This is a genomic window from Oceanivirga miroungae (assembly GCF_902505095.1).
GTDB lineage: Bacteria > Fusobacteriota > Fusobacteriia > Fusobacteriales > Leptotrichiaceae > Oceanivirga > Oceanivirga miroungae.
The window spans coordinates 634,387-692,057 of the sequence record NZ_CABWIB010000001.1; the positions used below are offsets into that span (position 1 = coordinate 634,387).

Below are 57,671 nucleotides of genomic sequence, written 5' to 3' on the forward strand. Positions count from 1 at the left end.
TGCTCTATACTTTGCTTGTGAAGAATATGGTAAGGTGTGTTATAAAGGAATTGAAGATGAAGAGGATACTAAAACACAAGAAGCAAACGGTGTAATATTTTTTAATAAGAAATACTCTGTATCTACAAATGAAATAAATATAAAAGTCATATCCTCTTTATCTCAGATAGATTTGTCAAATGATAATACTCTTGAGTCCATATTGAGAAAACTTACAGAACGCCAAGCTATATCAAAAGAGTTAGAAGAAAGATGGAAATCAAAAGAATATTACGAAGAATTTATAAATATTATTCAGAATAATTATATTGTTACCCCGCCATACAACAATGAAAGATTATCAAGACAATGCGGAATGTTTTTATTGGCAGGATGCTTTAATTTTGTTTATACCGAATCTATTAGTCAGTCCGGTATAGAAAAAGGATATAAAGATTTACGAGATGAATTTGATAGAAAGTTTTTCTATATTTCAGGAGAAAACAAGAAGGCGATATTGGAGGAATTAGACACATATAATATAAATGAGGCTACTTTATTTCCTGAATTAGAGCACCAGTTAAGTTATATAAAAAACAAAAAGAATGCTAAAACAAAGGCTTCATCAGAATTTATAAAGTTTGATTCTAATGATATAAAAACACAAATAATAAAATCAGATATTGAAATAAGTGAAAACATAATAAAAAATAAAAACTTTAAGGACACTGTGTTTAAAACTTTAAGCGAAAAATATAATTTCGATATACAAAAAATATGGGTATTAGTGGAAGATTGGGTTTCAATAATTGATTGGTATAGACAAGAGTCTGTAATAAGTAGATTTAAAGTGGGTGTTCAAAGAGTATTACTGGAAAATGGATTTAATAAAGAAGAAGCAAAGATTGAGTCCGAATATATCAGTGATAAAATTGTAGATATAGCGAGCATAGTATCAGAGAGGAGTGAAAAATAGTGTCAAGTTTTTTCGTAGAAGCAGATTATGAAAATTCAATAATTGAATTATTTCAGAATGATTTGGGATATGAGTACACATATGGTCCGGATATTGAAAGAGACTTTTATAGCCCACTATATGAAGATGTTCTGATTGAATCTCTATATCGTTTGAATAGAAGTTTACCTGATGATGCAATTCAGGAAGCGTTATACAAACTCAAAAACTTTGAAAACGGAGAGCTTGTGCAGAAGAATTCAATTTTTATGGACTATCTACAAAATGGTATTCCGGTAAGATATTTTGTGGAAGGAGAAGAGCGATCCTCTATCGTCTATCTTGTGGATTATAAAAATTCTGATAATAACTCTTTTATCATTGCTAATCAGTGGACTTTTATTGAAAACAGTAACAAACGTCCGGATATTATTCTCTTCTTGAATGGTTTGCCTGTCGTGTTAGTTGAGCTTAAATCTCCTTCTCGTGAAGAAACGGATGCTTCCGAAGCGTATAGACAGCTCCGTAATTATATGCAGGAAATTCCATCTATGTTTGTTTATAATGCTATCTGTGTTATGAGTGATCAGTTGACATCCAAAGCGGGGACAATTACTTCCGGTGAAGACCGCTTTATGGAGTGGAAAACAAAGGATGGGAATTACGAAAATACACAGTATGCTCAGTTTGACACTTTCTTTGAGGGAATGTTTCAAAAAGAAAGACTGCTTGATATTATCAAGAACTTTATTTGCTTTTCAAATGATGGGATTAATACATTTAAAATTCTTGCCGGATACCACCAATATTTTGCGGTAAGAAAAGCGATTGAATCTACAAAGCACGCTACAATCACCGATGGTAAGGGTGGTGTTTTTTGGCATACTCAAGGAAGCGGTAAATCACTTTCGATGGTGTTCTATGCTCATTTATTGCAGGAAGCATTAGATAGTCCTACTATTGTTGTGCTTACTGACAGAAATGACCTTGATGACCAACTTTACAGTCAGTTTGCAAAGTGTAAGGACTTTTTAAGACAAGAACCGTTACAAGCAGAAAGTAGAGAAAATCTCAAAACTTTGCTTGCCGGCAGACAGGCAAACGGCATAATCTTTACTACCATGCAGAAATTTGAAGAGTCTGACGAGCCTTTGTCTGAACGCCATAATATTATAGTTATGGCTGATGAAGCTCATAGAGGACAATATGGACTTGCTGAAAAGATTAAGATTACAAAAAATGAAGATGGTGAGGAAGTGGCAAAGCGTGTTATTGGCACAGCAAGAATTATTCGTAATACGCTTCCAAACGCTACATATATTGGTTTTACCGGGACGCCTATTTCAGCTAAAGACCGCAGTACCCGTGAAGTATTTGGTGATTATATTGATATATATGATATGACGCAAGCGGTTGAAGATGGAGCAACTCGTCCTGTGTATTATGAAAGTCGTGTCATTAAGTTAAACCTTGATGAAGCTACTTTGAAATTAATTGATGCAGAGTATGATTTAATGGCTCTTAATGCCGATGAAGAAGTTATTGAAAAGAGCAAAAGAGAGCTTGGTCAGATGGAATCAGTGCTTGGAAATGATAACACTATAAATTCCCTTGTTTGTGACATTATTGACCACTATGAAAATAATAGAGAGAATCTGCTTACCGGTAAGGCGATGATTGTTGCGTATTCTCGTCCTATTGCTATGAAGATTTATAAGAGAATATTAGATCTTCGTCCGGGTTGGACTGAAAAAGTAGCTGTTATTATGACTTCCGGCAATAATGACCCGGAAGAATGGCGACAGATTATTGGTAATAAACACCATAAGAATGAGCTTGCAAAGAAATTCAAAGATAACAGTAGTCCGATGAAGATTGCGATTGTTGTTGATATGTGGCTGACAGGGTTTGATGTTCCGTCTCTTGCCACTATGTATGTATATAAACCTATGTCCGGACACAATCTTATGCAAGCAATTGCTCGTGTAAACCGTGTATTCCGTGATAAAGAAGGTGGGCTTGTTGTTGACTATGTTGGAATCGCTACGGCTTTGAAACAGGCAATGAACGACTATACTTCTCGTGACAAAAAGAACTATGGCGATACAGATGTTGCAAAGGTTGCATATCCGAAGTTCTTAGAGAAGTTGTCTGTATGCCGTGATAAATTCCACGGATATGATTATTCTAAATTCCAAAATGGCACAGACCTTGAGAGAGCAAAAACTATCAGTGGTGCTGTGAATTTTATAATAAGTAGAGAAAAAGTCGATGATAAAGATTCTTTCGTAAAAGAAGCCCTTATGCTTCATCAGGCTCTTTCCTTATGTTCATCTTTGGTTGATGAAAACGGTAGATTTGAAGCAGCTTTCTTTGAAGCTGTTCGAGTTCTCGTTCTTAGACTTACCAATACCGGTGTTGGTAAAAAAATTTCCTTGCCGGAAATGAATGCAAGGATAAATGAACTTTTGAAACAGAGTATTAAAAGTGATGGGGTAATAAATCTGTTTTCAGACATCAAAGAGGAGTTCTCTTTGTTTGACCCGAAGTTCCTTCAAGAAGTTGCTAATATGAAGGAAAAAAATCTTGCCGTTGAACTTTTGAAAAAGTTGATTTCAGAACAAGTTTCTATCTATCGCAGAACGAATATGGTTAAATCTGAAAAGTTCAGCGAGATTATGCAGCGTTCCCTTAATGCTTATTTAAATGGTATGTTGACCAATGAGGAAGTTATTGAAGAAATGCTCAAACTAGCAAAACAAATTGCAGCGTCACATCAAGAAGGAGATAAATTAGGACTAACTGCTGATGAGCTTGCCTTCTATGACGCATTAACAAAACCACAGGCAATTAAAGATTTTTACGAAAATGAAGAGCTGATTGCAATAACAAAAGAGTTAGCAGATACACTTCGAAAAAATAAAACTATTGATTGGCAGAAGCGTGAATCGGCAAGAGCAAAAATGCGTATGCTTATAAAAAAACTTTTGAAAAAACATAAATATCCGCCTGAAGGAATGGATGATGCCGTTCAAACTGTTATGACACAGTGTGAACTTTGGACTGATAATTTAAGCTTTGATGAAAAACATGATGTTTATCAATATACGAACCAAACAGAAGAAATTTTGCCCTTGGTCGCAGAAGATAGAGAGAAATATAATTGAATAAACTGGTTGTCGATATATTTATTTATAAAAATCGCGAACATGAAGTAAAATACGATTTTGCTGTAGTAAGCAAAATCGATGAAGATAGATTGATATACGAGTCTATTAAAGCAAACTGTTTATGAATAGAAAATCAGAAAATTGAAGTACTTTTGAAGTATTTTGTCTAAAAAACACATATAAAAATGATGAAAATATAGAATATATGCAAATAAGAACCTTGCAAATGCTTATTTTATAATGGGTAGTAGTCTTTATATGAAGAGTGGGAATAATAAAAAACGCTATAAAATGAGTGTAAAATCAAGTTGAGGGAAGAACAATAATATCCACCCTGTATTTAATATAGAGTGGATTTTTATATAAATATATTGTTTTATTGAAAATAAAAATTTTAGGTGTTATAATTTTATTAAAGATACTGTAAAAGGAGGAGGATTAATATTAATAAATTAAAAAAATATTTAGATTTTTTTAATTATAAAAGACCATTAGAATCTAATATAATAGAGAAAATAGAAGATCATTTAAAAACAGATTATATTTATAATTCCAATGCAATTGAAGGTAATACATTAACTTATAATGAAACAAAAGTAATTTTAGAATATGGAGTTACAGTAAAAGGGAAATCTTTAAATGAACATTTAGAAGTTAAAGGACAAGAATATGCATTAAATTTTTTAAAAGAAATTATTAAAGAAAATGAAGAAATGAATATTAAAATTATAAAAGATTTTCACCATTTAATATTAGCTCCTAATAATATTGAGATTGCAGGTATCTTTAAAAAAACACCTAATTTTATAGGTGGTTCAGAAACTAAAACTGTATCTCCTTTTGAAGTTGAAAATGAACTTAATAAATTAATAAAAAAATATAAAGAATCTGATGAAGATATAATATCTAAGGTTTCAAAATTTCATGCAGATTTTGAAAAAATCCACCCTTTTGTTGATGGTAATGGAAGGACAGGAAGACTACTTATGAATATGGAATTGATGAAAAATGGTTATCCAATATGTATTATTGAAAATAAGGATAGATTAGAATATTATAATAGTTTAGAGTTAGCACAAACTAAAAATGATTATAGTAAAATTATTTCTTTTATAGAAAAAAATTTAGAAAATACTTTTGAAATGTACTTTAATCATATAAGCAATGATTGGAAAAAAGAGTTTAAAGAATGGGAAAATTTAAATGAAAAAAAACTAATATAAGTAAATGGACAAGTAAAGATAAAGATATTCCACCCTGTATTTAATATAGACTAGCTTTTTTATATAAATATATTGTTTTATTGAAAACAAAGAATGTATATGCTAGATGTGATGAATATGGAAGATAAGTTTATATTTTTAGCAAAAAAAAATAAAAGAAAACATATATAATGCATTAAAATTAGAAGGTTCTAATGCAACATTTTCACAAACAGGAATTAATGATAGTGAAGTATCTTTAGATGATATACAAAAAGTTAGTGAAGAAATTAAAGAAATTAATTTAATAAAAAATCCTACTGAAAAAGCACTTAAATATTATTTGTATGGAATGAAAAGTCAATTATTTTGGGATGGAAATCAATTTTAATAAGAGTAGGTAGATGAATTTTAAACAAAATTATCAAAGTTTAAAAAATAAGGGGATAAAATGGGAAATATAAATAATAATGCTATTGTAAATAAACAGTATGAAAAATCTAATAATTTAGATATAAGAATTAATTTACATAATAAATATTCTACAAATAAGCAAGGATTTAATAATTGGATTGCTTCAAATTATGATATAAAACCTGGAATGAAAATTTTAGAATTAGGTTGTGGTACTGGGATTTTATGGAAAAATAATATTGAACTTTTAAATGAATGTGAAAAGGTTGTATTTACTGACTTATCAGAAGGAATGCTAGAAGTTATAAAAAATAATATTGGAGAAAAAGAGAGCTTTTTCTTTGAAAAAGTAGATGCACAAAATCTCCCTTATTCTGATGGTGAATTTGATGTAATAATTGCAAATATGATGCTTTACCATATACCTGATTTAGATAAGGCTTTGTCAGAAATAAAAAGAGTATTAAAAGCAGATGGAAAATTTTATTCAGCTACATTTGGTGAGAATGGTGTTGCAAGTGAAATTAATAAGATGTTAAATGTAATAGATGATACAAATTATGTCTTTACATTGCAAAACGGCCGTATTTCTTTAGAAAAATTTTTCAGTAATGTTGTAAAACTTGAATATATAGATGGATTAGACATAGGTGATAAAAAAGATTTAGTAGACTATATTTTATCTTTTAAAGACTTTAATAAGTGGAATAAATTTTCAAAAAATGAATTACTAGATATAATTTCTAAATATGAAGTTGATGGAAAAATATACATAAAAAAAGAATATGGAATGTTTGTGTCAAGTAGATTAGAAATTAAATAACAAAAATGTTGCATAAAGTACACGATTTATTTTTTGCAACTATATGTAGTATGTGTTATAATATAATGTATAAAAAGTCCATTTTTATGGAATAAGGAGAAATAAAAATGAAATTTAACTACAATGGATTATGGAAGTTGTTGATAGATAAGAATATGAAGAAGAAGGATTTAATAGATGAGACAGGAATATCACCAACAACGATATCAAAAATGGTTCGAGGTGATGCGGTATCTCTTTCTGTAATTGGGAAAATTTGTGAAGAATTAGGTGCAGATGTAGGAGATTTGATTTGTATTGAAAAAGGCATAGAGGAAGATAAATAAATGGCATTTACAATTGATGTAGATGAGGAGAAATGGAGCAAAAAAGTTCTGGAAACTCTCCTTATTGATAGGACTACGAATAGAAATATTATCTGGGGAACAGATGACTATGAGATATTAGGTAAAGAGTACTATTCTCACTATCCTATTCTTTTTAGTCTTATTACTGGTGATAATTCAAATGTTATTCAACCTAGAATACTAAAGACTAAGGAAAATCAAGGAAATAGAACAAAGGAAAAAGCAGAGGTGTTTACACCTAGCTGGGTTTGTAATGCTCAAAATAATTTGGTTGATAATGCATGGTTTGAAAAAACTTCTGTTTTTAATGTAGAAAGTGGAAAATCATGGATTGCAACAAAAGATAAAATAGAATTTCCACATAAAAAGAACAAAACATGGCAAAAATATGTTGATGAAAGAAGACTTGAAATCACTTGTGGAGAAGCACCTTATTTAGTGAGTAGATATGATACTGTAACGGGAAAGCCTATAGATTTATATGAACGAATCGGTATTTTAGATAGGAAAATGAGAGTAGTAAATGAAAATGCTATTAGTGAAGATGAATGGCTTAAATGGTCAGAAAGAGCATTTCAAAGTGTTTATGGTTTTGAGTTTCAAGGGGACAGCCTGCTTATAGCGAGAGAAAATTTACTCATTTCGTATTGTGACTATATGCAAGAAAGACTTAAAAGGGAACCGGAAGAGAAAGAGCTTTTAAGGATAGCCAATATAGTCTCGTGGAATCTATGGCAGATGGATGGTCTAACATATACTATTCCATATAGAGAACCGACTGAACCAAACAAACAGATGACACTATTTGATTTTATGAAGAAAGAAGAAAATGCGTTGTGTATTATAAAAGATTGGCGAGCAAGAAAAAATATTACTTTCCAAGACTTGCTAAATAAAGAGGATGATGCAAATGAAGGAAAATAAGATTGAAGCTATAGATATACTGGATAGGATTATTATTGGTCGTGTAGACCCTCATATCTACGCATTTACTACAAATACAGTACCAAATTATTTAAAGGTTGGCGATACATACAGACCAGTATCAAAAAGATTAAACGAATGGAGAGAATTTTTTCCGGAGCTTGAAAAACAATATGAGAATAAAGCCATAATTGATGAAGAAACTTATTTTAGAGATTATGCCATTCATCAATATCTTGAAAATGATTTAAATAAGAAAAGATTAAAGCCAGATGATTTAAAAGATGGCATTTATTACAGTAGAGAATTTTTTAAAGAGACTCAAATACTGGATATTGAAAATGCTATTGAAGATATAAAGGAAAATTATCAAGCTAACTCAAGTAAGTATGAATATTATAGTTCTGAAAATAGATTACCTCAGACATATCATTATCAAAGAGGTGTAAATTGGGACTTAAGACCAAATCAAGAAGCTGCTGTAAATAGTTTTATACAGGCGGTGAAAAATGGACGTACAAATCTACTAATGTATGCAGTTATGCGTTTTGGAAAATCTTTTACTTCACTTTGTTGTGCTTTAGAAATGAAAGCTCAAACTGTCTTAGTTGTGTCAGCTAAAGCAGATGTTAAGGATGAATGGAAAAAAACGGTAGAAAGTGCAGGTAACTTTTCAGCGTATGTTTTTATAGAATCATCTGATTTGTTGGCTAATGAGAATGTAATATCTGAGAAGCATTCCGAAGGAAAGAAAATGGTTATTTTCCTTACCTTGCAAGATCTTCAAGGGGATAACATTAAGGATAAACATAAGGAGCTTTTTGGAGAACAAATAGACCTACTTATCGTTGATGAAACACATTTTGGTGCAAGAGCAGAATCTTTTGGAAAGATTTTAAAGAACGCGGGTTATGATAAGGCGGATGAAAAGAACATCAGTAAACTTGAAGATGAAAATATAGATTTAGTTGAAGCAGATGTTGAAATAAAAAAAATCAATGCAAAAATTAGATTGCATTTATCAGGAACGCCCTATCGTATTTTGATGGGAAGTGAATTTGAAAAAGAGGATATTATCTCTTTTGTTCAGTTCTCAGATATTGTGAAAGAGCAAGAAGAGTGGGATAGGAAACATCTTAACAATGATGATGTGAATGAATGGGACAATCCATATTATGGCTTCCCACAGATGGTTCGTTTTGCTTTTAATCCAAACAAATCTTCTCGAAAAAAAATGGAAGCTTTGAGGAAAAGTGGGGTTAGTTTTGCTTTTTCAAAATTATTTGAACCAATTTCCATAAAAAAAGATACGAATCATCAAGGACATAAGAAGTTTATAAATGAGCATGAAATTCTTGATTTGCTTAAGGTAATTGATGGAAGCAAAGAAGATGAAGAGCTATTAGGGTTCTTAGACTACGACAAAAATCAAAGAAGGTAAGATGTGTAGACACATGGTTATGGTTTTACCTTATTGTGCTTCTTGCGATGCAATGGAAGAGCTTATTAGTACAAATAAAGGTGCATTTAAGAACTTAGGTGAATATGAAATCATAAACATTTCAGGTGTTGATGCAAGAAAAGAATATAGTAAGCCCGACGATATTAAAAGAAAGATTAAAGAGTGTGAAGAAAACAATCAAAAAACACTAACATTAACTGTAAATCGAATGCTAACAGGTTCTACTGTAGAACAATGGGATACCATGCTTTATTTTAAAGATACAGCTTCCCCACAAGAATATGATCAATCTATTTTCAGATTACAAAATCAGTATATTAGAACATTGTCGAGTGAAAATGGATTTATAAAAGAAAACTTAAAACCACAAACTTTGCTAGTTGATTTTGATCCAAATCGTCTATTTAGAATGCAGGAACAAAAATCTCTTATCTACAATGTAAATGCAAAAGAAAATGGAAATAATAAGCTGAAAGAAAGAATCGTAGAGGAACTTCGTATTTCTCCGATTATTATGATGAATCATAATAAAATTAAACAGGTAGATGCAACAAATATTTTGGAGGCAGTAAGTGAGTATAATAATCAAAGAAGCGTTTCAGATGAAGTGGTTGATATACCTGTTGATTTATCACTTTTAAATGATGCTGATATACGAAAGGTTATAGAAGCTCAAGCTGAATTTAATTCAAAACAAGGATTGATAATAGAACCAAATCAAGGTGATGGTGATGATTTTGATATAGAAGAGCAGGCAGATGAGAAGGAAGTAAATGAAAATAAAGAAGATAAGTCAAGTGAGAATTATTCTGAAACAAAAACAGATGATGAAGTTAAAAAGCTGGAAAGTCAGATTAAGACATATTATCAAATACTACTTTTTTATTCTTTCTTAACAAAGGATAAGGTGTCTTCCTTAGATGATATTTTGAATACACTTGAAAAATATGATAACCAAAGAATTGCAAAAAACCTATATTTGGACAAAGGTGTATTGCAAAAGATTAGTGATAGGATGGATCCGTTTAAGAGAAGCAGTTTGGATTATAAAATTCAAAATATCTCTAGGCTTGCATCAGATGAAAGTGTTGCTCCTATTGATAGAGCGATGATTTCAATTAAAAAATTCAATAGAATGTCAGAATCTGAGGTTATTACTCTCTCAAAAGTGTGTGATGAGATGGTTGCTTTATTACCAGAGGAAGGCTTAATAGAAATCGTTGATAAGCAAGATAAGTTACTTGATATTGCTAGTAAATCAGGAGAATATGCTGTGTCTTTATATAAAAGGTTAACATTTGAGCTTGGATATTCTCATGAAGATGTAAGAGATATAATTTACTCAATACCTACATCATCTATAGCATACGAATTTACAATAAGATTTTACGAAATATTGAACTTGAATACAGATAATATAGCAAGTAGGTTTAATGCATATGATTTAATTGAAGTGAAAGATGAAAATGGAGAAGTAGACAACACAAAAATTAATAACTTGCTTAAACAAGATAAAACATTTAGTGAAATTACTTTAAAAGATGAGATAAAGGTAGGTGATAGGAAGGTGAGATTTGGAGCTATAATTGGCAATCCACCATACCAAATTAGTGATGGAGGAGCACAAGCAAGTGCAAAACCTATATATCAAAATTTTGTATTGATAGGAAAGAAACTTGCATCTGATTATACATGTTTTATTACTCCTACAAGATGGTTTGCTGGAGGTAAGGGGTTGGATGAATTTAGAAATCAGATGCTTAATGATAATACTATAAAAGAACTGCATGATTTTTTAACTCCAGAAGATGTATTTCCAAATACAAATAATAGAGGTGGGGTTTGTTACTTTATAAATGATGAAAATAAAATAGACTCGGAAGTGAAAGTTGTTACTCATAAAGATAATCAAGTAGTTTCTAAAGTTAGAAGAAGATTGCTTATCGATGGTGTAGATATATTCATTAGGGATTCAATAGCGATACAAATAATAAAGAAAATTTTTAATGATTGTTACGATGAAAATTTTTCCTCAATGGTATCTTCGAGAAAGCCATTCGGAATAGAATCGAATATAATTAAAACTGATATATTTAAGCAAAGTAGTGATGAATTAAATGAACCTATAATTTGTATTGGGAAAAACAAGTGTAAAGGATTTATTGAAAAAGAACATATTAAATCACATAAAGAATGGATAGATAGATGGAAAGTTTATGTTCCGAGAGCAAATAACATAGGTACAGAATTAAATGATGACAATCTAAATTCTTTTATAGGAGAACCTAATAGTATTTGTACTGAAGCATATATTGCCGTTGGCTCGGGAAAGATAAATGACAAGAGTTCTGCAATGAATGTTAGCAAGTATTTAACAACAAAATTTGTAAGATTTTTGCATAGACAAGCAAAGGCGAGCCAAGATGCTTCTAGCAAAACATATAAATTTATACCAATAGAAAATTTTACTAATGAATCGGATATTGATTGGTCAAAATCCATAAATGAAATAGATGAGCAGTTGTTTGATAAGTATGGGCTGTCAATAGAAGAAAAAGAACATATAAGATCTTCAATAAAGGATATGTAGAGATGAGAAAAATGAAATGTTAAATAGAGATAAAGACTGTCAAGTAAAAGTAATTTTGTCGCAAAAATTTAATTTTATTAGCCCTGTTTTTTAAGCAGGGCTTTCATCTGTTTTAGAATTAATTTTGTTTAAATAAGCTTGATAACTAGCTTGTTTCCACGGATGATTTGCAGGTGGACGATATATCTTTGGAACTTCTTGTTTATCTAAATCAAATTCTTTTGATATAAGTTCCTTTTCATCTGCTTTAACATTGTAATTAAAAGTATTACATAAATCTTTTAAATATCGTATGATGAATTGGTTGGCTTCGTAATATCTGCAATTTTGAAGTCTACAGGTATTCTTAATTGAAGTGTATGATTTAGCCTTTCAACTCAGCTACAGAGGTTGTTTCGATTTCGACTCCTAGTTTAAAGCAAGCGTATGAGAAATTAGTCATATACTCTTTGTCTATTGGGGAGTCTTTTCTTTTATACTCAAATACGGTTCTCTTATCAGTTAAAAATTTATGCGGTATACCGTATTCTTTTAATATTTGATTAAACACATTGTAATATCCATTTAAAGTCTCTTCAGTGTCAAAATATGCCCCTACAATCATTTTAGTGCTATCATCTATAGCTACATGTAGAAAACCATTCATATGATGAAGCAGCCATTTGTATTAACTCTCCTGCATATTTAACTCTAGGTCTTGTAGGATGTACTTCAAATCTTTCAAGTTCTTCAACTTTCTTTTCAAAAAATTTTCTTTCTTGTAGCACATTTAGAAATTAAATAGTTTTCGTTTAGTAGTACTAATAGATATTTCATGTTTTTCAAATAGAATGTCTTTTAAATGTTTAACTGATAAAACCATAGAACCTTTATTGTATTTTTTAAAAAGCTCAATAACTAAATTTTTAATATTATCAGGTGTTTTTGATTTAGAAGGGACACCTCTATTTTTATGAGCAAATGTTTCTTTTCCTTTTTCTTTATATGCCTTGATAAGTCTTTGAACAGTTCTTAAAGATAAATTACCATTTGTTTCAACTAACTTTTTGATAGTCTCATACTTAATAATTTCATTCATAGACAATTCAATTCTCCTCATTTTCTTATATCTCCTTTAATTATTTAAGAGTTATATTATACAATACTTTTTAAATAACTAAAACGACATTATTACTTTTATCTTACCTATGACAATATCACTTTTACTTCACATTACTTCACATTAAAGTACACACTCTATTGACAAATATTTTAATTTTTGCTAAGATATATTCTTGAGTTTAGCAGTTTAAATTAAAATAAATAAAGCCTAGCCCTTTAAAAATAAGGGGTCTAGGCATTTTTTCTTTTGTGTAAAAGTCTGGACAATATCAAAATATTTTAAATTTTTTTAATATTTCCTATTAAGCTTCTTAAATCATTTCCATCGTATAATGTGTTATTTATTTTTAAGTTTAATGCTAATTGTATTTCAGCTATGACATTAGTTATTTTACTTATTTGGTAATAATTATTATTTCTTAGTTTATGTAGTTTAAAGTCTAATAAATTTTCTTGTATTTTTTCTATTGAGTATTTTCTTTTCAATAATAATTGTATTATTCTTAAAAATGACAATGCTAGAAAGCCAATTAAAAAATGTCCTTCTATTCTACAATCTTTTTTTAAATAAATATTATCAATATCTAAGTCTGTTTTTAAATGTCTGAATGATTCTTCTATTAAATACTGTTGTCTGTAGTTTTCTATTATTTCATCATCTTTTGTATTTAATTTATTTGTGATTAATAATGAATAACCTGAAGTAGTTTCGTACTTATCTAGTTTTTTCTCATCTAATTTTGCTTTTGCTTCTTTAGTGTCAGTTTTAACAAGTCCTGATGCAATGTTTTTGAATAAGTCTTTAAGTTTTTTTGGCTCTTTTATATACTTTTCAGCATTTTCTAATTCTTCCATTCTAATATGTTTTGAACGTTCATCATATTTCTTTGAGTACATAAATATATATTTTTGAGTTATAGATACTTTTGTGTTTTCTCCTTTAGTGTTTTTAACTGTTAAAGTTATATCTAATGGAATACTGAAGTAGCATCCTTTTAGATTTTCATTTGCTTTCATTATTTTTTCAATTTCAGGTTTAACAATTTTTTCAAATGTAGAATAAACATCTTTATTTACACGAAGAAGACTTTCTTTAAAGATGTAATTATTTTTGCTAAGTAATATCTTAACAATATTATCATTTGATACAAGTCCAGCATCAGCTACAATAGTAGTCTTTTTAATATTGAATTTTTTCTTTTGATCATCTAAAAACTCAACTAAAGTAGAAACATCATTTCTATTTCCACTAAAAAGCTTGTAATTAATAGGTAGACCCTTAGAATCAGTTAAAAGAGCCATTTGTATTGTAGGAAGACCATTCTTAACTTTACTATATCCTGGATTTATCAGTACAGTAGTATCATCTGTATATACAAAGTAATTAGTTAAATCATAATGAGTGCATGATAAATCATAGGGTATTAGTTTTTTTATATTTTTGTTTAAGTTTACAATTAATTCATCTTTATTTTTATTTAATAATTCTAACCCTCTATAAATATCATCTTTAGTTAAACTAAAAACGTCAGCAAGTTTATCTTGATGATTAAAATCAGATAATTTTGAAGAAGGATAAAGTATTCTACAAATTATTGATAGTTGAAGTAGTTTAGTAAGATTAATTTTACTTCTTTGACCTGCAGATATTTTTTTTGATAACTTATCAAATCCAAGTTGGTGATAAATACTTTGAATAATTAAACTACCTATATTTTTTTCTAACTTTTCATCAACTAAAGATAATGAGGATAAATCAGTAAGATTTATTTCTTCGTCAATAAAATCTAAAGATAAGACATTTTTCTTTTTATTAGTGAGTTTTTGAGTTCTATCCTTTTCAAATTCTTCTTTGTAGTATGCTATAGGATCAGCGTGTATTTTTTTTAGTTCTTCAAGTGTACCTAAAAGTTCTCTAACTTTTTTATATTTATTTTTCCCAACTCTAACATTTTCAGTTTTATATAGATAAGTAGCATAAGGTAATTTCCTAATATCAAGATACATGTTCAACACCTCTTTTTTATTTACATTATATCATATTTATTAAATATTGTCTATACTCTTTTCGAAAAAACTTGACAAAAAAAAGCTAATATTTTCATAGCTTACATATCATTTTATGATTTTTAAACTGCTAAACTCCCGATACTTAATAATTTCATTCATAGACAATTCAATTCTCCTCATTTTCTTATATCTCCTTTAATTATTTAAGAGTTATATTATACAATACTTTTTAAATAACTAAAACGACATTATTACTTTTATCTTACCTATGACAATATCACTTTTACTTCACATTACTTCACATTAAAGTACACACTCTATTGACAAATATTTTAATTTTTGCTAAGATATATTTACCTTGCTCTAAGAGAGGTTTTAGGGCTATAAACCAAAAGGAAAGGAGAAAGAATATGACTAAATACGAAATTATGTTTATTGTTTCAACTCAAATATCTGAAGAAGAAAAAAAAGAAACAATAGAAAAAGTTGAAAAAACATTAACACGTTACGGAGCAACAGAATTAGTAACAGAAATAATGGGAGATAAGAAATTAGCTTACCCAATTAAGAAAAAAGAAAATGGATACTATGTTTTAACTAAATTTGTTATGGACGGAACTCAATTAGTTGAAGTTGAAACAAAATTAAATATTGTTGAAACTATATTAAAATACATGATTGTTAGAAACGAAAAGTAACCAAGAATAGAGGCGAAAAATGAATTATGTAGGACTTATGGGTAGACTAACAAGAGACCCAGAATTAAAACAAACATCACAAGGGAAATCATACTGTAGATTTTCTATAGCAGTTAGAAAAGAATTTGTAAAAGATGGTGTAGACTTTATTAATTGTGTAGCTTGGGAAAAAACAGCTGATTTAATTTCAAACTACTTTAAAAAAGGTGATAGAATCTTATTACAAGGAAGAATAAATACAGGAACTTATGAAGTAAATGGTGAAAAAAGAACATCATTTGATATAATAGTATCGCAAATAGAATTTTTAGAAACTAGAGGTTCTAATAATAGTGGATACGAACAACCAAGTTCTTATTCTAATAACAATCAAGCTACTGAAGACCAATTAGATGATGATGAATTCCCATTCTAAATAGGAGGTTAAAATGAAACCAGTTGCTGAATTTAAAAGAAGAAAAAGAAGACCAAAAGTTAAATTTAAAATTGAAGATATAGATTACAAAAATGTAGAATTATTAAAAAACTTTATGAATGATAAAGGGAAAATATCTCCATCAAGAGTTACAGGTCTTGACGCTAAGGTTCAAAGAAAAATAGCTAAGGCAATCAAAAGAGCAAGACAAATTGCACTTTTACCTTACACAAAAATTGAAAAATAAACTGAAATTTATAAACCCTTGTAAGTATAGGCTTACAGGGGTTTTTAGTTTGTGTTTTTGTTAATATAAAATTGAAAGCTTTAGAGATTTTGATAAAAATTTCAAACCTATTTGATAATTCGCTAGAACTTAATAAATTCAAGTATTCTAAACTTTAAAGTACAAATTTTTTTAAAACTATGCTATAATTTTTTGAAATAAATAAAAGGAAGCATAAAAAAATGAAAAATATAGTGTTTTTTTTAATTACTATCTTACTAATCTCTTGTGAATCTGCACAAAAAGATGCTAGTAGTTCTAATTCTAATATACAAACAGAAAACAGAATAAATGAACTTGAAATAAATAATAAAGAATATAAGCCAGAAGGACTAGAAGAGTTAGAAAAAGAAGTAAAGCTAGAAAAAAATGAAGCTGTTGTAATAAATAGAGAAAAAATAAACACCCTTAAATTAGATGAAAATGTAAATGAATATAACTATCAAGATAAAACTAGGGAAGTAGATGATAATATAGCTTCTAGCTATGATATAAATAATACAGACACAAAGCTTGTAGAATTAAACCTTTCAGAAAATAAGTATAAAGATAGCGAAATACCAGAAGTAACGATTGTAGAAGCTAGTCTTACAAATATGGATAAGATTTTTATTAAAGAGTATAATAATGTTATGGTGATTACTAACAATAATGGTTTATCAAATAAACATCCTGAATTAGTTTTAAGATCATTTTTAGATACTAGTGGTACGGGAGTTTTGAAAAGCAAAAGCAATGATATTAAAATCAAGATGATATCTTATCAAAATTATTCTACTTATGATTTAGTGAAAAAAGGTATATCTATACATTCTTATGGTAGTGATAATTTAACTGATGTAGTTGAAAATCATTTTGGGACAACAAGAAAATATTTTGATTCTTTTGATAAAAAAACTAGAATGGATATTATAAATAAAGATATATCAGGAACAACTGTTTATTACTCAGATACAATAAGACATGAAAATAAGTATAACACAGCCTTAAAGGTATCAAGTATAGGGAATGAAAGTGATAGTGGGTTTAAAACTAAAAACTTTACAAAAAGTTTTCATGCTGTATATGGAGCATTAAGTCCAGAAGTTCAAAGTATATTAAGAAGTGAGATGATATTAGCAAGAATTGGGAATACGACAAGCAGATTTTATCAAAAGGAACAATTGGAAGAACTTGTAAAATTAGAAAAGGAAGAAGGTAAAATAAATTCTGTTTTTCAATTAAAGTATAATTTTTCAGATGCCTTAGGCTTAAGAGCATTAACTGTATCAGCTCCTAATTTTATATCAGGGAGCGATGGACAGATAGATTATGGTTCTAGCTTTTCAGCACCTCGTGTTGCAAGACTGGCTTATGATTTAAAAGTAAAATTCCCTTTTTTATCATATCATCAAATAAAGCAAATAATATTAACAACAGCAAGAAAATCTGATAACGGTGGATATTTAGATGATAAAATAGGTTGGGGTCAAATAGATAGGGATAAGGCATTAAATGGACCAAGTGATTTTAATGCTGGTCTAATTGATGAACAAAAATGGTTTATTGGTGAATACGATAAAATATTTGATAAAAAAGGTAATAGATACTTTTATGTAAATATTAAAAAAGATGAAAGCGCAACTTTTTCTAATGATATAACTAGTGGACTAAAAGGTGATGGAACTACAAAAAAATCTAGAATATATTATGCTATTGCAAAAAGTGGAAATAATAATAAAGCTATAAGGTTTAGATTACCTAAGGTATTAGATAGTGAAAGGCTGTATTATAGAAATATTGCTACAGCTGGCCTTAGAAAAGATGGATTAGGTACTTTAATTCTTACTGGTAAACAACTATATGATACTAATACAGAAATATTAGATGGTAAGCTAATTTTAAAAAATGACAGTAATAGTAACTACCTAGTATTTAAAAAGGGAATATTTGAAGTAGAAAATAAAGAAAAAAAATTAAAATTAAATTCAATTACAAATGATGGTATAGTTAATATTAATTCTGATATACAACTAGAAAAATATGCCCAAAGTAAAGATTCTACGATTAATTTTTCAGGAGGAAGTATAAGTGGAGCTAAACTTAAAATACTTGGTAAAATAAATGTTGAAAATAATAAGAATGTACTAAAAAATACAGAAGAATTTAAAGAAATATTTAAAAATTCAATAGTAGAAGAAATTAATATAAATACAGATAATCCATATTTAGAATATGTTGAGATAAAAGAAAATAAGCTTGTAAAAATTATTCCAAAAGTTAAATTAAGAAGTATTAAAGAACTTTCAGAAAAAGAACTTAGAAATATACAAGCTTATGATATAAATTCAAGTGCATTTTTTGAAGAGTACTTATCAAGTGAAGATAAAAACTTAGAAAATGTATTACCCTTAATAACAGTAAAAGCAAAATCAAGTGGACATGCTAATTCTAAAATTTTTACTAATTCATACACTGATGTTATAGCTAGTATATTTGAAAATAATTATGAAATAGAAAATATAAAATTAGATAATATATTGGAAGATATTAGTAAAAATAATAACATAAGATTTGATGGGTATATATCCACTAACATAGTTGGAGGATCAAATTATTCAAGATTTAAAAAAATAGATAATTCATATATTTTATCATATAATAAAAAGTTAAATGAATTTAATAAATTAGGAATATATGGATTATACTCAAAAACTAAATATGATTTTGATAAGCAGGATTCAGTATTTAGAAATAATAAATTTGAATTAGGTTTTATTGATGTAAATAAGATAAATAGTTTTAAAGTTTCTAATGATACTAATTTATCAATGAATTTAATTGATGTTAAGAGAAATATTTTAAAGGATAATGTTAGTAGTAAATTAAATGCAGTAGTTATGCAAAATAATACAGTATTAAGCTATAACTTTAATATTAATAAATTAAAACTTAGACCATTTATTTCTAATACAATACAAACAATAATTGTTTTAGAAAATAAAAAAGAAAATTCAAATCTAGGATTAAAAATTAAAAAAAACATTTTATTTAATGATAAAATATCTTTAGGGTTACAATTAGAAAATAACTTAAGCAGTAAATTAGAAATAATAAACAGAGTAAAATTAGATTTTAATTTAGTAAAAAGGCATTACCTATTAGCTAGTTTACTTGATAAAAATCTGAAATTATATGGAAGCGAATTAAATACATTTTTACTAGACTATAAGCTGGGAGTTAGGTATAATTTAGTGAGTGATTTAAAAGTTGGAATAGACGCTAATATAAATACAAATAAAAAGTTTGGTATAAAGCTGTTGTTAGTTTATACTTTTTAAAAGAAATGGAAGTGAAAATGAAAGTAAGTGAATTAAAAAATAGAGTGAATGCAGATTTATCTTTAGTATTTTATGATATTTTAAAAGAAAAGGTAAAGTTTAACTGGTTAGAATTAAAAAAAGTATATGAGAGCGAAACAAAAAATGATTTTGAAGAAGCTCTATTTGAAAATGTTAAAATAAAAGACAAAAAAGTTTTTTTAAAAAATAGCTCATACAAAAACAATGTAAGTAATATCCCAAAACTTGAAGAAAATTTTATTAAATGTGTAAACGATATGCATTCTTATGAAATGTATAAATTAAATGAAGAATTAGAGAATTATCAAATAAAAAGTATTGAAAAAAATTATATAGATGACAGTGAATCAGCAATATATTTTAGTTTAGTGATAAAACTATGGACAAAAGCTTATTTAAAAAAATATGTGGAAGAAACTTTATTAAAAGTGTCTATAGAATATTTTGAAGAGCTTTTTGAGGAAGAGGGATTTTATAATACATCATTTTATGCAAGTGATAAACTAAGGTATTTATGGGAATATTTTAGTGGATTTAGTGCTACTTTAAGTAATGTAATTTCAATTTATTATAGTGATTATGAAAAAAAAGCACTTAAGCAAAAATTAAGAAAAGAAAAGTATACAAAAAAAGAATTACAAGAGAAAATAAGTGAAAATTTAAACTCTTTATTAGATGATGTTATGGAAGTATTTGAAAAATCAAATGAGTTTTATTTATATGACACATCCGAGGAAATTCTTATATTTTATGTATTATTTTGTGTTGTAAACCAAATAGATGAAGAAATTGAAGAAAAATTAGAAAAAGATGAAGAAATTATATTAAATAAAAAAGCAAACGAAATATATAAAAGAGCATTTGAAGTATTCTTTTTTAGAACATTGGAAGTAATTCTTATGTTAAAATCATGTATATTCAAACCATTAGAAACTATAACTGATGAATTAGCTATAGAAATTTATGATAATAGCACTAGTGAATCAGAAGAGATTCCTGAATACGAAGGAACTAGAATATGTATGGAAATGATTGACAAATTAAGAACTAATTTTAAATCATTTATGTGCCTTACATCAAAATATATATTTGAATCTACTTATTATGAAGATAGAGAAAAACTAAATAAGTTAATGGCAATAGGTGCTAGTGAATACATAGAAAGAATATCTGAATACTTAATGACAGCTAATCTTATAAACTACTTTGAAAATTCAAATGAAATATGCAAATGTGAATGTGAATGTGAAGGAGAAGAATTTTGAAATTAGTAGAACTAAAAAATAGAGCAAATACAGATATAGCATTAATATTAGATAATATTTTAGAGGGAAATATAGAAATTAATTGGCAAGATTTTAGCAAAGATTTATTTGAAGGTATGGATGGCTTTGATATAGACAGTGTAAATAGTATGAAAATAGAGGATAAAAAATTAATAATTAATGATATTTCATATGATCTAAAGGGTAAAAATATTACAAAATTTAGAAAAAACTTCATAAATTACATTAAATCTTTATCAACTAAAAAAGAAATTTCCTTTGATGAGTATAATAAGGCTCTTTTATTAAACTGGCTTCGTTTAGATTTTAAACCATATATTTTAGAAAATTTAGAAAATATGGAGTATGATAAAAAAAACTTTGTTTCTAATTCAATAGGAAATATAATAAAATTATTAGATGATTTAGAAACATTATCAACAATTTTAATGTTTAATACAAAAAAAATATATGATAATAAAAAGAAAAGAATAAAGCTTAGAAAAAGTTTTTATACAAAAAAAGAACTTAGTGAGTTTTTAAAAGACTATAATGAACAAAAGCAAAAAGAGCTGAATTTTGAAATAGATAAATTAGTAGAAAAAAATGAAGAAATCAAACTTTTTATACCCATACTAATTTTTAAAAAACTATTTAATTGTGAATTAAAAGAAAAAATAACAAATAAGGAAGCAAATTCAATAATATCTAAAATAGATGCTTTTTACTACGAAGATAATGAAGAAGTTTTATCATTATTGTCAGAGTTAATATATAGATTATCAATGAAAATAAAAAGTATGGATGTTGAGAGTAAAGAAGATACTATGTATAATTTTGTATCATTTTTAGAACTTGCTTTAAATACAAATATGACTAGGAAGAAATTTACTTCTTTTTATATAAAAGCATTTTCAGAGTATATCATAGAATTAGCAGAATCTATTCTTTTCTCAATATAAGAATTAAAAAATATGGAAAATCTCCATATTTTTTTGTATAATATAGGTATATTTAAAAGAAAGGATTGAGTATTATGTTATTATTAAGTGAGTGGAAAAAAGAAAAAGAAACACTGCATCATTTAAGTCAAATATTAGGTAAATATAAGCTTGAAAGTAGATTTAAAGAACCACAATGGGCACATGTTATACTAGATGTTAATACAGTAGGTTTTACAACGGGAATTCTATTTTATAACGATACAACATATGAAATAGCTGTAAACTTAAGAGATGATAGAATAGAAGTTATAACTGAAAATGAAACAGAATATATTACTTTAGAAGATGGTAAAAGTATAAAAGATTATTATCTAGCTATAGATAAAATTTTACTTAAAAATGGGATAATTGTTAATATAAATAAAAAGCCGCAAGAAGTACCAGATAAAACCTTATTTGATGAAGATATAGATCATCATCATTATAACAGTGAAATTTCTAAAAAATTCTTAAAAATAATGCACTTTGGATTAAAGGCGTTATCTAAGTTCATAAGTCCATATCGTACAAGAAAAGTAAAACCAGGACTATTTTGGGGGACATTTGATATATCTTGTCTAATCAACTATAATCAATTACAAAAAAGTTTTGATGAAAGCATGGTTATAGAACATAATGCATTCGATGAACATTTTATAGAATTTGGATTCTGGTTTGGTGACGATAACTTTAAAGGGCCAACGTTTTTCATATTACCTCACCCATTTTTAGGTGATGATTTTAATAGAAATGTAAAATTACCAGAAGGTGGATATTTCTATGAACCTTTAAAAGAATTTATGTTTGAATTTGATAAACTTGATGACAAGACTGCAAAAAACATTGTAGAGTTTTTAAGAATTGGATATAAGGAATTTAAAACATATTTAAATTGGAATGACGGTGGATATTGTTCAATACCACTAAATATAAAAGATAATGAAATGGAGTTAAATTGCGAATTTTAAAAGTTCAAAATAAGAAACAAAACCATATATTTTTTAAAAAATAATATCTAATTAGATATTTTTATTGAGTTTTCTTGACATAAAAAAAGAAGGAGAGTAGTATTTAATTAGATAATAAAACTTTGTATAGGAGATGACAAATATGAAAAAATATGAAGTAAAAAAAGAAAATTTTAGAACAACTAATTTTGGATTTGTTATACCAGTAGGTGAGGCATTAAGTGAAGGTATATTTGATAATTTAGATGAAGCTAAATCATATATTAATTCTCATGTTGAAGAAAAAATAATAAATTTAAGAGATCTTAGCGAAAGATATTATAAATTCCATATTTACGAGTTAGAGGCAGAAAAAGAAGAAAATTTTGATACAAGTAATTTAGGATTATCAGATCTTAGTGATGATAAAAAAGAAATTTGGTTAGATTCTAGTAGAAATACTATATTGACTAAAACACTAATTGAAACTATAGATAAAAATCATGATTAAATTAAATTTAGCCTAGAAACAAAAAATGTTTCTAGGTCTTTTTTTTAATATGTGCTATAATAAAAAGTAAAAAGATTTTGAAAGGGAAAGTATGAAATTAACAAGTAAAGAAAGAAATTTTTTAAGAAAAAAAGCCAGTAGTATAGAAACTACAATAAGAATCGGTAAAAATGGTTTAGACACTACTCAATTAGAAAATATATCACAACTAATAAATAAAAATGAAATAGTAAAGGTGAAGGTACTAAATAATTCAGAAAATGAAGCTTCATTTGAATTAGCAAGTAATATTGAAAAATATACTAATTCAATTTTAGTTGGAATTATAGGGCATATAATGATATTCTTTAAGAAAAAAGTTAACGAAAAAAATGAAAAAGGACCAATAACTAAAGAGTTTTATGATTTTAGAAATGGTAGAAAATAGATATGACTAATGGAATTATTTTTAATAATAAAATAATAGATGTTGTATTTATTGCTATGATGATAGCTCAACTTACAAAAGTATTCTCACCTCTACTAAAAGGAAAAAAGCCAAATATAACAAGAATATTTGAAACTGGGGGAATGCCAAGTTCACATGCATCTACTGTGTGTTCACTAACAACATCAATAGCATTAGTATATCATTTAAACTCTATAGAATTTGCAATAGCTTTTGTTTTTTCTATAATTGTCATGTATGACGCAGCTGGAATTAGAAGAGAAGCAGGAAAACATGCTAAACTATTAAATAAAATACTTTTAGAAAATAAATTTGATTTATTTGATACAAAAGAATTTAAAGAATTTAAAGAGTTTTTAGGACATTCTCCAAAGGAAGTGTTTTTTGGAGCAATACTGGGTATATTAGTTTCATTTTTAATGAAAGGTTATTTAATATGAAAATAAGACTGGATCAATATTTAGTAGATAAAGGATACTTTGATAGTCGTGAAAAAGCTAAAAGATCTATTATGGCTGCTGATGTTATAATAAATGAAAATGCTATTACAAAAGCTGGAACTATGATAAAAGAAGAGGATATAAAGTCTGTAAGAATAAAAAATAAATTAAATTTTGTAAGTCGTGGTGCTTTAAAATTATTAGGTGCTATAAATGAGTGGAAAATAGATTTTAATAATAAAGTAGTACTTGACATTGGAGCATCAACTGGAGGGTTTACAGATTGTAGTCTAAGACATGGAGCTAGTTATGTATATGCAGTAGATGTTGGAACAAATCAGCTAGCATATAGTTTAAGACAAAATGAAAAAGTAAAAAGTATTGAAAATACGCATATAAACAAATTAGAAGAAAGTGAACTTGAATATGGTTTAGCTGACATTGTAGTTTGTGATGTATCTTTTATATCACTTACAAAAATAATAGAATTTGTTTATAAATTTTCAAAAGATAATTCTTCTTGTATTTTACTAATTAAGCCACAATTTGAGGTGGGACCTGAAAATATAGGGAAAAATGGTGTGGTAAAGGAAGAAAAATATAGAGAATATGCAATTTCAAAGGTTTTAGAAGAAATGAAAAAATATGAATATGAAATAATAGGTATAAAAGAGTCTCCAATAAAAGGTGCTAAGGGGAATATTGAGTATCTAATGTATGCAAGAAAGAAGGTTTAAATGTTATATGTTGTAGCAACACCTATAGGTAATTTAGAAGATATAAGCATGAGAGCTATTAGAATATTAAAAGAAGTTGACTATATTTTCGCTGAAGATACAAGAGTTACAAGAAAATTACTAAAGCATTATGAAATAGAAAATACGGTTTACCAATATCATGAGCATAATAAGTTACATCAAATAGAAAATATACTAAACTTATTAAAAGATGATAAAAATATAGCAATAGTAACAGATGCTGGAACGCCTTGTATATCTGATCCTGGTTATGAAGTAGTAAATGCTGCTTTAAATAATGATATAAAAGTTGAAGGGATTCCAGGTCCTAGTTCAATAATAACAGCTGCTAGTATATCAGGACTTAATATGAGAAGAATAGCATATGAAGGATTTTTACCTAAGAAAAAAGGAAGACAAACTTTATTTAACGAATTAAAAGAAGAAAAAAGAACTATTATAATCCTAGAATCGCCTAATAGAATATTAAAAACATTAAAAGACATAGAAAACTATTTAGGTAATAGATATGTAGTTATAGCTAGAGAGCTTACTAAAATATATGAAGAAGTAATAAGAGGAGATGTTTCTAGTCTTATTGAAAAACTAGAGAAAAAACCAATAAAAGGAGAAATAGTTTTAATAATTGAAGGAATAGATTAATGGAAGAAAATAAGACAAGTATTAACTGGTTTCCAGGACACATGAAAAAAACATTAAATATGTTTGAAAATGAATTAAAACAAGTTGATTTGGTTATTGAAATATTAGACGCAAGAATACCACTATCAAGTAAAAATCCAGAAGTTGAGAGATTAGTTAAAAATAAAAAAAGAATAATATTATTAAATAAATTGGACTTAGTAGATAAAGCGAGTGTTTCAGTCTGGCAAGACTACTTTGTTTCAAATGATTTAGCAGATTATGTAATTCCGATGAGTGTAGAAAAAGGATTTAATATATCGAGTCTAAGAAATATTATAGACAAACTATATAACGAAAAACTAGAAAAAATGAAAAAAAAGGGTTTGATAAAAACTGAAATAAGAGCACTAGTATGTGGAATACCTAATGTAGGTAAATCAAAATTTATAAATAAAATAGCATCAAAAAGTAAAGCGGGTGTTGGAAATTTACCTGGTTTTACAAGAGGAAAACAATGGATTACAGTAAATAAAAATTTCTATTTATTAGATACTCCAGGAGTGTTATGGCCTAAATTTGAAAATAATGAAGTTGCAACTAATTTAGCTATTACTGGTAGTATAAAAGATGATATTCTAAGATTAGAAGATATAGCAATATATTTATTAAATAAAATGAAAGAATATGATTTATTAGATAATATTTTTAATTACTATAACATTGAAAAAAAAGAGTATGATAGTTTTTATGAACTATTAAAAGATATTGAAAAAAGATTATTAATTCATACAAAAGAGTATGACTATGATAAAATTTCAAAAAAAATATTAAAAGATTATAGAGAAGGTAAGCTAGGGAAATTTTTCCTAGAAATGCCTAAATAAGAAAGAAGGAAAAAGAAAATATGACAAAAACATTTGAAGAATTAGGACTTAGTAAAAACACATTAGAGGCGATAGAGAAAAAAGGATTTACTACTCCATCAGAAATACAGGCTTTAGTTATTCCAGAATTACTAAAAGAAAAAACACATTTAATTGGACAAGCACAAACTGGTACAGGTAAAACTGCAGCGTTTGGTTTACCAATAATAGAATTATTAAATCCTAATAAAAATGTAAAAGCAATAGTACTAACTCCAACAAGAGAATTAGCAGTACAAGTATCAGAAGAACTTTATTCATTAAAGGGTAAAAAAGATATTAGAGTATTAGCAGTTTATGGGGGAGCATCTATTGAAAAACAATTAAAAAGTCTTAAAAAAGGTGTAGATATAGTAGTAGGAACACCAGGACGTGTTATGGATATGATGAGAAAAAAAGCTCTTAAATTAGATGAATTAGAATATTTCATATTAGATGAAGCTGATGAAATGTTAAATATGGGATTTATAGATGATATAAAAGAAATATTAAAAGAAACTAATAAAGAGAAAAAAATGTTATTCTTCTCAGCTACAATGCCAAAAGAAATAATAAATATAGCTAAAGAATTTATGCCAAGCTATAAAAAATTAGTTGTAGAGAAAAATGAATTGACAACTAATTTAACAGAACAAATATATTTTGAAGTAAGATTAGATGATAAATTTGAAGCTTTATGTAGAGTATTAGATTCAAAACCAGACTTCTATGGAATAGTATTTTGTAGAACAAAACATGATGTTGATGAAATTACAAAGAAACTAAAAGCAAGATCATACGATACGGAAGCAATACATGGAGATATTACTCAAGCTCAAAGAGAAAAGACATTAGACTTATTTAAAAATAAAATATTAAATGTATTAGTAGCAACAGACGTTGCAGCTCGTGGAATAGATGTATCTGATTTAACTCATGTTATAAATTATTCAATTCCTCAAGAAGCTGAAAGTTATGTACATAGAATAGGTAGAACTGGACGTGCTGGTAAAAAAGGTATTGCAATTACTTTTGTTACACCAAGAGAAGCTAACATGTTAGCTAAAATTAGAAGAATTACAAATTCAGATATTAGACGTGAAAAAATACCTAATGTAAAAGATATACTAGAAGCTAAAAAAGAATACTTATTAGCTAACGTTGATGAAATAATAATGGAAGGTGACTATACAACATATTTAGACCTAAGTAGAAAAATGTTGAAAAATAAAAATGCAGATGTAGTTTTAGCAGCCTTTTTAAGACATGTATATGATGATGAGTTTAGTCAAGATAAATATAATGAAATAAAAGATGTTACAGTTAAAATTGACGATAGTACAAGACTATTTATAGCTATGGGTGCTAGAGATAAATTAAGTGTTAAAAAATTATTAGAATTAATTAATAAAAAAGCAAAAGTTCCAGGTAGAAAAGTAAAAGATATTAAAATTATGGAAAACTTTTCATTTATATCAGTACCTTTAAAAGAAGCTGAAGATATTATGAATGCTTTTAATAAAGACACAACTAAAAAACCATTAGTTGAAATTTCAACAGGTGGAAAAAATGGAAGCAAATCTAGCGATAAAGGTAGAAAAAGAAGAAGAAGATAAAGGTAACCAAATAGTAACTTGTTTACAATACTTTACTTAAAATGTTAGTATACTAATTATACAAAAAGAAAAGGAGCAAAAAAATGTTTGGAAATATTTTAAGTATTGTAGTATTTATTATACTACTATTAGGACTTTACATAATGGCAAAAAAACATGTGTCATTTTCTAAAAGAGTATTTACATCTTTAATTGTAGGTATAGTATTTGGTTTAATATTAAACTATATATTTATGCCAAGTGAATTAAAAATGACTAATGAAGCATTTAATATAGTTGGAAGAGGTTATGTATCATTAATTAAAATGATAGCAATGCCACTTGTAATGATTTCTATCTTAGCTGCTATTGTTAATATACAAGATACAAAAACTGCTGGTAAATATGCAGGCTTTATAATAACAAGCTTGTTATCAACTGCAGCAATAGCAAGTATAGTTTCTATAATTGTAACTTTAGCATATAAGTTAAATGCAGCCTCAATTTTAGGTGGTACAAGAGAGATAGAAGCAGGGCAAAAATTTTTAAGTAGAGTATCAGTAGCAACTCAATCAATATCTGATAAGGTTGTGTCATTTATACCACAAAATCCATTTTTAGATATGACAGGAGCTAGACCTACATCAATAATAGCTGTTGTAGTATTTAGTGCATTTTTAGGAACAGCTATACTAGGAATTAAAAGAAAAAAAACAGATTCAGCTAAAATAGTAATTGATTTAATAAATGCTTTATCTGATGTAATACTAAGATTAGTTACATTAGTATTAAGATTAACTCCATATGGAGTATTGGCGCTAATAACAAAAGTTGTTGCAACAAGCAGTTATGAGGAGATATATAAGTTATTAAAATTTGTGCTAGCATCATACACAGCTTTAATTATTATGTATATAATACATATATTAATAGTTGTATTACTGGGATTATCACCAATAGTATATATTAAAAAATCTATATCAGCTTTAATATTTGCCTTTACATCAAGAACAAGTGCAGGAACTATACCACTTACTATAAGTTCTCAAGAAGATATGGGTGTTGATAAAGGAATATCAAATATGGCTGCAACATTTGGTGCAAGTATAGGGCAAAATGGATGTGCTGCAATTTACCCTACAATGTTAGCTTTAATGATAGCGCCAGTAGTTGGAATAGATGTATATAATTTAGCATTTTTAGTAAAAGTAGTAGTAGTTGTTGTAATATCTAGTTTAGGTGTTGCAGGTGTTGGTGGAGGAGCTACATTTGCAGCAATAATAGTATTATCTACATTAGGGCTTCCAGTAGAATTAGCAGGTCTATTAATTTCAGTAGAACCACTAATAGATATGGGAAGAACTGCATTAAATGTAAATGACTCTATTTTAGCAGGTGTAATATCAGCAAGATTATTAAATAAATTAAACAAAGAAAAATACTATAATAAAACAGTAGAATAAAAATATATCTGGTATGAAAAGAATAAAATCTTTTTATACCACTTTTTATTTAAAATATGATATAATACTTTTGTAATAAAGGAATGGTGAGAAATGAAAAGAAATAATGAGATAGAAATTTTAGTAGAAATACTTATGGATTCTTTAAATAAAGACGTAAAATTAGACATAGATAAGATAAGAAAATTCGCTATAAATAAGGAATATGATAAGTTAAAAGACTTAATAAGTAATATTCCAGATTCAAAAGTATTTGAAATATCAAGAGTGCTTAGTATTTTTCCACTTTTAATAAATATAGCAGAAGATGTTATAGAAACTAATAAAAAAGAAAATTTAACAGGTCTAGATAATGCTTTTTCTAACATAAGTGATATATCAAAACTGGAGAATATATCAGTTGTACCAGTATTAACTGCACATCCAACACAAGTTCAAAGAAAAAGTGTACTAGATTTAATTACAAAGATATATGAGTCATTAAAAGTATATAAATATATAAAAGACGATGATATAAAATATGAATCATGGTATATAAATTTAAAAAGAAGTATAAATATACTACTTTTAACTGATATATTAAGAGATAATAAACTAATCGTTGAAAATGAAATAAGTAATATTAATAGTTATTATAAGGCAACATTTTTAGAAGCATTACCAGAACTTACTATTAAGTATAATAATAAGACGAAAAAATTAGGTATAAAAAAAGATTTAACTCCAATAACACTAGGTTCTTGGGTTGGTGGAGATAGAGATGGTAATCCATATGTAAATGAAAAAACTCTAGAACATGCCGTTACATCTGCAGCTAGCTTGATATTTGAGGAATACATTGAAAAGTTAGATCTTTTATATAGAGACCTATCTATGAGCACAGATTTATCTAAGGTTGACAGTAAATTATTAGAATTAGCTCAAAAATCAATGGATATTTCTATACATAGAAGGAAAGAGCCGTATAGAAAAGTAGTTAGATATATAAAAGATAAGCTTATTTCTACTTCAAAATATCTAGGTTTAAATCTTTTAAATTATGAAGATAACTCATTTGATGAAAAGTATAATAATTCAACTGAATTTTTAGAAGATTTAAAGTTAATAGAAGAATCTATTATAAAAAATAATAATGAAATAATTGCTATGGGGACACTAAAATCACTAATAACAGAAGTGGAATGTTTTAATTTTAATTTATCAACTATTGATTTAAGACAAGATTCAAGTGTTCATGAAAAATGTGTAGCTGAACTATTAAGTAGTGCTAATATAAATACAAACTACATAAATTTAAAAGAGGATGAAAAATGTAATTTACTTTTAGATTTAATAAATAAAGATCCAAGACCATTATCTAGCAAAAGAATTAAAAAAAGTGAGCTATTAGATTCAGAACTTAAAATATATAAAAAAGCAAAAGAATTAGTAGATAAATTTGGAGAAAATGTAATAAAAAGAAATATCATATCACATACAGAAAATGTATCAGATATATTAGAAGTAAAAATAATGCTAAAAGAAGCTAATCTTGATTTAGAAATAGTTCCTTTATTTGAAACTATAGAAGATTTAGAAGGTGCTAATAATATAATATCAAAATGTATTGACTTGGGGATTATAAAAAATAATAAACAAGAAATAATGTTAGGTTATTCAGATAGTAATAAAGATGGAGGATATTTAAGCTCTTCATATGTTCTATATAAAGCCCAAAAGAACTTAACAAAACTAGCAGGTGATAAAAATATTTCAATTAGCTTTTTCCATGGTAGAGGTGGAACTGTAGGTCGTGGTGGAGGTCCAAGCTATGAAGCAATACTTGCACAGCCTTATGGAAGTGTTAATGGTAGTATAAGACTAACAGAACAAGGAGAAATAATTGAAGCTAAATACGGTAATTTCACAAATTGCTTTAAGAATTTAGAAGCTTTAGTTTCAGCAACTTTAGTTGCAACTTCAGATAGAAAAATAGAATATAATGAAAAAGAATACGAAGAAATTGTAAAAGAATTGTCTACAATTAGTTTTAATAAGTATAGAAGCTTAATATTTGATAATAAAGATTTCGTTAATTTTTTCTATGATGTAACCCCTATAAAAGAAATCACAAAATTAAATTTAGGATCAAGACCATCAAGTAGAAAAAAAACTGTAGATATAGAAAATTTAAGAGCAATACCATGGGTATTTTCATGGACTCAAAGTAGAATAATGTTAGCTGGTTGGTATGGACTAGGAACAGCTTTATCTAATGATATTGATAAATTAAAAGAAATGTATAAAAATTGGTCATTTTTTAAATCACTAATATCTAATGTAGATATGCTATTAGCAAAAGTAGATATTGAAATATTTAAAGAATATATAAGTTTAAGTACAAATTATGAAAAATATGACAAGATATTTAGTGATATCTTAGCTGAATATGAATTAACAAAAAAAGTTGTATTAGAAATATCAGGACAAAAAGAATTATTAGAAGATAATAAGCAATTAAAAACAAGTTTAGCTAATAGAGGACCATACTTTAATGCTTTAAACTATTTACAAGTTGAACTTATTAGAAGGCTTAGAAATGGTGATGATAATTTAGATATAATAAAATCTATTCACACTACAATTAATGGAATAGCAACAGGACTTAGAAATTCAGGATAGTTTTTATTGAAAAATAAGCTCTAAAATGATATAATTTCCTATAATTTAAAAACAGGAGGCAATAATGGCACTAAGAAAATTTAGTAAATATATGAAAGTTGTTACGGTAATAGTAATATTTGCATTTGCTTTTTCAGCAATATATGCAGGATATTCTTACCTAATAAACTATATACAAAACAAAAGGGTGGTATTAGTAGAAATAGATGGAAGCCCTATATACGAAGATGAGTATAAAAATAGCTTAGCAAATATAAAAGAACAATTAAATAGATTTGGAGGTATAAAAGATATACCTGAAAATGTATATGATGAAGTTGCTATGTCAACACTATTAGATGAAGCTTTAAATAACGAATTAGCAACAAATTTAAAAGTTAGAGTAAGTAGTAGTGATATAAACGAAGAAGTATCTAAATTAGAAGATAGAGTTGGTGGAAGAGATACATTAGCAGTATTATTAGCAAAAAATGGATCAAATCTGACACTTTTAAAAGAACAAATAAAAAAACAATTACTATTTACTAATACTAGAGAAAAATTAAAAGAAAGTATTAAAGTTACAGATGAAGACTTAATGAATATATATAAGGAATATAAGTATTCAGCATTAGATGGTAATGATTTTAATACATCAAAAGAAAAGTTAAAAGAAATTTACTATAATTTAACATTAAATTTATTATACCATTCAAATGTTATAGAAATTTTAGTAAACTCTAAAGTAACAGGGGAAAATAAAAAAATCGTAGATATAGTTAATGCATTAAAAAATAAAGAAGTTAATTATGAAAATGTATATATTACAAGAAAAGATATGTTAAATATGTATTTTAACCAATTTTTAATTAATGCATCATTTAGTAAAGATTTAGAAGAAAAAGCAAAAGAAAATCAAATTAATGAAATTAAAAAGTTAATAGAAATTTCTAAAAAAGCAGAATCTAAATCAGTTAAAAAATTAGCTGGTTTAAATGCTTATGATGAATTAGTTTACTTAAAAGATATGTATACAGCGGCTTTAATAAATGAATTTAAGGCATCTGAAAAAGAAATGAAAAAATGGTTTGAAGAACATAAATATGAGTATGATACACAAAATACAGTTTCAGGAAATGTTTTAGGAATAAAATATACTCCAAGTGAAAAAGATGATACAAAAGCTAAAGAAAAAATAGAAGAAATTCAAAAAGAATTAACTGTAGAAAACTTTTATGAATTAGCTAAAAAATACAGTATGGATCCAGGATCAGCAGTTAATGGAGGAGACTTAGGATGGGAAGATGTTAGAAATTATGTACCTGAATTTCATTCATTATTACAAAGTGAAACTAATAAAATTGTAGGTCCTATAAAAACTCAATTTGGTTATCATTTAGTATTAGTTGTAGCAAAAGATCCTATTGACAAAGAGAGAATACACTTAAAACATATTTTAATAAGACCAGAAGTATCTGATGAAACTAAAAAAGAAGTTGATAATAGATTAGAAGCTATATTAAAAGAGTTAAAAGAAAATAAGGTTGATTTTAAAAAGTTAGTTGAAAATAAGGATGGAAAATATCCTAAATTTGATATCAATACATCATTTAATGATGAATTAGAGCATTCACATGCGGCTATAATTGGTGAAAAACATGAAATCATGGAAAAAATATTTGAAATGAAAGTTAATGACTATATTTTTGAAAAAACAGAAGATGAAGCTATATTGATACAAAAAACAAAAGAAGTTTTATATAAAAAAGCAACATATGAAGATTCAAAAGAGAGAATTGAAGTAGAAATGGCTTATGATTACGCAATAAATGAAATAGAAAAATAAAAGGACAGTTTAACTGTCCTTTAATAAAAATTGGAGAATAGTATGAGAAAAATTTTAAAATTTACACCATATACATTGATACTTTTATCTTTTATATCCATTATCTTATTAGGTGCAATTCTTTTAATGCTACCAATATCTAATTTAAATGGGACTTATCATAGTTTTTTAGAAGCGCTATTTACTGCAACTAGTGCAGCTTGTGTTACAGGGCTTGTTGTAAATGATATACATACAACTTATACAATATTTGGAAGATTTGTAATTTTAGCACTAATACAGTTAGGAGGATTAGGAGTTTTAACTTTTTCATCAATGTTAATCTTATTAATATCTCAAAAAATGGGCTATTATACAAAAAAAATAGTAAGTGAGGATTTAAACTATGAAATAGTAACTGAGATACCGACTTATTTAAAAAAAGTATCTTTAGTTGTATTTGGGATAGAATTTATAGGTGCTATACTTTTATTTTTACAATATATAAGAGAGTATAGTTTTCAAAAAGCGGCTTATTATTCAGTATTTCACTCGATATCAGCGTTTTGTAACGCAGGATTTTCTTTATATAAAACAAGTTTAGAAAAATATGATAATAATGTGTGGGTAAACTTAGTAATATCAAGTTTAATAATATTAGGTGGTATTGGATTTGCTGCTATATTAGATATGTATAATGTTAAAAAAGGAATTAGAAGAAGAATAAATATTAGTACAAGAATAGCTGTAGTATTTTCAATATTTTTAATAATAATAGGGACTATTATAATATTTCTAGTTGAGTTTAATAATAAAAATAGTATTGGAGAACTTAATTTTTTTGCTAAGTTTTTAGCATCATTTTTCCAAAGTGTCTCAACTAGAACAGCTGGATTTAATACAATAGCATTAGATTCACTTAAAACGCCAACTATAATATTATTTGTATTTTTAATGTTTATAGGAGCATCACCTGGTTCAACTGGTGGTGGAGTTAAAACAACAACTATTGGAGTTATAATAATAGGTGTATGGTGTGCTATAAATGGTCGTGATAATATTGAGTATAATAAAAGAACAATAACTTGGAAAACATTTAATAGAGCATGTGCTGTATTATTAATTTCCGTCTTATATGTTATAGTTGCTTTATTTTTTATAACATTATTCGACCCAGATAAAAGCTTTTTATCACTAATGTTTGAATTAGTGTCAGCATTTGGGACAGTTGGACTTAGTATGGGTATAACAGCTGATTTGAGTGTATATTCAAAAATAATAATTATTATTACAATGTTTATAGGTCGTATAGGACCACTTACAATAATGTACACAATATCACGTAGAAAAATTAAAGTTGGAAACTATAAATATCCAACAGAAACAGTATTGATAGGATAGGTAGAAAATGAAAAATTATTTAGTAATAGGTTTAGGAAAATTTGGTATAACAATTGCAAAAACTTTATATGATGCAGGTAATTTCGTTTTAGCAATTGATAGTAATTTAGATAAAGTACAAAAAGTATTAGATGAAGGAATAGTAGAAGAAGCAATAACATTAGATGCAACTGATGAAAATGGACTAGGAAATATTGCAAAAGATAGTTTTGATGCAGCCTTTGTTTGTATAGGGACTAATGTACAAAACAGTATTTTAGTAACTTTAATGTTAAAAGAAATGAATATTAAAAAAATAATATGTAAGGCAACTACAAAAATACAAGGAAAAGTTTTACAAAAAGTAGGAGCAACACAAATAGTATATCCAGAAGAGTTTATGGGTGAAAAAATAGCTTACTCAGTAATGCATCCATCTGTAATAGAGTATTTTAATTTTTCTGATGATTATTGCATATTTGATGTTAATATTCCTCAAAAATTTATAGGAAAATCATTAAAAGAATTAGATTTAAGACACAAGTATATGGTCAATGTAATAGCTATAAAAGATAAGAGTGGAACATTAAATATTACACCTTCTCCAGAGTATGAATTTAGTGAAAATGATACTCTAATTGTATTAGGTGAAAATAAGGCGATGGGAGAAATGATAGACTAATGAGTAGTTATGATGTAATAGTTGTAGGTGCAGGTCATGCTGGTATTGAAGCAGCACTTGCAACATCTAGAAAAGGACATAAGACAGCAATTTTTACAATAGTATTAGAAAATATAGGTCAAATGAGTTGTAATCCAAGTATTGGTGGACCTGCTAAATCACATCTAGTTAAAGAAATAGATGCACTAGGTGGTGAAATGGGTAGAAATATGGATAAAAGTTTTGTTCAAATGAGAATATTAAATACCAAAAAAGGACCAGCAGTTAGAAGTTTAAGAGCGCAAGCCGATAGAAAAGTTTACGCAAGAAATATGAAAAAAACATTAGAAGCACAAGAAAATCTTGATATTATTCAAGATATGGTAGTGAGTATTACATTTGATAAAGATAAAAAAGTAGTAACAGGTGTTAAAACTAAAAATGGATTAGAATTTTTAGCTAAAAAGGTGATAATAGCTACAGGGACATTTTTAAATGGACTTTTATACGTAGGTGATAAATTAGTTGAAGGTGGAAGAATGGGAGAATTAAGTTCAAAAGAACTTACAAATTCCTTTATAGAAATGGGACTTGAAATTAAAAGATTTAAAACAGGTACTTCACCTAGAATAGATAAAAGAACAATAGACTTTAATGAATTAGAAGAACAGCCTGGTGAAACAAAAATAGCTCTAAAATACTCAAGTAGAAGTAGTGATGAAGAAGTTCTAGCTAAACCTCAACTATCATGTTATTTAACAAGAACAAATGTAAATACACATAATTTAATATTAGATCATATTGATAAGTCCCCTTTATATAACGGGACAATATCTTCAATAGGACCTAGATATTGTCCTAGTATAGAAGATAAGATAGTTAAATTTAGAGATAAAGATTCACACCACCTGTTTTTAGAACCAGAAGGTTTTGATACAAATGAAGTATATATTAGTGGACTTTCAACAAGCTATCCAGCATATTTACAAGAACAAATGGTAAGAAGTATAAAAGGTATGGAAAATGCTAGAATTATGAGATATGGTTATGCTGTAGAATACGATATAGTAAATGCAAAAGAGCTTGATTATACCCTAGAAGTAAAAAAAATAAAAGGTCTATATTTAGCTGGTCAAATAAACGGAACTAGTGGATATGAAGAAGCTGCAGCTCAAGGGTTAATGGCTGGTATAAATGCAAGTTTAGCACTTGAAAATAGGGAACCTTTAATACTATATAAGGATAATTCATATATAGCAACTATGATAGATGATATAATAACAAAAGAAATACAAGAGCCATACAGAATGTTTACAGCAAGATCAGAATATAGACTTTTATTACGTGAGGATAATGCTGATTTAAGACTTAGTAAATATGGATATGAAATAGGACTATTAAGTAAAGAAGAATATGATAAAGTATTAGAAAAAGAAAAAGCAGTATATGAAACAATTGATAATTTATCTAATACTAATGTAGGAACTTCAAATAAGGTATTAGTTGAGTTATTAGAAAAATATAATGAAACTATAAAAAGTGGAATAAGTTTAAAAGAATTACTAAGAAGACCAAGCTTTACATATCAAGATGTTAAAGAAATTGCAAGATATGCTAATGTATCTTATCAAATAGATTTTAGAGACGATATAGAATATCAAATAGAGGTATTTATAAAATATGAAGGATACATAGATAGAGCAATGAAGATGATGGAAAAAAATAAAAAGCTTGAAGAAAAGAAAATACCAAAAGATTTTAATTACGATATAATGACTGGAATTGGTCGTGAAGCAAAACAAAGATTAAATGAGATAAGACCATATAATATAGGGCAAGCAAGTCGTATAATGGGTGTTACACCAGCAGATATATCTGTTTTAATAATGTATTTAGATGGAAGATTAAGTTAAAAATATGGAAAATGAAAAATTAAATAGGTATTTATACCTACTTATGGAAAAAAATAAGGTGATGAATTTAACAGCTATAAGAGAAAAAGATGATATAATAGTAAAACATTTTATGGATTCTATGCTTTTAAATGATTTACTAAAAAAAGAAGATAAAAATATAATAGATATAGGGACAGGAGCTGGATTTCCAGGGCTTGTTCTAGCTATTTTAAATCCTGATAAAAACTTTTTATTAGTTGATTCTGTTAAAAAAAAGGTTGACTTTTTAAATGAAGTAATACTTGATTTAAATTTAAAAAATGTTAAAACAAGTGATAAAAGAGCAGAAGAATTAATAAAGACTAATAGAGAAAAATTTGATGTAGCATTAGCTAGAGGGGTAGCTAATCTTAGAGTAATTTTAGAATATGAGATACCGTTTTTAAAAGTTGGAGGTAGATTTTTACCACAAAAATTAAATACAAGTGAAGTAGAAGAATCTAGAAATGCTTTAAAAATGTTAAATTCTCATATAGAAAAAATACATGAATTTAAGTTAAATAATACTGAAGACAGAATTGTTATTGAGATTGTTAAGGATAAAAAAACTAGTGAAAAGTATCCAAGAAAAACTGGAATACCTAAAAAAAATCCACTGTAAAGGAGAATACAAAATGAAAGAATTAGAAAAAAGAATATTAGAAGGGACTCATTTATTAAAAGATAATATAATAAGGGTCGACTCATTTTTAAATCATCAAATTGATGTAGCTTTTTTAAATGAAATTGCCAAAGAATTTAAAAAAAGATTTTCAGATGTTAAAGTTGATAAAATACTTACAATAGAAGCTAGTGGTATAGCAATAGCTGTAATTGCTTCACAACAATTTGATAATACCCCAGTAGTATTTGCTAAAAAGACACTTTCAAAAAATTTAGATAAAAATTTCTATTTTGAAAAAGTATTTTCGTTTACAAAAGATACTACATATGACATTATGGTATCTAAAAAATATATAACTGAGGGTGAAAATGTTTTAATTATAGATGATTTTTTAGCTAATGGTAAGGCAAGTTTAGCTTTATGTGATATTGTTAAAAAAGCTAAAGCAAATGTAGTAGGTGTTGGAGTAGTTATAGAAAAAGCTAATCAATTAGGTAGAACAAGACTAGAACAAGCTGGTATTAGAATAGAAAGCCTAGCTCGTGTTGATATAAAAGATGACGGAATAAGGTTTAAATAGATGAAGAAAAGAAATATAATAATTTTATGTATAGTAATAATATTATTTTTAATTCAATATATCTTTAATTCATATAGTGAATTTAAAAAAATAGAGTATATAGATAGAAAAACTAATAAAGTAAAAGTTGAAAATGTACCAGGGGAGTCTTATCTTAAATTTTTATATTATTCACCGTATGGTAAATTAACATTAAATACCCTGGTTAAAAATAAATTTTTATCAAGTTATTATGGAAAACAAATGGATAAAGAAAAATCAAAAGATAAAATTAAAAAATTTGTAGAAAGTAATAACATAAATTTAGAAGATAATTTACTTAGCTTAGAAGAGTATAACAGCTTTAATGAATTTTTTTATAGAAAACTAAAAGCTAATGTAAGAGTAGTAGACTATGATAAATATAGTTTGGTATCTCCAGCAGATTCTAAGGTATTAGCCTTTGAAAATGTAGGAGAAAATGATAATTTTTTAGTAAAAGGGATTAATTTTGATTTAGAAAAACTTTTAGACAATAAAGATTTAGCTAAAAAGTATAAAGGATCAACTATTTTAATTTTTAGATTAGCACCAAGTGATTATCATAGATTTCATTTTCCAGTAGATGGATTCATATCAAAAAATACAAAAATAGAGGGTAAATATTACTCAGTATCACCACATGCTATTAGAAAGAATATGAATATATTTATAGAAAACAAAAGAGAGTATAGTGTATTAAAAACCATTGAATTTGGCGATATTTTAATAGAAGAAGTAGGAGCAACTATGGTTGGTTCAATAATACAAAGCTATAATGAAAATAGCTATGTAAAAAAAGCTAGTGAAAAAGGATATTTTAAATTTGGTGGATCAACTGTTATCTTAATTTTAGAAAAAGATAAAGTTAAAATAGACGATGATATATTAAAAAACTCTAATAATGGCTATGAAACAAAGGTATTTATGGGAGAGAAAATAGGAAGTGCTATAAATAAGTAATTGAAAAATTTTAATTTCGTGATATAATTATACTGGTATCTACAAGTTGAATTGAGTAGGGGGATAATGATATGTTAATTAGAAGTAAAAGAGTATGGGTAGCTAATAAGTTTTTAGCTTGTATAGTTTCGGTAAAAGAAGATAAAATTGAAAAGATTTTACCATATGATGCTGATGTTAAAGTGGACTATGACTTTGGTAATGATAGAGTAGTTCCAGGTTTTATTGATGTACATACACATGGTGCGGTTAAATATGATACACTAGATGCAGATGAACAAGGTTTAAAAAGATGGGCTAAATATTTACCGAGTGAAGGAGTTGTTGCCTTTTTACCTACAACAGTAACTCAAACAGAAGAAGTTTTAGTTAAGGCTTCAAAAAGTGTTGCAAATGTTGTTCGTGAAAATGACTATGAAGGTGCTAGAATACTAGGTATAAATTTTGAGGGACCATTTTTAGATGTTGCATATAAAGGAGCGCAACCAGAACAATGTATAGTTAAACCAGATATTGAACAATTTTATAGATTCCAAGAAGCAGCAGATGGACTTATTAAAATTATTACAATGTCTCTTAATAAAGATGAAGATTACAAGATGACAAGAGAATTAGCAAGTCAAGATATAATTGTAAGTATAGGACATGGTGGAACAACTTATGAAGAAGCTATACTAGGATTTGCAAATGGTGCTAGACTTATGACGCATACATTTAATGGAATGACAGGATTACATCAAAGAATGCCAGGGCAAGTAGGTGCTAGTATGAGAGTAAGAGATGAGTTTGCTGAAATAATATGTGATGGAATACATATACACCCTGATGTTATGAATACATATTTTAAATCTAAAGGACCAGATTATGCTGTTATGGTAAGTGATTCAATAAGTGCAAAAGCAGTAGATCCAAATGATGAATTTTATTTAGGTGGAGAAAGAGTGTATATACACCCAGATGGAAGTGCTAGAAGGGCTAATGGTGGATTAAGTGGTTCAACAGCTAAAATAATACAAGGACTTAAAACTTGTGTTGTAGATGCTGAAATACCTTTTTCATACGCTATAAACTCATGTACAATAAATCCAGCTAGATTACTTAGAATAGATGATAGAAAAGGTAAGATAAAAGCTAACTATGATGCTGATTTAGTTGTTATAGATGATAATTATGAAATAGTTAAAACTATGGTATTAGGTAAATTTTTATACAGCCGTGATTAATATAAAAAGATGGGACACCCCATCTTTTTTAGTCCATTAATTCAACTGTAACTGTATCGGATAATAGTAAACCTTTTTTTGTTAAAAATATCTTACCATCATTTAGATACACTAAATTATTCTCTATTAACTTATTTACTATCTTTTCTTTTTTAGGATCATATATAACCCCTTTATTAAGTAGTCTTAATCCCATAATATACTTTAAATTTTCTAGCTCTTTTTCATCTACAATTTCAATAGTTTTTTCATTTATCGGAATTTTATTCTCATCAATATATCTATAATATTCTTTTAATTTTTTAATTTTTTCAAACCTTTTATTATCATAATAGCTACTAGAACTAATTCCAACCCCTATAAACTCTTTATTTTCCCAATATTTAATATTGTGTCTTCCAAGCTTATTAGATAAACAAAAACTTGAAACTTCATAATGAGTATATCCCATTTTTGTTAGTCTATCTATAATATATAGATACATTTTTTCTTCTAATTCATCACTTAATTTAGTAATTTTTTTCTCTTTTAAAAGTTTAGAAAATCTTGATTTTTCTTCCCAAATTAAAGAATATATTGATATATGATCAGGTTTTAGGATTTCTATTTGATTAAGGTCATTTTCTAAGTCTTTTAGTGTTTGACTAGGTACAGCAAAAATTAAATCAATAGAAATATTAGAAAAGCCTGCTTTTTTAGCATCATAAAAAGTTTTAATACCATCCTCTTTATTATGCTCTCGTCTCATAAGTTTTAAAATATCATCATTAAAACTTTGTATACCTATGCTTAATCTATTAACACCTAATTTTTTTAACTCCATTAGTTTTTCTAAATCCATATTAGTTGGATTTAATTCTAAACTAATTTCAGTATTTTCATTAAACTTTAAATTAGATAATATTTTTTCAATAGATGAAATACTCAATACTGATGGCGTTCCTCCTCCAAAGTAAATAGTATCATATTCTAATTTAGGGTATAGATTAATTTCTTTTATTATATATTCTACATATCTTTCATATTCTCTTTGCATATTTGTAAGTATGTAAAAATCACAGTAACTACATCTAATATTACAAAATGGAATATGAATATATATTGCATCAATTTTACTTTTTATCATCTGGTCCTCCCAGATAATTATATCACTTCTAAAAAGATTTGACAATTTAGGTGGGGGGGGGGGTATAATATTTAGAGAGAATAAATTGATAATAATTATATATGGTTATTATCTTTTTTTACACATAAAATAATACACCAAAAACTATATTCACATATAGTTTTTGGTCATAAAAATAAATAAAAGAAAACAGGTTACGGGAACCTTAAGGGGAGATATATGAATAAATTTAACAAAGAGGAAATAAAAAGATGGCTAAAATCCACGATGAAAAATAAGGTGAGTATAAATGATAAGACAATCATACATTTTTTGATGACTGGTGCCTTATTTTTTGGTGCGAGTGGGATTTCGTATGGGGCTATAGATATTAATTCTGATGGTACAATAGCTTCAGGTCGTAATGCTGATGATGAAAGTCAAGCAGAAGGTGGAGCAAAGTTTAGAGGACAAGAAGTAGTAGCATTAAATCCTATAAAAGGTGGATATGATGGAGCACATACAAATAAAGAATTAATAGGAGATGGTGGAGTTTCAATTGGTTATGAATCAACTGCAAAGGGAAATAGATATTATAATAAAAAAACTAATGAAATAGAATATGATGAGGGGCCTTCAATAGGGAACAATCCTCATTATAAAATAAAAAGTATTGCAGGTAATGCAGTAGCAATTGGTAGAAAATCAGAAGCAAATGGAATAAACTCAATTGCGTTGGGTTCATATTCATCAAATGATGGAGATCAAGCAGTAGCTATAGGAACAAGAACATACTCAGAAGCACAAGCGACTGCTATAGGGAATGATACAATAGCAACAGGTTTTGGAAGTATTGCCATAGGTACAGATGATGTATTAAATGAAGCAGGTATAATAGCTGATGAAAAATTAAATGAAATAATAAAGAAAGCAATAGAAAAGAAAGTAAGCGAGAAGTTAGAAAATTTAGAAAATATTAGTAATGAGCATGAAGAGAATGGGAAAGAAACAGATTCTGTTAACACACCATACTCACCAACTGCAGCATATGGAAAGGGAGCTGTTGCAATTGGTGGAAGATCAATAGCATTTAAAGAGGGATCAACTTCTATAGGATCATTTGCTTTAAGTTTATCTGAATATTCAACAGCAATAGGGAGAAACTCATATGTTGCTGTTGGGTCTAATTTTGGTACAGCAATAGGTGCTAGATCTAGAGTATTTGCTGCTGATTCAGTGGCTATTGGTAAAGGTTCACAAGCTACAAGTACAGGTTCATTTTCTTTTGGTAGTGATGCAATAGCAGCTGGTGAGGGATCAATTGCAATTGGTAAAGATGTATTGGCAAATACAAATGTAGCAAATCTTAACGATTTAAAAGGTATTTGGGAAGGTGAAAGAACAAATATTGAACAAAGTATAAATAATTTCAAAAAAATAGATATAAAGTATGCTAATGATGAATCTGGGAATTTAAAATTATTTAAAGAAGAAAATGGTACTAAAAATGAAGATAATATATATAAAGCACAGACAAGAGAAGAATTTAAAAATGCAATAGCTATAGGGGATCATACTGTATCAAGTGGTAATAACTCTATAGCATTTGGTACAGCAGCAGGGAATCTTTCTAACAACTCTATAGCACTTGGTACATTAGCATATATTAAAGAAGAAGCTAATAACTCAGTTGCATTAGGTATGGGTTCAAGAGTTACAATGAAAAACTCAGTAGCTTTAGGGTATGGATCAGAAACAAATTATTTCTATAATAATGGTGATGGTTCAGAAGCAGCTAAAAATATACCTTATTATGCTAGTAAGTCAGAAGATAATATAAAAGCTGGAATAGAAAGAGATTATTATAAACCCACTAGTGCTACATATGAAATTGATAAAAGTGTTGCGTCTGATGGAGTAATATCTGTTGGTGGATGGAAAAAAGATGGAACTAAAGTAGGTCTTAGAAGAATAATAAATGCAGCCCCAGGAGCATTAGATACTGACGTTGCAGTTGTAGGACAATTAAGAGCATTAGAAAGTGCTGTTGGTATTAAGTATTTTTCAGTTAATAGTAATATTGAAGGAAATAAAGATAATAAAGGGGCAACAGGTGTAGATGCAGTAGCTATAGGTGGTGGAGTTAAAACTACTGGTGACCAATCTACTGCTATAGGTAATGATACAGATGCTATTGGAAAAGGTGCAATAGCAATAGGATCAGATGATGCAGATGGATATAATTCAAAAGATTGGACGGATGATACTTTTAGAAAATATAGTGCAGAAGGTTTTAAGAATGATAGAAATGGATATGTAAGAACTCGTGCAAAAGGAAATGGTTCAGTTGCTGTAGGATCACATGCTGTTGCAACCAATAAAGGAGCTTTAGCATTAGGTGTAAGTTCATTTGCAGGTGGGGATGATTCAGTTGCAATAGGTGATGCTTCTAGTGCTTCAGGAGATGGAACAGTTGCAATAGGTAAAGGATCTAAAGCAAGTAATGGAGCTAGTGTATATAAAAATAATAAGGGGAAATATGTAAATCCAGGGCATGACCCTAAAATTTCTAAATTCTATAACAATGATGCGGCAATTGATGGGATAGATAATGCATATAAATGGGTTCCAACAGGCGGAGAATTTTCAGTAGGAGATGAAGGAACAAAACTTACAAGAAGAATAATAAATGTAGCAGCAGGTCGTAATGATACTGATGCTGTTAATGTTGCACAATTAAAACAAGCAGAAGTACATTATTTTTCAGTAAATACAACTGGAGCTGCAGACAATGATAAAAATAAAGCAAATGATGGTGCAACAGGTGAAGGAGCTATTGCAATAGGAAGAAATGCAAGTTCTACAGCTTGGAGTACAGCATTAGGAAATAATGCAAAAGTTAATGGAGCTGATTCAGTTGCAATTGGTAATGAAGCTACAGTATTAAAACAAAATGAAAAGAGTATAACAGCTGTTAGTAACTCTGTATCAGTTGGAGCACATTCTAGTGTTAAAGCTGAAAGTTCTGTAGCAGTAGGGAAAAGTACAGTTATTGAAAAGGGAGAATCTGTTGCAATTGGGTATAGTTCACAAACAACAGAAGCAGAAACAGTATCTATTGGTAGTGAAGCAAAGGTAGAAGGTAAATACGGTATAGCTATAGGATCAAAGGTGAAAACAACAGCTGCTGGAGCTATAGCAATAGGTGGTAGAGCAGTAACAAAAGCAAATTCACAAAATGGAGAATTGGATATTTATAGATCTGTTGCAAGTGCTAAAAACTCAATAGTTATAGGTGGAGGAACTGGAAATCAAGAAGATGCCATAATTATAGGGAATGGTACTGTTATTTCAACAGGTGGTATAGCACTAGGAGTTGATTCAGTTTCAACTGATGGAACTACAGAATCTGGTTATGACATTGTAACTAATACAAATTCTACTATAATAGAAAAAATATGGAGACCAAAAAAGGGAAATTTTGCAATAGGTGGTAATAATACAACAAGAAGAATAGTAGGATTAGCAGCAGGTATCGCTGAAACTGATGCGGTTAACGTTGCACAGTTGAAAAAAATATTAGAGTTACCTATTAAAATAAAAAATAATGGAAAAGAGGCAGTATTAAAATTATATAATACAGCAAACTCACAACCTTTCACATTAGAAGCTGGTACTGGATTACAATATAAAATTAATGGGAATACTGCTAAACTTACAATAGATACTAGTACTCTTGGAAGTTTAAAAGGTGAAAAGGGAGAACAAGGGCAAAAAGGTGATGAAGGAAAGTCAGCATACCAAGTATGGATGGATGCTGGAAATAGTGGAACAGTCCAAGATTTCTTGAATAGTTTAAAAGGGCCACAAGGTGAAACTGGGGCAGCAGGGCCACAAGGAGTAGCAGGAAAAGATGGAGCACCAGGTGAAAAAGGAGAACGTGGTGAAAGAGGAGAACGTGGTGAAAGAGGAGAACGTGGTGAAAGAGGAGAACGTGGTGAAAGAGGAGAACGTGGTGAAAGAGGAGAACAAGGATCAGCCGGAGCACAAGGACCACAAGGAGCAACAGGACCAGTAGGGCCAGTAGGGCCACAAGGAGCAACAGGACCAGTAGGGCCAGCAGGACCAGCAGGGCCACAAGGAGTAGCAGGAAAAGATGGAGCACCAGGTGAAAAAGGAGAACGTGGTGAAAGAGGAGAACGTGGTGAAAGAGGACCAGAAGGAGTAGCTGGACCACAAGGACCACAAGGAGCAGCCGGAGCACAAGGACCACAAGGAGCAACAGGACCAGTAGGGCCAGTAGGGCCACAAGGAGCAACAGGACCAGTAGGGCCAGTAGGGCCACAAGGAGCAACAGGTAAAGATGGAATAAATGGAATAGATGGTAAAAATGGTAAATCAGCATATGATATATGGCTAGTAAATGGTGGAACTGGTTCTGAAAAAGAATTTTTAGATAGCCTAAAAGGTGAAAAAGGTGATCGTGGACCACAAGGACCAGCTGGAACAGGTGCAGCTGGAAGAGATGGTGTAACTGGTATAGGAGATATTTCTGGATTTAGTCCGGTTATATACACTTTAACTGAAGCAAATGGAAATAAATCTAGGGTTATAAAAGGTAATGATGGTAAGCTATATAAATACGAAGATGTAAAAGATAAGGTTTATGTTGAAGATGCTGTTGAAAATAAAAGAGGTTACTATAATTACACTGACATTTATGTAAATCCTACAACTGGAAAAGCTAGTTTAAGAAACGAAAATAGTGTTAAAATTGATCATATAAATCCTGAAAAACAAAAATTAGTTAAAATCGAGATAGATGAAAATGATGGTATTTTAAGAAGTATAGGTAATGTTGAAAGTGTTTTAGTTAAATTACCAGAAAATGATATTTATGAAACAATAGCAGGTAAGTTTAGCAAAGACGATACAAAAGTTTCTGCTATAAAGGAATCGAAAAAAGTATTATCTAGTACTGGAACTGAAAAAGGATTATTACAATTAAGTGATAAGTATGGAGTGGATACACAAAAACTAAATTCAGTTGCAACAATAAGAGATTTACAAGTATTATCAATAGCAGGATTAGACTTTGTAGGAAATGATAGTAAAGAAATACATAAAAATCTAGGAGAAACTTTAAGTATTCTAGGAGAACAAGACCAAAATAAAGAGGGGTATATAGATGTTAAGGCTAATGATATACCTACAGCAAGTAATAATATTTTAGTTACTGAAAAAACTTTATCAAATGGATATAAAAAAGATAAAGCATTAGAAGTAAGATTAGCTAGCAATCTTGTAAACATAGATTCAATAACAACTAGTAAAGATAGTGGGAAAAATCAAACAAAATTAACATCAAATGGTATAACAGCAGTACATGAAAATACTGATGGTTCTTTTGTAGTATCAAAAGTAACAAAAGATGGTCTTAATGTTTTAGAAGCAAAAGATTCTTTAGGTACACCAAAAGAAAATGGGAAATCTTCAGCTTATGGATTAGATTCAGCAGTTTTAAAAGGAAATGATGGTAAAAGGGTTGAAATAGAAACAGATAGTATACAATTAATTGATGGTGAAAAAATAAATACACAAAGAGCAGATAGAAATATTATTAAAAACGCTAAAGGATCATCAAAACAAACTGTAGATGGATTAATAATAAGTAAAATAGTTGATAATGGAACAATTGAAAATAAAGCAGAATATACTTTAAATAAGGTTTTATTAGAAGATAAAGAAAATACTGTTAGCATAGAAAATGGAGATATTACATTTAAAAATACAAAAGATTTTGAAATGAATAATCAAAATAGTTCAAAATTAAATAGAAATGGTTTAGAGCTTAAAGGATATAACGGAGAAACAAATATCTTATTAAAATCTAGCACAGAAAATGAACCTTCAAAATTAATATTTAATAGTGGTACTAAATTAAATGCAGATGGAACAAAACTAGAAGCAATAAAGGCATTAGAAATAAATGCTGGAAATGCTAAAGAACAAACAAGTATAGTATTTAATAGAAATGGTAAGATAACAGGACTTGAAGAAAGAAACGTTAACTCAGAAAAATACGGAATAGATGAAAATGTAACTAGAGCAGCAACAGAAGCAGCAGTAAAAGATTTATCAGATAAGATAGGTCCAAAATCTGATGGTAGAGATGGAGTAGATGGAATAAATGGTTCTGCAGGAACAACTGGACCAACAGGTAAAGATGGATTAAATGGAAAAGATTTAAATTCTAAAGTAAATGCTCTAAGAAACGGTGAAGCTGGAATAGTTGTATATACAGATAAAGATGGAAATAGAGTAGTAAAAGCAAATGATGGTAAATACTATGATAAGAATTTAGTTACTGAAGATGGAAAAGTAATTTATAAAAAAGGTAATTTAGAATTTGTTAAAATTGGAGATAAATATCATAAACTAAAAGCAGACGGAAGTATAGAAGAAAATCCAACTGAAAATATAGGTGATGTTGTAACTCCAGAATCAGTAGAAAATATTAAAGCTTCATTAGTAAATCCAGATGGAACAACTAAAACACCATTAGTAGAACTTGGAAATATAAAGAGTTCATTAGGAGCAGATTTTGAAGGAGTAGATTCTCCTATAGAATCAGAAAAAAATGGTGTAAAAAAAGAAATAGGAAAAGTAGTTGATAATTTATATAGCAAGAAGGGTAAAGACAAAAATAAGGTAGTGACAGTAGCTGACTTACAAGCAGTAGCTCTAGCAGGACTTGATTTTACAGGTAATGAAGGAGAAACAAATAGAAGATTAGGTAGTAAGTTAGAAATAGTAGGAAAAGATACTATTAAGTCATTTGAAAATTACTCAACAGAAAATGTTGCAACGAAAGTAACAGAAGGTAAAGTAGAAATAGGGATATTAGAAAAGCCAACATTTAAACAAATTGCTGTAGAGGACGAAACTTTAAAAGGAAATAAATTAACACTATCACCAAATAGTGTAGTAATAACAAAAACTACAAATGGTGAAAATGAAAGCAAAATAAGTGAAAATGCAATACTAACAGGAACAAATCTAAAATTTGAAAGAGTGAAAAATAGTGCAAATGGAATTGGAAGAAAAGATATAGGAAGTGTTACCGGATTAGAACATAGAGATGTAAATTCAACTGATTATGGTATTTCAGAAAATAAAGGAAGAGCAGCAACAGAAGCAGCAGTAAAAGACTTGTCAGATAAGATAGGTCCAAAATCTGATGGTAGAGATGGAAAAGATGGTACAAATGGAAATACAGGAGCAGCAGGAGAAAAAGGACCAACAGGACAAGATGGATTAAATGGAAAAGACTTAACATCAAAAGTAAATGCTCTAAGAAATGGTGAAGCAGGAATAGTAGTATATACAGACAAAAATGGAAATAGAGTTGTTAAGGCAAATGATGGAAAATATTATTCTAAAGATTTAGTTACAAAAGATGGAGAAGTAATTTATAAAAAAGGTGAAGATAAATATATTAAAAAAGGTGGAAATTACTATAAATTAAATTCAGATGAAACAGTTGCTACAGAAATGTCTAATGGTATAAATGATAAAACATTTGGTGACGATATAACAAAAGAAGTTAAAGATATTAAAGCATCATTAGTAAATCCAAATGGAAGTACAACAGAAGCTAATACAGTATTATCAAATATCTCAGAAGGTAAGAAATTAACAGATGCAGTAAATGTAAGTCAATTAAACAAAGCTGTAGAAAAAGGAAATATTCTAACAGAAAATGGAAAGGCAAAAGTAGATTTAAATACAACAAGTGAAGAGATACAAGAATTAGAAGCTGAATTATTAAAAGAGGCTACAAATCCAAATCTAGACTTTGAAAAAATAGAAGAATTAAAAACAAAAATCAAAGAGCTAAGAGATAATCAACTAGCAACAGTAGGAAATGTAGCAGATACAATAAATAATGTAGGAATAAACATAGCAGCAAATATAGGAGAAGAGAATAAAGCAGAAGATAATGTTAAACTACAAAAAATAGGAAAGAAATTAGAGATATTAAAGGCAACAGATGATATTGAACTAAAAGATAAAACATTTGAAGGAAAAAATCTAATAACAAAAGTAAGACAAGCTCAAACAGGAGATACAGTAGTAGAGATAGGATTTACAAACAAACCAGAATTTAAGTTAATAACACTAAAAGGAGAAAATGGAAAAGACGGAGAAATAGGAGTAGATGGAGAAGGAAATGTAGTAGTTATTAATGGAAAAGATGGTAAGAATGGTCATGATGGACAAGATGGCAAGAAAGCATCAAAAGTAATAACAGAAGAAACTATAGGAAATCAAAAGATAACATACAAGATAAATGATGGAGAATCTAATACAACTACGTTAAAAGAAGGATTTAACTTTAAATCGAAAGATTTAACAATTAAAACAAAAAAAGATACAGGTAAGATAGAATTAAATATATCAGATAAAGTTAAAAAAGAGTTAACAGGAAAAGGAATAGACGGTAGGGATGGATTAGATGGAACAAAAGGTAATGCAGGAGCAACTGGACCAACAGGACAAGATGGATTAAATGGAAAAGACTTAACATCAAAAGTAAATGCTCTAAGAAATGGTGAAGCAGGAATAGTAGTATATACAGACAAAAATGGAAATAGAGTTGTTAAGGCAAATGATGGAAAATATTATTCTAAAGATTTAGTTACAAAAGATGGAGAAGTAATTTATAAAAAAGGTGAAGATAAATATATTAAAAAAGGTGGAAATTACTATAAATTAAATTCAGATGAAACAGTTGCTACAGAAATGTCTAATGGTATAAATGATAAAACATTTGGTGACGATATAACAAAAGAAGTTAAAGATATTAAAGCATCATTAGTAAATCCAAATGGAAGTACAACAGAAGCTAATACAGTATTATCAAATATCTCAGAAGGTAAGAAATTAACAGATGCAGTAAATGTAAGTCAATTAAACAAAGCTGTAGAAAAAGGAAATATTCTAACAGAAAATGGAAAGGCAAAAGTAGATTTAAATACAACAAGTGAAGAGATACAAGAATTAGAAGCTGAATTATTAAAAGAGGCTACAAATCCAAATCTAGACTTTGAAAAAATAGAAGAATTAAAAACAAAAATCAAAGAGCTAAGAGATAATCAACTAGCAACAGTAGGAAATGTAGCAGATACAATAAATAATGTAGGAATAAACATAGCAGCAAATATAGGAGAAGAGAATAAAGCAGAAGATAATGTTAAACTACAAAAAATAGGAAAGAAATTAGAGATATTAAAGGCAACAGATGATATTGAACTAAAAGATAAAACATTTGAAGGAAAAAATCTAATAACAAAAGTAAGACAAGCTCAAACAGGAGATACAGTAGTAGAGATAGGATTTACAAACAAACCAGAATTTAAGTTAATAACACTAAAAGGAGAAAATGGAAAAGACGGAGAAATAGGAGTAGATGGAGAAGGAAATGTAGTAGTTATTAATGGAAAAGATGGTAAGAATGGTCATGATGGACAAGATGGCAAGAAAGCATCAAAAGTAATAACAGAAGAAACTATAGGAAATCAAAAGATAACATACAAGATAAATGATGGAGAATCTAATACAACTACGTTAAAAGAAGGATTTAACTTTAAATCGAAAGATTTAACAATTAAAACAAAAAAAGATACAGGTAAGATAGAATTAAATATATCAGATAAAGTTAAAAAAGAGTTAACAGGAAAAGGAATAGACGGTAGGGATGGATTAGATGGAACAAAAGGTAATGCAGGAGCAACTGGACCAACAGGACAAGATGGATTAAATGGAAAAGACTTAACATCAAAAGTAAATGCTCTAAGAAATGGTGAAGCAGGAATAGTAGTATATACAGATCAAGCAGGAAATAGAGTTGTTAAGGCAAATGATGGAAAATATTATTCTAAAGATTTAGTTACAAAAGATGGAGAAGTAATTTATAAAAAAGGTGAAGATAAATATATTAAAAAAGGTGGAAATTACTATAAATTAAATTCAGATGAAACAGTTGCTACAGAAATGTCTAATGGTATAAATGATAAAACATTTGGTGACGATATAACAAAAGAAGTTAAAGATATTAAAGCATCATTAGTAAATCCAAATGGAAGTACAACAGAAGCTAATACAGTATTATCAAATATCTCAGAAGGTAAGAAATTAACAGATGCAGTAAATGTAAGTCAATTAAACAAAGCTGTAGAAAAAGGAAATATTCTAACAGAAAATGGAAAGGCAAAAGTAGATTTAAATACAACAAGTGAAGAGATACAAGAATTAGAAGCTGAATTATTAAAAGAGGCTACAAATCCAAATCTAGACTTTGAAAAAATAGAAGAATTAAAAACAAAAATCAAAGAGCTAAGAGATAATCAACTAGCAACAGTAGGAAATGTAGCAGATACAATAAATAATGTAGGAATAAACATAGCAGCAAATATAGGAGAAGAGAATAAAGCAGAAGATAATGTTAAACTACAAAAAATAGGAAAGAAATTAGAGATATTAAAGGCAACAGATGATATTGAACTAAAAGATAAAACATTTGAAGGAAAAAATCTAATAACAAAAGTAAGACAAGCTCAAACAGGAGATACAGTAGTAGAGATAGGATTTACAAACAAACCAGAATTTAAGTTAATAACACTAAAAGGAGAAAATGGAAAAGACGGAGAAATAGGAGTAGATGGAGAAGGAAATGTAGTAGTTATTAATGGAAAAGATGGTAAGAATGGTCATGATGGACAAGATGGCAAGAAAGCATCAAAAGTAATAACAGAAGAAACTATAGGAAATCAAAAGATAACATACAAGATAAATGATGGAGAATCTAATACAACTACGTTAAAAGAAGGATTTAACTTTAAATCGAAAGATTTAACAATTAAAACAAAAAAAGATACAGGTAAGATAGAATTAAATATATCAGATAAAGTTAAAAAAGAGTTAACAGGAAAAGGAATAGACGGTAGGGATGGATTAGATGGAACAAAAGGTAATGCAGGAGCAACTGGACCAACAGGACAAGATGGATTAAATGGAAAAGACTTAACATCAAAAGTAAATGCTCTAAGAAATGGTGAAGCAGGAATAGTAGTATATACAGATCAAGCAGGAAATAGAGTTGTTAAGGCAAATGATGGAAAATATTATTCTAAAGATTTAGTTACAAAAGATGGAGAAGTAATTTATAAAAAAGGTGAAGATAAATATATTAAAAAAGGTGGAAATTACTATAAATTAAATTCAGATGAAACAGTTGCTACAGAAATGTCTAATGGTATAAATGATAAAACATTTGGTGACGATATAACAAAAGAAGTTAAAGATATTAAAGCATCATTAGTAAATCCAGATGGAAGTACAAATGATGCTAAAACGACATTATCAAATATAGAAAGTGTTATTATAAAAGATTCTGAAAATAAGATTAGTGAAAAATACAATAGTATTGATACTGATGATGTAAATAGAGAAAATGCTAAAAAAGAAGGTATTAATCTATCTAAAGGTGTAGTAGAAAAACTAATTGAAGAAAAATCATATACTAAATTAAATAGTGCTGCAACAGTTAAAGACTTACAAGCAGTAGCAATAGCAGGGCTTGATTTTGAAGGAAATGATGGTAATACTGTTCACAGAGAATTAGCAAGTAAATTAACTATTAAGGGTGAAGGAGGAGTAGCAGAACCAACAAAAACAGCTTCTGGAAACATTTATGTTGCAAAAGATGGTACACCAGATGCAAATGGATTAGTAGTTAAGTTAGCTAGCAATCTAGTAAATATAGATTCAATTTCAAATGGAGGAAATACAAAGATAGTCTTTGGAGATAACACATTAAACTTTGGAGGAGCTAAGATTACAAACTTGGCTAAAGGAACTGATGATTCAGATGCTGCAACAGTAGGACAAGTAAACAATATATTAAATGGTGAAAGTGGAATTGTAGTATATACAGATAGAGAAGGAAATAGACTACATAAAGCAAAAGATGGAGAATATTACAAAGAGGTATTAGATGGATATCCAGTATTCAAAGATGGAGATACTAAATATGCTAAAAAAGGAGAAGACTTCTTTAAAGTAGTAGATGGAAAGATAACAGAAGAAAAAGCAGCAAAAGAAATAGTAGATAAATTCAATAAAGAATTAGATCCGAATGAATTACTTGAAGGAGGAGCATTACCAAAACAAAAAGAAGTAGTAGCAAGAGTAGTAAATCCAGATGGAAGTACAGTAACCCCAACAGTATTAACAAATGTAGCTGATGGAAAAATAGGAAAAGATTCAAGTGATGCTGTAACAGGAAACCAAATATATGAAATAGAAAAAGATATATTAGGAATACCAACAACAGAAAAAGGAGAATTAACAGGACCAGTATTTAATTCAATAAGTAATGTAGATGGGACAACAACACAAGGAAGAACATTTACAGAAGCAATAAATAATGTTACAGATAAAGTAAATGAAGGAATATACTTTAAAGGGAATTCAGATACTACTACTAAAAAATTACTAGGAAGTACATTAGCAGTAAAAGGAGAAGGAACAGATAATATTGAAAACTTTGCAAGTGCAAGTGGAAATATTAAAGTTGATGTTAAGGAAAATAACTTAGAATTAAGATTAAATAAAGACTTAACAAATATTACATCAATTTCAAATGGAAATGGTACAACTATTACTTTTGGAGATAACACATTAAACTTTGGAGGAGCTAAGATTACAAACCTAGCTAAAGGAACTGAGGATTCAGATGCTGCAACAGTAGGACAAGTTAAAGATTATATAAATGGTGCAACAACTGAAGTTATATCAGGTGATAATTCTGTAGTAATTACAGGACAAAATGATGCTACTGATAAACATAATGTTTATACTATTTCACTTAAAAAAGATGGAAAAGTAGAAACTGGTGATAATAACTTAGTAACAGGAGCTACTGTAAGAGATGCAATAGATAAAGCCAGAACAGAGTTAAATGATGGAGATAATACTTACGTACTTGTAAATAAAGGTAAAAATGGACAATTTGTGTATACAGTTGAAATAAATGATAAACTTAAAGGTATAAAATCAATATCAGGCTTACAAACACCAACAAATGATGATGAGGCTGCAAATAAAAAATATGTAGATGAGAAAATAAAAAATATAAAAAATATAGGTGGTGGACTATACTTTGCAGGAAATAATAAAAATAATGATATTCATAAAGTGCTAGGAAATAAGCTAGAAATAATTGGTGGACATGATGAAAAGGGTGTATCAGCTAAAAATACTTATGTAGAAAGTGAAGATAATAAGCTAGTAGTCAAATTTGCAGAAAAACCATCATTTGAAGGAATTGAATTGAAAAATAAAGGTGGTACTGGAATTGAAATTAATCCTGAGGGAGATTCTATAAAACTATCTCAAGGTGATAAAGATGTAAAAATAACAGGAGTAGCAGATGGTGTAAATCCAAATGATGCTGTTAATAAGGGTCAATTAGACAAGGCTATAGCTGAAGCAAATAATGGTATTAAAAATGTAAATAGCGGTATTGCAAATGCTATTGCAATGGCTAACTTAACTCAAGTTACATATAGAGGTGAACAAAATCATCAAATAAGTGCTGGTTATGGATACTATGATAAAGAACATGCACTAGGTCTAGGTTTAAGTGGTATAACAGATAGTGGTAAGTTTGTATATAAAGTTAGTGGAAGTGTGAATACAAAAGGTAAAATTGGAGTAGGAGCTGGAATTGGATACCAATTTGGTAATAAAAATAAATCAAAAGATGAAGATGAAATTTTAGAATTAAAAGCAAAACTAAAAAAATCTAATGATAAATTAAAAGATGCAGAAGATAGATTATCTAAAACAGAAAAATTACTTGAAAAATTATCTGAAAAAGTAGATAGACTAACTAATACAAACAAACTATTTATTATTAATGATTATAAAGTTGATAAATTTATATTAACTAAGAGCCAAGTAAAAGAACTAGAACTAATAGTTAAAGAACTAAATGAAAAATATAAAGGAAGAGAAATTGATATAACTGGATTTACAGATATATCTGCCTCTGAAAAATATAACTTGGATTTAGGATTAAATAGAGCTAAAAATGTACTAGAAAAAATGCGTAGATTAGGACTAGATGAAAGTATAACTATAGGTAAGGTAAGTTCATTTGGTAGAAATAATACAGTTTCAACAAGCTATACTGTGGAAGGTAAGTTTGAAAATAGAAGAGTTGAAATACTAGTTAAATAGAATGTAAATTAAGTTGCAGTTTTCATATATATATGACGCTGCAACTTTTTTACAAAAGCAAACTAAAGTTAATTTTAAATTTATATAATTTTGTTTTTGCTTAAATTTTATAAAAAATATAAACAAAAGTTTAAAAAAGCTTGAATTTATTTGCTTTTTTGACTAAATAAAGGTAAAATAAAATATAATATATGGAAAGGAGATAATTTAAATGGTAGGAATTATCGTTGCAACACATGGAGAGTTGGCAAATGGATTATTACATGCTTCAAAAATGATTTTTGGAGAACAAGAAGATTTTGCAGTTTGTAATTTAATGCCACAAGAATCGCCAGAAACTTTAAAAGAAAAAATACTTTCTGCGGTATCTTCATTTGAAAACAAAGAAGAAGTTCTATTATTAGTTGACCTATGGTCAGGAACTCCATTTAACCAAGCAAACGCTTTATTAAATGATCATCCAACATGGGCATTAGTAGCTGGGACTAATTTACCAATGCTATTTGAAGCTTTTGAGGCTCGTGAAGACGAAGAAACAGCCTATAAAGTTGCAAGTCGTGTTATAGAAGCTGGAAAAACTGCTATTAGGGGTAAACCTGAAAGCATTAATCCAAAATCTAGTATTAAAAAAGTAGTAGGTGCAGGAGCTGTCGAACAAGACGGTGAAATTGAATACGTATTAGCGCGTATTGACACTAGATTACTACATGGACAAGTTGCTACATCTTGGACAAAAACAACTGGACCTAACAGAATT

The 57,671-nt window shown here is 28.1% G+C and carries 39 protein-coding genes (2 of these 39 only partly in view); 34 read left to right on the plus strand and 5 right to left on the minus strand.

Features of this window, described 5'->3' with window-relative positions; genetic code table 11:
• From OMES3154_RS03235 to OMES3154_RS06440, 8 genes are all read left to right on the plus strand, one after another.
• A protein-coding gene (locus OMES3154_RS03235) for an FRG domain-containing protein (protein WP_156683366.1) crosses the window boundary here: on the plus strand, positions 1-955 show its 3' portion. It extends 41 nt beyond the left edge of the window; only the last 955 of its 996 coding nucleotides appear in the window; its start codon lies beyond the left edge, outside the window; it ends in the stop codon at positions 953-955.
• A complete protein-coding gene (locus OMES3154_RS03240) occupies positions 955-4,101 on the plus strand; it encodes a type I restriction endonuclease subunit R (RefSeq protein WP_156683367.1) in 3,147 nt (1,048 codons plus the stop codon). The genes OMES3154_RS03235 and OMES3154_RS03240 overlap by 1 nt, the downstream gene beginning before the upstream one ends.
• Before the next feature lie 716 nt (positions 4,102-4,817).
• A complete protein-coding gene (locus OMES3154_RS03245; protein WP_231679259.1) occupies positions 4,818-5,327 on the plus strand; it encodes a Fic family protein in 510 nt (169 codons plus the stop codon).
• Positions 5,328-5,757: 430 nt separating this feature from the next.
• On the plus strand, positions 5,758-6,543 hold the full coding sequence (locus OMES3154_RS03250) for a class I SAM-dependent methyltransferase (RefSeq protein WP_156683368.1): 786 nt from the start codon (positions 5,758-5,760) through the stop codon (positions 6,541-6,543).
• A gap of 107 nt (positions 6,544-6,650) precedes the next feature.
• Positions 6,651-6,869: a helix-turn-helix domain-containing protein gene (locus tag OMES3154_RS03255; protein ID WP_156683369.1), complete on the plus strand. Its 219-nt coding sequence runs from the start codon at positions 6,651-6,653 to the stop codon at positions 6,867-6,869.
• Complete coding sequence (locus tag OMES3154_RS03260; protein WP_156683370.1) at positions 6,870-7,814, plus strand: restriction endonuclease subunit M; 945 nt, start codon at positions 6,870-6,872, stop codon at positions 7,812-7,814.
• Positions 7,801-9,255 carry a DEAD/DEAH box helicase family protein gene (locus OMES3154_RS06435; RefSeq protein WP_197271482.1) on the plus strand — a complete coding sequence of 485 codons (1,455 nt, stop codon included), beginning with the start codon at positions 7,801-7,803 and terminating at the stop codon, positions 9,253-9,255. The genes OMES3154_RS03260 and OMES3154_RS06435 overlap by 14 nt, the downstream gene beginning before the upstream one ends.
• Before the next feature lies 1 nt (position 9,256).
• Entirely contained in the window at positions 9,257-11,866 is a 2,610-nt protein-coding gene (locus OMES3154_RS06440) for an Eco57I restriction-modification methylase domain-containing protein (RefSeq protein ID WP_197271483.1), read from the plus strand.
• Positions 11,867-12,230: 364 nt separating this feature from the next.
• Here OMES3154_RS06440 and OMES3154_RS03270 read toward each other — a convergent pair whose 3' ends face one another.
• The 4 genes from OMES3154_RS03270 to OMES3154_RS03285 form a co-directional block, all read right to left on the minus strand.
• Positions 12,231-12,470 carry a hypothetical protein gene (locus OMES3154_RS03270; RefSeq protein WP_156683371.1) on the minus strand — a complete coding sequence of 80 codons (240 nt, stop codon included), beginning with the start codon at positions 12,468-12,470 and terminating at the stop codon, positions 12,231-12,233.
• A gap of 10 nt (positions 12,471-12,480) precedes the next feature.
• Entirely contained in the window at positions 12,481-12,633 is a 153-nt protein-coding gene (locus OMES3154_RS06540; RefSeq protein ID WP_156683372.1) for a hypothetical protein, read from the minus strand.
• A gap of 2 nt (positions 12,634-12,635) precedes the next feature.
• Positions 12,636-12,944 (minus strand): hypothetical protein, encoded by a 309-nt coding sequence (locus tag OMES3154_RS03280; protein ID WP_156683373.1) that lies wholly within the window; start codon positions 12,942-12,944, stop codon positions 12,636-12,638.
• A gap of 302 nt (positions 12,945-13,246) precedes the next feature.
• Complete coding sequence (locus OMES3154_RS03285) at positions 13,247-14,974, minus strand: IS1634 family transposase (protein ID WP_156682836.1); 1,728 nt, start codon at positions 14,972-14,974, stop codon at positions 13,247-13,249.
• A gap of 413 nt (positions 14,975-15,387) precedes the next feature.
• On the opposite strand from OMES3154_RS03285, the gene rpsF reads away from it, so the two are divergent.
• The 24 genes from rpsF to nagA all read left to right on the plus strand — a co-directional run bounded on the left by rpsF (position 15,388) and on the right by nagA (position 41,502).
• Entirely contained in the window at positions 15,388-15,675 is a 288-nt protein-coding gene (rpsF, locus tag OMES3154_RS03290; RefSeq protein WP_156683374.1) for a 30S ribosomal protein S6, read from the plus strand.
• Between the two features lie 19 nt (positions 15,676-15,694).
• A complete protein-coding gene (locus tag OMES3154_RS03295; RefSeq protein WP_156683375.1) occupies positions 15,695-16,090 on the plus strand; it encodes a single-stranded DNA-binding protein in 396 nt (131 codons plus the stop codon).
• A gap of 13 nt (positions 16,091-16,103) precedes the next feature.
• Positions 16,104-16,337 (plus strand): 30S ribosomal protein S18, encoded by a 234-nt coding sequence (gene rpsR / locus OMES3154_RS03300; protein ID WP_156683376.1) that lies wholly within the window; start codon positions 16,104-16,106, stop codon positions 16,335-16,337.
• A gap of 221 nt (positions 16,338-16,558) precedes the next feature.
• The gene (locus OMES3154_RS03305; RefSeq protein ID WP_156683377.1) at positions 16,559-19,696 is read left to right on the plus strand and encodes an autotransporter domain-containing protein; all 3,138 of its coding nucleotides are present in this window, start codon (positions 16,559-16,561) and stop codon (positions 19,694-19,696) included.
• 17 nt (positions 19,697-19,713) lie between these two features.
• Positions 19,714-20,982 (plus strand): hypothetical protein, encoded by a 1,269-nt coding sequence (locus OMES3154_RS03310; RefSeq protein WP_156683378.1) that lies wholly within the window; start codon positions 19,714-19,716, stop codon positions 20,980-20,982.
• Positions 20,979-21,944: a hypothetical protein gene (locus OMES3154_RS03315; RefSeq protein ID WP_156683379.1), complete on the plus strand. Its 966-nt coding sequence runs from the start codon at positions 20,979-20,981 to the stop codon at positions 21,942-21,944. Before OMES3154_RS03310 ends, OMES3154_RS03315 begins: the two co-directional genes overlap by 4 nt.
• A 74-nt stretch (positions 21,945-22,018) precedes the next feature.
• Complete coding sequence (locus OMES3154_RS03320; RefSeq protein ID WP_156683380.1) at positions 22,019-22,933, plus strand: DUF5996 family protein; 915 nt, start codon at positions 22,019-22,021, stop codon at positions 22,931-22,933.
• Between the two features lie 142 nt (positions 22,934-23,075).
• On the plus strand, positions 23,076-23,423 hold the full coding sequence (locus tag OMES3154_RS03325) for a hypothetical protein (RefSeq protein ID WP_156683381.1): 348 nt from the start codon (positions 23,076-23,078) through the stop codon (positions 23,421-23,423).
• Between the two features lie 91 nt (positions 23,424-23,514).
• The gene (locus tag OMES3154_RS03330) at positions 23,515-23,850 is read left to right on the plus strand and encodes a YhbY family RNA-binding protein (protein WP_156683382.1); all 336 of its coding nucleotides are present in this window, start codon (positions 23,515-23,517) and stop codon (positions 23,848-23,850) included.
• A gap of 2 nt (positions 23,851-23,852) precedes the next feature.
• Positions 23,853-24,311 (plus strand): divergent PAP2 family protein, encoded by a 459-nt coding sequence (locus tag OMES3154_RS03335; protein ID WP_156683383.1) that lies wholly within the window; start codon positions 23,853-23,855, stop codon positions 24,309-24,311.
• Entirely contained in the window at positions 24,308-25,048 is a 741-nt protein-coding gene (locus OMES3154_RS03340) for a TlyA family RNA methyltransferase (RefSeq protein WP_156683384.1), read from the plus strand. The genes OMES3154_RS03335 and OMES3154_RS03340 overlap by 4 nt, the downstream gene beginning before the upstream one ends.
• Positions 25,049-25,711, plus strand: coding sequence for a 16S rRNA (cytidine(1402)-2'-O)-methyltransferase (gene rsmI, locus OMES3154_RS03345; protein ID WP_156683385.1), 663 nt, complete (start codon positions 25,049-25,051; stop codon positions 25,709-25,711).
• Positions 25,711-26,577 (plus strand): ribosome biogenesis GTPase YlqF, encoded by an 867-nt coding sequence (ylqF, locus tag OMES3154_RS03350; protein WP_156683386.1) that lies wholly within the window; start codon positions 25,711-25,713, stop codon positions 26,575-26,577. Before rsmI ends, ylqF begins: the two co-directional genes overlap by 1 nt.
• Before the next feature lie 20 nt (positions 26,578-26,597).
• Complete coding sequence (locus OMES3154_RS03355; RefSeq protein WP_156683387.1) at positions 26,598-28,211, plus strand: DEAD/DEAH box helicase; 1,614 nt, start codon at positions 26,598-26,600, stop codon at positions 28,209-28,211.
• Between the two features lie 83 nt (positions 28,212-28,294).
• Positions 28,295-29,653 (plus strand): cation:dicarboxylate symporter family transporter, encoded by a 1,359-nt coding sequence (locus OMES3154_RS03360; protein ID WP_156683388.1) that lies wholly within the window; start codon positions 28,295-28,297, stop codon positions 29,651-29,653.
• 93 nt (positions 29,654-29,746) lie between these two features.
• The gene (ppc, locus tag OMES3154_RS03365) at positions 29,747-32,314 is read left to right on the plus strand and encodes a phosphoenolpyruvate carboxylase (protein ID WP_156683389.1); all 2,568 of its coding nucleotides are present in this window, start codon (positions 29,747-29,749) and stop codon (positions 32,312-32,314) included.
• 64 nt (positions 32,315-32,378) lie between these two features.
• Positions 32,379-34,139 carry a peptidylprolyl isomerase gene (locus OMES3154_RS03370; RefSeq protein WP_156683390.1) on the plus strand — a complete coding sequence of 587 codons (1,761 nt, stop codon included), beginning with the start codon at positions 32,379-32,381 and terminating at the stop codon, positions 34,137-34,139.
• 42 nt (positions 34,140-34,181) lie between these two features.
• Positions 34,182-35,519 carry a TrkH family potassium uptake protein gene (locus OMES3154_RS03375; RefSeq protein ID WP_156683391.1) on the plus strand — a complete coding sequence of 446 codons (1,338 nt, stop codon included), beginning with the start codon at positions 34,182-34,184 and terminating at the stop codon, positions 35,517-35,519.
• Positions 35,520-35,526: 7 nt separating this feature from the next.
• The gene (locus OMES3154_RS03380; protein ID WP_156683392.1) at positions 35,527-36,180 is read left to right on the plus strand and encodes a potassium channel family protein; all 654 of its coding nucleotides are present in this window, start codon (positions 35,527-35,529) and stop codon (positions 36,178-36,180) included.
• A complete protein-coding gene (mnmG, locus tag OMES3154_RS03385) occupies positions 36,180-38,072 on the plus strand; it encodes a tRNA uridine-5-carboxymethylaminomethyl(34) synthesis enzyme MnmG (protein ID WP_156683393.1) in 1,893 nt (630 codons plus the stop codon). The genes OMES3154_RS03380 and mnmG overlap by 1 nt, the downstream gene beginning before the upstream one ends.
• A 4-nt stretch (positions 38,073-38,076) precedes the next feature.
• Positions 38,077-38,715: a 16S rRNA (guanine(527)-N(7))-methyltransferase RsmG gene (rsmG, locus tag OMES3154_RS03390; protein ID WP_156683394.1), complete on the plus strand. Its 639-nt coding sequence runs from the start codon at positions 38,077-38,079 to the stop codon at positions 38,713-38,715.
• 13 nt (positions 38,716-38,728) lie between these two features.
• Complete coding sequence (locus OMES3154_RS03395; RefSeq protein ID WP_156683395.1) at positions 38,729-39,298, plus strand: xanthine phosphoribosyltransferase; 570 nt, start codon at positions 38,729-38,731, stop codon at positions 39,296-39,298.
• Positions 39,299-40,279, plus strand: coding sequence for a phosphatidylserine decarboxylase (locus OMES3154_RS03400; RefSeq protein WP_156683396.1), 981 nt, complete (start codon positions 39,299-39,301; stop codon positions 40,277-40,279).
• 71 nt (positions 40,280-40,350) lie between these two features.
• On the plus strand, positions 40,351-41,502 hold the full coding sequence (gene nagA, locus OMES3154_RS03405) for an N-acetylglucosamine-6-phosphate deacetylase (protein ID WP_156683397.1): 1,152 nt from the start codon (positions 40,351-40,353) through the stop codon (positions 41,500-41,502).
• A gap of 28 nt (positions 41,503-41,530) precedes the next feature.
• On the opposite strand, the gene hemW is transcribed toward nagA, so the two are convergent.
• The gene (gene hemW / locus OMES3154_RS03410) at positions 41,531-42,628 is read right to left on the minus strand and encodes a radical SAM family heme chaperone HemW (protein WP_156683398.1); all 1,098 of its coding nucleotides are present in this window, start codon (positions 42,626-42,628) and stop codon (positions 41,531-41,533) included.
• Between the two features lie 219 nt (positions 42,629-42,847).
• Between hemW and OMES3154_RS06585 the strand changes: the two genes are divergently transcribed.
• Together OMES3154_RS06585 and OMES3154_RS03420 are read left to right on the plus strand one after the other, a co-directional pair.
• Positions 42,848-56,914 carry an OmpA family protein gene (locus OMES3154_RS06585; protein WP_156683399.1) on the plus strand — a complete coding sequence of 4,689 codons (14,067 nt, stop codon included), beginning with the start codon at positions 42,848-42,850 and terminating at the stop codon, positions 56,912-56,914.
• Positions 56,915-57,125: 211 nt separating this feature from the next.
• Positions 57,126-57,671 carry the 5' portion of a mannose/fructose/sorbose PTS transporter subunit IIA gene (locus tag OMES3154_RS03420; RefSeq protein ID WP_156683400.1) on the plus strand. The gene runs 411 nt beyond the window's last position, so 546 of the gene's 957 nt are visible here — the first part of the coding sequence; its start codon is at positions 57,126-57,128; its stop codon lies off the right edge, out of view.

What these genes read in the sequence shown, in the direction of transcription:
- OMES3154_RS03245 (WP_231679259.1), top strand. Translation starts at nt 4,818, where the DNA reads ATGAATATTAAAATTATAAAAGATTTTCACCATTTAATATTAGCTCCT.
- OMES3154_RS03250 (WP_156683368.1), top strand. Translation starts at nt 5,758, where the DNA reads ATGGGAAATATAAATAATAATGCTATTGTAAATAAACAGTATGAAAAA.
- OMES3154_RS03255 (WP_156683369.1), top strand. Translation starts at nt 6,651, where the DNA reads ATGAAATTTAACTACAATGGATTATGGAAGTTGTTGATAGATAAGAAT.
- OMES3154_RS03260 (WP_156683370.1), top strand. Translation starts at nt 6,870, where the DNA reads ATGGCATTTACAATTGATGTAGATGAGGAGAAATGGAGCAAAAAAGTT.
- OMES3154_RS06435 (WP_197271482.1), top strand. Translation starts at nt 7,801, where the DNA reads ATGAAGGAAAATAAGATTGAAGCTATAGATATACTGGATAGGATTATT.
- OMES3154_RS06440 (WP_197271483.1), top strand. Translation starts at nt 9,257, where the DNA reads ATGTGTAGACACATGGTTATGGTTTTACCTTATTGTGCTTCTTGCGAT.
- OMES3154_RS03270 (WP_156683371.1), bottom strand. Translation starts at nt 12,470, where the DNA reads ATGATTGTAGGGGCATATTTTGACACTGAAGAGACTTTAAATGGATAT.
- OMES3154_RS03280 (WP_156683373.1), bottom strand. Translation starts at nt 12,944, where the DNA reads ATGAATGAAATTATTAAGTATGAGACTATCAAAAAGTTAGTTGAAACA.
- OMES3154_RS03285 (WP_156682836.1), bottom strand. Translation starts at nt 14,974, where the DNA reads ATGTATCTTGATATTAGGAAATTACCTTATGCTACTTATCTATATAAA.
- rpsF (WP_156683374.1), top strand. Translation starts at nt 15,388, where the DNA reads ATGACTAAATACGAAATTATGTTTATTGTTTCAACTCAAATATCTGAA.
- OMES3154_RS03295 (WP_156683375.1), top strand. Translation starts at nt 15,695, where the DNA reads ATGAATTATGTAGGACTTATGGGTAGACTAACAAGAGACCCAGAATTA.
- rpsR (WP_156683376.1), top strand. Translation starts at nt 16,104, where the DNA reads ATGAAACCAGTTGCTGAATTTAAAAGAAGAAAAAGAAGACCAAAAGTT.
- OMES3154_RS03305 (WP_156683377.1), top strand. Translation starts at nt 16,559, where the DNA reads ATGAAAAATATAGTGTTTTTTTTAATTACTATCTTACTAATCTCTTGT.
- OMES3154_RS03310 (WP_156683378.1), top strand. Translation starts at nt 19,714, where the DNA reads ATGAAAGTAAGTGAATTAAAAAATAGAGTGAATGCAGATTTATCTTTA.
- OMES3154_RS03320 (WP_156683380.1), top strand. Translation starts at nt 22,019, where the DNA reads ATGTTATTATTAAGTGAGTGGAAAAAAGAAAAAGAAACACTGCATCAT.
- OMES3154_RS03325 (WP_156683381.1), top strand. Translation starts at nt 23,076, where the DNA reads ATGAAAAAATATGAAGTAAAAAAAGAAAATTTTAGAACAACTAATTTT.
- OMES3154_RS03330 (WP_156683382.1), top strand. Translation starts at nt 23,515, where the DNA reads ATGAAATTAACAAGTAAAGAAAGAAATTTTTTAAGAAAAAAAGCCAGT.
- OMES3154_RS03335 (WP_156683383.1), top strand. Translation starts at nt 23,853, where the DNA reads ATGACTAATGGAATTATTTTTAATAATAAAATAATAGATGTTGTATTT.
- OMES3154_RS03340 (WP_156683384.1), top strand. Translation starts at nt 24,308, where the DNA reads ATGAAAATAAGACTGGATCAATATTTAGTAGATAAAGGATACTTTGAT.
- rsmI (WP_156683385.1), top strand. Translation starts at nt 25,049, where the DNA reads ATGTTATATGTTGTAGCAACACCTATAGGTAATTTAGAAGATATAAGC.
- ylqF (WP_156683386.1), top strand. Translation starts at nt 25,711, where the DNA reads ATGGAAGAAAATAAGACAAGTATTAACTGGTTTCCAGGACACATGAAA.
- OMES3154_RS03355 (WP_156683387.1), top strand. Translation starts at nt 26,598, where the DNA reads ATGACAAAAACATTTGAAGAATTAGGACTTAGTAAAAACACATTAGAG.
- OMES3154_RS03360 (WP_156683388.1), top strand. Translation starts at nt 28,295, where the DNA reads ATGTTTGGAAATATTTTAAGTATTGTAGTATTTATTATACTACTATTA.
- ppc (WP_156683389.1), top strand. Translation starts at nt 29,747, where the DNA reads ATGAAAAGAAATAATGAGATAGAAATTTTAGTAGAAATACTTATGGAT.
- OMES3154_RS03370 (WP_156683390.1), top strand. Translation starts at nt 32,379, where the DNA reads ATGGCACTAAGAAAATTTAGTAAATATATGAAAGTTGTTACGGTAATA.
- OMES3154_RS03375 (WP_156683391.1), top strand. Translation starts at nt 34,182, where the DNA reads ATGAGAAAAATTTTAAAATTTACACCATATACATTGATACTTTTATCT.
- OMES3154_RS03380 (WP_156683392.1), top strand. Translation starts at nt 35,527, where the DNA reads ATGAAAAATTATTTAGTAATAGGTTTAGGAAAATTTGGTATAACAATT.
- mnmG (WP_156683393.1), top strand. Translation starts at nt 36,180, where the DNA reads ATGAGTAGTTATGATGTAATAGTTGTAGGTGCAGGTCATGCTGGTATT.
- rsmG (WP_156683394.1), top strand. Translation starts at nt 38,077, where the DNA reads ATGGAAAATGAAAAATTAAATAGGTATTTATACCTACTTATGGAAAAA.
- OMES3154_RS03395 (WP_156683395.1), top strand. Translation starts at nt 38,729, where the DNA reads ATGAAAGAATTAGAAAAAAGAATATTAGAAGGGACTCATTTATTAAAA.
- OMES3154_RS03400 (WP_156683396.1), top strand. Translation starts at nt 39,299, where the DNA reads ATGAAGAAAAGAAATATAATAATTTTATGTATAGTAATAATATTATTT.
- nagA (WP_156683397.1), top strand. Translation starts at nt 40,351, where the DNA reads ATGTTAATTAGAAGTAAAAGAGTATGGGTAGCTAATAAGTTTTTAGCT.
- hemW (WP_156683398.1), bottom strand. Translation starts at nt 42,628, where the DNA reads ATGATAAAAAGTAAAATTGATGCAATATATATTCATATTCCATTTTGT.
- OMES3154_RS06585 (WP_156683399.1), top strand. Translation starts at nt 42,848, where the DNA reads ATGAATAAATTTAACAAAGAGGAAATAAAAAGATGGCTAAAATCCACG.